This is a genomic window from Butyrivibrio hungatei DSM 14810, from assembly GCF_900143205.1.
In the GTDB taxonomy this organism is placed as follows: Bacteria; Bacillota; Clostridia; order Lachnospirales; family Lachnospiraceae; genus Butyrivibrio; species Butyrivibrio hungatei.
In genome coordinates this window covers 230,686-287,362 of the sequence record NZ_FRDH01000005.1, presented here as the reverse complement: position 1 = coordinate 287,362, position 56,677 = coordinate 230,686, and the positions used below count along the sequence as shown (strand labels likewise).

The window sequence follows — 56,677 nt, the reverse complement described above, 5'->3', positions numbered from 1 at the left end:
CCTAAAGTTTGTTTTTGAGAATCTCTGAGGATTTTTCTATGTTCATGAGCGTTATATTTCTTACTTTAAATTCTGTTTTTGAAACACTGTCTGAGTCTTTGATGCCATTTTTGCTGTAAAGTTTTGTTTTGTCCTCATCAAAAAAACGATACTTTTCTATGTGCTCATGCAGCTTTTGTTTTAATACGCATGCTCTTGCTACATACTTGCAGGGCGGAATTTATAATAAGTGGTCATTGGAGCTACGCTCCCATAACAGGAAAAGAGGTGATCTCGCAAGCTAGCTTGCAGAGTCACCTCTTATTCCTGTTTACATAGCCCGCAGAAAGCGGGCGTGACCACTTATTATAAATTCTTAACGCCCTGCTTCAGACAACGCAAACCGCATGCGCTTCAAAAGCTGCTTATGAGCACAAGAAAATGGCGTTTTTTTGAAATCGTTCAAACCAAAAACTTTACATGCAAAAAATGGCAATCAAAGACGAGTTTGTTTCAAAGAATTTAAAGTAAGAAATATAAAGCCATGAACATAAAAATCCAAAGGATGAACAAAAATAAACTTTAGGCTGGCGGCCCCACTGGGCTGAACTAGGCAGAGGCAGGACGCCCCCAGGCGAAGCCTCAAATAATCCTAGCCAACAAGTTATAATGACAGGTAGTCAACAAAAAGGTTATTGTTTCTGGTGGAAACTTTGGCGTTTGCACCCATTACTACAGGGAGCATTGGATCAATGTGACCGATGTCGGCGTCCATTATGATTGGAACGTTGAAATCTTTGAGTATCTCTGTAGCTGCGTTATATTGGTCTACTCCCATCATGTTCTGACTAAAAGCTGCGCGTGGTCTACCTATCACAAAGCCTTTCGCGTTAGTAAACCAGCCGGCTTCTCTGAGGTTCCAAAGGGCACGCCTATAGCTCATTGGTGTAAGGTCGCAGGCTTCAAGAACCCAGATTACATCTTGGTTCTTTTCGTTAAAAGATTTCATGTTATCAAAGCGTGTTCCAACAAGGTTTGCAAGAACATCAAGACAGCCACCAAGAAGAATTCCTTCAAAGGATACTTCTGCATCCTTAGAAAGCTTCTTTACATCAGATCCTACAAAGTCATAGATCACAAGTTCTTTATCTGCATTATATTCATAGGTGCAATCGTAGTAATAATCTGCTTTTGGAGGCACCTGATCGTCTTCATCATCTGTTTCAAAGGCAACCTTTTCATAGCCACTAAAAGAAGTCTTTGTTCCCTCTAGAAGCGCAAATGAATCTTCTTCTGTTCCTTCCCATTTCTTGGCAAATCCAGAAATGCAAGGTCCATAAATTCCCATAACTCCAGTCATGGTAACAAGTGGAAAGATAAAGTTTGTATTATCAGAATAGCCCATAAACCACTTTGGCGGATATTTTCCTAGCTCAATAAAGTCAACATGAGTAATGGTCTCATTCATGAGCTCACCTCCGCCAGCAGAGATAATGGCGTTTATATCATCTCTTTTATAAAACTCCATAAGCTCAGAGGCTGCAACCTTTGGATCAGTACTGATACCAATGCCATCACCAAGTCTAGCTGTCTTACCTTCAAGTATCTTATAGCCTCTTTCCTTGATCTTATCCAAAGAGACATCTATCATTGTACTGTAAGGCTCTGTTGCCGCACCAAAAGAAGGTGCTGTTATTCCTATTACATCTCCTTTTTTGATTGAAACAGGTCTTTTTATCAATTATAAATACCTCCAAAATCACTTAGCCGCGTCAGCCAGCTTAGAATATGACTTTCTATAATGTCTGTTCATCTTGTAGCAATCAAGAAGTGAAAGGTAATGACCCTCTCCATGGCGCATAACAGCAGTGTGAGCAATGCAGCCCTTATCAAGGACTATAGCAACTGCCATAGCTTCATCCTCAGTTGGTCCAAAGCAATATGCTCCATCATTTAAACAAAATGCTACATTTGCATTTTTCTTTATATGATGGAAGCTGTGACCGTCCTTACCATGCTCATTGCTAGGCACCTTAATGCTATAACCGATAAGCTGTGCAAAGTCATCAAGAAGCGGTCTCATATGATTTGCTCTTCTTGAAACTGTCATAACAGCTTCTGATTTATTTTGGATAATGTACTTAACATCCGGTCTCTTGGCATAGATTGCCTCATGTATCTCTTTTACCCTCTTAGGAGTATCAGCCACGTCATAGACAATATTTCCATCTTCCAAATGACTGTTAAATCCAACCTCGACGCCGTGGTGCATATCAGTTTTGCAAACATCGATAAGGAAATTATTGCAGGCAACCTCCATCTTCTCAGCCTCGTAGATAGCTTCTTTAGAATTCTTACCAAGGCAGACAGTTCCATGATTTGCCATTATAAAACCATTGCAGTCACTATATTTTCTTAGTACCTTTTCTACATTCTCAGCAAGCTTATCTGTTCCAGGAAGCGCATAAGCTGCCACAGGAATAGTGAGATCTTCATCATCAAAATATGTAAATATAGACTTCTGACCAAGTGTTCCTGCACATGAAGCATATACCTGATGTGTATGAACGATAAACTCTACGTCACTTCTGACTTTATAACAAACAGCATGAACCTTAAGTTCACTTGAAGGTTTAACATCTCCTTCATAAGACAGATCGTCGATATTAACCTGAACGATCATCTCTGGTACAAGATCTTCGTATCTGATACCGCTTGGAGTAATAAGAAAGCTCTTTTCATCTACTCTGCAGCTAATGTTTCCCCATGTCCTTACTAAAAGACCTATTTCATGAAGCTCTCTTGAGACTTCTATAATGTGCTTTTTCGCTTCTAGTATTTCTTCCCCATTTTGTAGCATTACATCAAAACTCCTTCAAAACATTTATCTTATTTGTCCATTTCCTGTGATCTGATATTTGTAAGATGTCAGTTCTTTAAGTCCCATTGGTCCTCTTGCGTGGAGCTTCTGTGTACTTATACCGATCTCAGCACCAAAACCAAACTCAAAACCATCAGTAAATCTAGTGGACGCATTAACATAGACACATGCAGCATCAACTCTTTTTAAGAATTTCTTTGCTGCATCTTTATTCTCAGTAATGATCGACTCTGAATGACCAGTATTATACTTGTTGATATGGTCAATTGCTTCATCAACATCACTTACTGTCTTCACTGAAATAATATAATCAAGATATTCCTTGTAAAAATCATCTTCTGTTGCAGGAACTGCCCCATCAAGATTCTCAATGCTTTCCTTATCAGCCCTGATCTCAACTGAATGTTCCTTCATAGCTTTTTCAAATAATGGCAAAAAGCTATCCTTGATGTCCTTATGAACAATAAGAGATTCTGCAGCATTACAGACTCCAATCCTCTGAGTCTTGGCATTTACGATGATAGGAATAGCCTTTTCGAAATCAGCATCCTTATCAACATAGATGTGACAATTACCTGTGCCAGTCTCAATAACAGGGATAGTTGAATTCTCAACAACAGCTCTGATAAGACCTGCACTTCCTCTAGGGATCAGGACGTCAACATAATCATTCATCTGCATGAACTTAGTAGTAACCTGTCTGTCAGTGTTTTCAATAAGCTGCACAGCATCAGGCTCAATATTCAAACTTTTAAGGGAATTCCTGATTGAATTCGTGATAGCGATATTACTGTTGATAGCGTCACTACCACCTTTAAGAATTACTGCGTTACCTGCTTTAAATGTAAGAGCAAAAGCGTCCGCAGTAACATTTGGACGTGATTCATAAATGATACCAATTACACCTAAAGGCACTCTAACCTTACTTATCTTAAGACCATTAGGTCTTTTGAAGCTTTCCATTACTTCGCCGATAGGATCCTCAAGGGCGCAAACTTCCCTAATGCCCTCTGCCATTGCTTCTATACGCTTTTCATCAAGCTTAAGCCTGTCAAGCATGCCCTGATGCATTCCCGAAAGCTTGCCTTCTTCATAATCAGCGTTATTGGCATCCAAAATAGTCTTGGTGTCATTAATAAGGCCATCCGCCACCTTTAAAAGAGCCTTGTTCTTCTCTTTAGTCGTTAGGTCTTGTACCTTATATTTTGCCTCTTTAGCTCTTCTGCAAATTTCTATAAGTTCCATACCATTCCTCCTGTTTACACAAGTAGTATTTACTTATCTCAAATAGCCCTTACAGAATAATACCACATACAGAGCCTAAAACACTACTCTTTTCCAATGCTTCTAGGAGAAATTACATGCTAATTTTTGTTTAAAATTCACAGTTTCTAATACTTCCAAACATTCGCAAAATCAATTACTCTCAGTGATAACTTGTAAAACAGGGATATCATGAGCATCCGCTGGAATACAATATACCATCTGAAGTTCAAAAGCCAAGGCTATAGTCTTTATCAGTGGATACTTTGAAAGGAACCTGTCATAATAACCTCCCTTATATCCAATCCTGTTGCCCTGTCTGTCAAAAGCAACACCAGGAACAACTATAAGGGTCTTTAGCATATCTTTTGACTTATCGAATATCTCAGCATTCTCATGATACAGCGGCTCTCTAATTCCATAATAGCCCTCTTTAAGATCATAAGGACTATCGATCCTTACAAACTCCATTACACCGTTTTCTACATCCGTGCATTTGGGGCAAAAGACACTTTTTCCGCTTTTAAGAGCATCAGCAATAATTCCATCTGTAATAACTTCACTTCTCATAGATGCATAAATAAGGATATTTTCTGCATTTTTATATTCATAAGCAGAAATAAGCTTATTAGCAATAACCTTACTCTTATCAGATATTTCTTGAGAAGTAAGGCTATCTCTTTTTGAAATTATTTCTTTTCGGATCATGTCTTTGCTATTCATCTAAGCCCTCGATCATGCATGAAAATCTTCATATGGTATGTCTATATAAAAGCATCCTGCTGCATAATATGCAATTTCATACTGGTAATAAACTAATGTAACGTGATCTTCATAAAACTCTAGATGTGTTGTATCAAATCCAGCCTGCTCATAGGCATTATGATATATGGATTCATCATCTCCTATATCATCATGACTGTTTCTCTCTTCACCTTCAGGAGAGTTAAAGTATTCAACAGTCTTTTCAGCCATTAGCTTTTTAAACTCTTCCTCTGTTCCGTCAAAGAAATCGCTTATGCCCATCTTTTTACCTGTATCAAGGTCATAGACAAGCATGTAACCTGCGCCGTAACCGTGAGCTGCGCCAACGCCCATAGAGTAATAACTTTCATCAACAGTTAAGTAATGATCTTTTATAATATCAACATTCCATGTCATCTGTTCATAGGTATCTGTTACGTCAGAATAATAATCACCTCTCAATGAACAGTCATCTTCATCATAATCGCCAAACATTTTATCTACATCATAGCGAATAATATTTTCTTTAATACTTTTGTTTATCTCGTCTGCATGATCTGAATACTCATCAGATAATACAAAGTACTCCTGATAAGTCCTCATAAGTGTTTTGCCGCAATTTGGACAATCATATTTTGGAGCCTCATATTCTACAGTTCCATATTTAAGAGCATTATATTCGTCATAAACGCAATCCGTTGGAAATATATCACCTGAGCTAGCATCGATAATAAGCCATTTTCCCTGACTTCCATCTACATCAGTAAAATATATCTTTCCATCATTTATATAATAACCATCTTGATAGCTAGAATTATAGCCGCTTCCTGGAGTTCTTTCTTTTTTATAGAGTAGCTTTTCTTCACCATTTTTTACATCATAGGCATAGTAATAGGTCTCATCCATCATATATGTGTCAGTGTATACTTCATCAATATAATAGATGTAATTATTATCAAAGCCTTTGCAATATACATAAGAATCAGAACAGAACTCTTTAGCTTCTCCAGTTTTGGGATCAACTAGCTCAGCCTTTATAAAGTTATGATCCTCATCATAGGAATAAATGATAAAACCATCCTTATCATATCCAAACAATGCATTACTCTGCTGGTAATCATAAGGAACCTTTGTTACTTCGCCATCTTTAGAAATAGCATAAAGCACTTCGTCCTTATATTCATCATTAAATGCTGGAACAAAGCCAATTTCATCAAATATTCTTGTGTAAGAGCCTTTTTCAAAAATAAGACTGTACTGGATAGCATAGTCTTTTGCTCCTTCAAAAAAGTCCTTAAGGTCTACATCACTTTCAGAATACTCAAGGTTATCACTAAACTCAAACTTCTTCTCAAAGTCTCTTCCCGTGATATAAATATTGCCCTTATAATAATCGATATCGCAAAAGCCTCCATCTATCTCACAAAAAAGAACCGAGTTTTTGGTTTTAGTATTTACTGCATAATAATCACTTTTCTTCCAATCATTTGTAGAATTGCAAACACTGCAAAAAACAATATCACCGTAAGAGTACTCAATATCAATACTATGTTTATCTTCTCCAACTTCAAACTTATTAGAAAGAATGTTATAAACTTCTGATCTATCTATAGTCTTAATGCATTTTCCAGACTCATCAACTATATAACTATAATCGCCATCCTCTGAACCAAGGAAAAAATAAGGATAATCTTCCTCTGATGCATTCTGATCTTTAGACTCCTCGTTTGAAGCTACATCAGAAGACGCTGTGCTACTTGATTTAAAAGCTGCCTTTTCCCCGCAACCAGATAAAGCAATATTCATACACATAATAGCTGAAATAGCTAATATAAATTTTTTATTTCTCATTGGTATTCCCCTTTTTGTAAAAAATGTCTCCGTGAAGAATACACATCAAAGTCCTCATATGTTGCCACTTAGATCATCTTAGTTGCCACAAATTCAGCAATTTTCATACCATCCATTGCGGCAGACATGATTCCACCTGCATATCCAGCACCTTCACCGCATGGGAAAAGACCTTTCACATTTATAGACTCTCCATTTTCATCCCTGTTGATCCTAACTGGAGATGACGTTCTAGATTCAACGCCAGATACAAGGGCGCCATCACTGTTATAGCCCTTAATCATCCTTCCAAACTTTTCCATGCCTTCTACAAAGGCTTCATTTAGATCCTTTGGAAGAATCTCATGAACATTAGCAAAAGCATACTGTCCCCTCATATTAGGAGTATTAGAATTATCAGCTACTAAGTCGTCACTTTTATTTCCTTCAAGATCAGGTCTTATGGCCTTTCTAAAGTCCCCATAGTACTCAACAGGAATCTTTCCTCCACCTATTTCATAGGCTTTCTCTTCAAGGCTTCTTTGGAACTCTACACCTGATAATATATCTTCACTTCCAAAATCCTTAGGATCAACTGTAATGATGATAGCTGAGTTTGCATTCTTGCCATCACGCTTTGAATAGCTCATTCCGTTAACAGCAAGTCTCCCCTTTTCAGAGGATGCATTAACAACGAAGCCGCCAGGACACATGCAGAATGAATAAACACCTCTTCCTGCGTCAGTTGTAGCTGTAAGCTTGTAAGGGGCAGCAGGCAGTGCCTTTGGACTTTCTACTCCATACTGAGACAGATTTATAAGAGTCTGTGGATGTTCTACTCTAAAGCCAACAGCAAAAGGCTTTGGCTTCATATCAACATTCTTGTCACTTAGCATATAGAACGTATCTCTAGCACTGTGGCCAATAGCAAGAACAACTTCACTACATTCAATATTCTCAGTATTCCCTGTATTTTGATCTACCACCTTAACTGAAGTAATTTGACTATTTCCATCAATGTTTATCTCAGAAACAAGGCTTTCAAATCTAACTTCTCCGCCCCACTCTATGATCTTCTTTCTCATATTCTTAACTACATTTCTAAGAATATCAGTACCAATATGAGGCTTGGCATCATATAAGATATCTTCAGGAGCACCATTTTCTACAAAGATCTTAAGGGCAGCTCTCCCTCTTCCATCCTTGTCCTTAACCATAGTATTAAGCTTACCATCAGAAAATGTGCCAGCTCCACCCTCTCCAAACTGCACATTTGTCCTCTCATCAAGCTCTCCAGTCTCCCAAAAATGCTCAACAATCTCAGTCCTCTTATCTACATCTGCTCCTCTTTCTAAAATAAGCGGCTTAAATCCATTCCTTGCAAGCTCGTATCCGCAAAAAAGTCCAGCAGGGCCAGAACCAATAATAACTGGCCTCTTAGTTGCTGCAACATTCACGCACTTATAAGGAAACTCATAAACTACCTGCTCTACAAAGCTAACATTCTTATCCTTGCACTTCTTTAAAGCCTTCCCCTCATCAAGTCCCTTTAACTTCACATCAACCATATACACTTCATAGATCTCAGGCTTCTTCCTGGCATCAATAGACCTTCTAATGATCTCCAAATTCTCAATCTGTCCTCTATCAATCCTAAGCACCTTACAAATATGCTTTTCAAGCTTTCCCCTAACTTCCTCCTTAGAAAAAGCTCTCTCCAAATCTATTTTAATTTTTATCTGATTTACTCTTATCATCTTAATTCCTCAAATAATTTTCTTTTTACCTTTTATTTATCAATAACATTAATTAGTAATATATTAAATACTAACCTTTTTCAACTTTACTTATTTGGGCGTTATCTTTTCACTACTTCCTTTTATCATTTCGAATATCGGAAGATTTTGTATTCCTTCCCTGAACGTAATGAAGGAGATGCAGGGAGTTATATGAGCATCTTTATGGTCTTTAAAATCGTCAGTACTTAGGCATTGTTTTTTAATGCCTTAGTACTGCTACGATTTTAACGAAGCGAGAGCGTCCATAAAATGCTCATATAACCCCTGCATCTCCTCAAAACCTACCGGGAGGCCAACAACCTACCGGGAAGCCAACAACCTACCGGCATCACAAAGACGCCACGGTACCAGCGATACTTCCGGATGTCCAAGCCCACTGCAAGTTATAACCACCGCAGCGACCGTCTACATCAAGGAGTTCTCCCACAACGAATAGTCCATCATGATTTTTTACCGTCATGTCATCCCTGATATCTCCAAGACTGACTCCTCCTGCTGTAACCTGCGAAGCTTGATAACCGTAGCTATCTGAAAGCTTGAGCTTATAATTCCTGTAGCAATCAAAAATACTAAAAACCATGCTCTCTGAAATATTCTTCATCTTCATCGAACGTCCCATCTTAGTCTTTCTGATTACCAGATCATTTATGTAGCAGTTATGAAAACCATTCAAAAACTCTTCTAATGTCCTGTCGTCCCTTAGCTGTAGCATCTCTTTGCAAAGTGAAAGATAATCATCCTCGTCATAATCCGCAAAGAAATTAATTGAAACAGTTATAGGTTTCTTTTCCTCAACAAACTTTATAATCTTGCTGCTAGCCTGCATTACAGGAATACCAGATATTCCATCCTTGGTAAGCTGAAGTTCTCCATATTCTCTTGCCAGCTCTTCATTGCCAAGGTAAAAGGCAGCTTCAGCAGTTGAACGCACTCCTGCTTCTGGAAGTATCTCACCATCCTCACATTTAAATCCTACCAGTGCCGGATGAGTATCCTTTATTGTCATACCAAGCTTTTTGCAAATGTAATAGCCATCGCCTGTAGACATAGTACTCTTTGCACCAGATAAAGATCCTATTGCCACAATAACCCTATCTGCAAAATAGTAGTTCTTGGAGGTTACTACCTGGTAGATATGATCATCTTTGTTTTCTTCAATTGACTTAACCTGCTCACCAAATATAATGTTTACGCCAAGTCTCTTTAGTTCATTTACAAAAGCTGAAACAACAGTGCTGGCCTGTCCAGAAATCGGATATAAATATCCATCTTCACTTTTAATGATAATACCTAAGGATTTAAAGAAATTTATGACATCTAATACGCCATAAACAGATAGCCACTGCTTCATTCTATTTTCAGCAGCGGGATTATACATCTTTTCACTCATATCAAGATTTGACAGATTGCATCTGCCATTTCCTGTCATAGAGAGCTTTTTACCAAGCTGAGTATTCTTTTCGATGATGGTTACATCTGCACCATTTCTTGCAGCATAGATAGCTGCGCACATACCAGCTGCACCACCACCTGCAACAATAATCTTTCTACTCAATTTTATTCCTCATAATAATCTCTTGAATTTCTAGGAACAAATCCATTATAAACAAATCCAAAAGGAATTTTCTTTAGTGAATTCCTATTGAACTCACCTAAAAATACCATAGCAAACAGGTATCCAAAGTAAAATACAACAAAACAAATGACAAAAGTCAAAATATCACCTACAAGATTTATGAACAACTTATTTATCAAAAAGATCACAAAGCCTGCTACAGCTGCGGCAAATAAAGGTTTACCAAAATTCTTGGCAAAGTCAAAATTGTATTTAAGCATCTTCTTAAGCATAAAGAACGAGCTCAAACAATAAAATATTACAGACACAAGACTTGCAAGCATCATTCCATATACGCCAAGCTTAAGAAGAACTGTAAAGGCGATAAGTAAAGCCACATGAACAGCCCATGAAAGAGCCAGACATACTGTTGTAAGAATGGTCTTACCCATATGATTTAAAAGCCATGATAAAAACATAGCTACAGCTCCAAACACGATCAGCGGACTTCCAATCCTGATAAGCATGCTGGACATCTCTACGTCTTTACCAAATAAGGCAATCTCTAAGGTCTGAGCCATTACAAAAACAAATATCATAACAGGAATAACAAGCTTAAGGCTTACAGAAGCCAGATCATCAAGTCTGTCTCTGGCGCCTTCTATCTCGTCTCTTTCTATTCTAGCCATAACTCTGTTCCATGGTCTTATAAATGGAACACAGCAAAGTAAAATGCAGGTAACGATGACAGGAATTGCTCTTCCTGCATATATTCCCATCAGAGTCTGAAAATCAAGCTCTGCTTCTGCCTTTTTATGTGTGATCACAAAGAAGATCTGATCCACAAGAACTAAAAGCGCAGGACTTATATATAAAAGAACTATGGATCTTATACTTGTAAGTACATCATTCTTATTATCAAGATATCTTGGAGCGCCTTCCTTTACGATTTCTTCTATCTCTGCTTTTCTTATAGTGAAACTGATAAGAATCTGTAATAAGCCTCCCAGTGAGCCAATTAAAATTCCTAAAAGCATTCCAGCTGATCCGTATACAGCACTAAGTTCTGATATATGGAAAAGATCATTTACCTTAAGTCCATACCTATACATGATAAGTGATAAAAATATGCCTGAAACAAAAGAGATAACGGCTATTATAAGGTCTGAAATCACGATCGGTTTAGTATATCCTATTCCCTGAAGGTAACCTCTTAAAACTCCTTGTATACATAGCACAATGGAAGTAATTCCAACCATGATGCAGGCAAAGTTTCCTCTGCTAGAGCCAAACAGCTTCTCAGAAAGGAAAAAGCTTCCGATAAGAAGCATTGCCATTACTACGATGCCAGAAATAATAAATATCCTAAAGGATCTCTTCATATTGGCCTCTGCATTTAAAAATTGAGACCTTCTTGCTCTTACACGAACCATGACCCACACAGACTTTTGTACTGCCAAAACAAATATCAGGTACAAAATATAAAAAACAGATAACGGACCAGACAAAAAGCCTGCTCCCTTATCCCCATATATTCTAAGTCCACATATTGTATAGACCATCATTATGATAATAGCCCAATATACAGCAGCTGTTAGTATATCAGGTCTTATTCTCTTTTCCTCAAAATACTGCTTCATACCGCTCTCCCAAAGCTTAGCCTCTAGTAATACCCAGTTTGTCTAAAACATCTTTCTGCTTCTTCTCCATTACAGCAGCTTCGTCTTCCTCCATGTGATCGTAGCCACACAGATGTAGCATGCTATGAGCGACTAAAAAAGCAAATTCCCTCATCTCACTATGTCCATACTCAACAGCCTGTGAGCGAACTCTGGCTTCATTTATAACAATATCTCCAAATATAATGTTTCCAGTATCAGGATTAAGCAGGTCAACATTCTGTTCCCCATCCATTACAGAAAAGTCACCTGGCTCATCGTAGCTAACATTAGGAAAAGAAAGAACATCAGTAGGTCTGTCTATACCACGAAAATCTCTGTTCATTTCGTGAATGCCCTCATCATCTGTAATGATAAGGCTTATCTCAACTTCATGCGTGCAGCCTTCAGAATCAAGTACTGCCTGTGATACCTTTTTGGCAATTTCCTCTATATCAAAGTCAAAGGAAGCAGATACCTCATTATCTACGTAAAAAACCATAGTATAGCTTCTCCTTTTTAAGTAATTTTCTCATCTGTTCAAGTTCCCTGAAGGTGATGGCATAATCCATAAGCTCACCATCCTGGATCTTTTTATCTATAATCTTATCAATTAGCTTATCATAGTCAATATCAGCATCAGAGTTCTTGTTTAAAAGATACATGATAGATGCGATAACTGTCTCAGAAAGCTGAACAGTAAGTGCTTCTTTTGATTTAACCTTACCCTTTTGAGGCTCCATATATTCTTTAAGGAACTCAATCGCCTCTATCGGGAAGTTGTTCTCAGTATAGTAATGCTCTACATCACTCCACTTCAGGCTTCCATCAAGAACACCTATCCTGTGGTAATAAGAGCAAGCCTTGACTGCTCTTGCATTAAAGCCAAGACCAAGAGCAAGTCTCTCAGCCAGATATGCTGTATGAATAGCTCTAAAATACTCGTCCTTATTCTTCTCTTTTAACTGTACCAAAAGAGAAAATTCAGCATCATTGATCTCCATATACATATCATTAGACCTTCTGATGACATATACACCAAACATATTAAGGAAGATCAAAAGAATGATCAGATTAAGCATAAGGTTAAGGATAGGCAGGATCAAAATGTTGATAGACAGTGTCCTGTTAAGAAAAAGAACATTGAAAGCTATCAAAAGAACTGCCTGAGTCACAAGAGAAATAAACACTGGAAATCCAATGGAAGTATTCTCTTTAAGATCTCTAAACATTGCTACTGCAACGCATCCAGCAAGAACATACATAAATAGCTCGCCAAAATTACCGTTTTCTTCAAGCATAACAGATATAGTAGCAAAGCCTACGCCTGATACGATAGCAATCTCACTATTAGAGAAAAGAGCCATCATTACAAATAACGACATGTATGGCCAGAACTCATTAGGAATAAGTGCAAATATGCAAGAAAGGATAAGAACGACAACATATATGATCATGAATCTGCTTTTTTTGTCGTAATTATCGTAAGAAAGACCGCTCCTACCTCTGGTAAAGGCATCAAGCAGCATAAAGATAATTGTTCCGGAAAAAATAAGGGAAACGATCACATTTCTAAGTATAGCTTCATAGCTCTTTCCCATAAAAAAAGAAAAAGCAAAAACAATTACGCCAGTCAAACAAAAAAGCGCGCCATATATGAATTTGATCATAACAGAAGACTTTTCTGTTTCCATACTCATCTTCTCTCCAATTTCTTTATAGATTTATTTCTCTGCTTGTTAGCAGCCTTCTTTTCGTAGTCCTCATAAGCCTTAACTATCTTCTGAACAAGAGGATGTCTAACTACATCGCTGCTTGTAAGAGTGCAAAATTCAATATCATCAATTCCCTTTAATACGCCTTGAGCTATATCAAGACCTGACTTAACATCAGGTGCAAGGTCCTTCTGGGAAGCATCACCTGTGATGATAACCTTAGAACCAAAGCCAATTCTGGTAAGGAACATCTTCATCTGAGCAGGTGTTGTATTCTGAGCTTCATCAAGGATGATGAACGCGTTGTCCAAAGTTCTACCACGCATATATGCAAGTGGTGCAACCTCAATAAGTCCTTTTTCCATATTTTTGATGAAGTTCTCTGTGCCCATGATCTGATAAAGAGCATCATATAATGGTCTAAGATATGGATCTACCTTACTCTGAAGATCTCCAGGCAGAAAACCAAGCTTTTCACCAGCTTCTATAGCAGGTCTTGTAAGGATGATCCTGCTAACTTCTTCTCTCTGGAAGGCTGTGATAGCCATAGCCATTGCAAGGTATGTTTTACCAGTACCTGCTGGTCCAAGACCGAATACTATCATCTTGTTTCTGATAGCATCTATATACTTTTTTTGTCCGAGAGTCTTTGGCTTTATAGGCTTGCCTGAAATTGTATGACAGATAACATCTCTATCAATATCTACCAAGACGTTATCATTTTGAACACTATCCTTTTTGTCATCTCCCTTTAGTGAGATGGCATAATCAACGCTCTGTTCTTCGATATTAGAACCTCTTCTTGATAATTGAACAAGTTCTCTTAAAATACCTGATGCCTTGGTAGCTCCAGCTTTGTCCCCAATAATATGAAGCTCACCGTTTCTATCTATGATCTCAACGTGAAAGCTGTCTTCGATCTTTCTGATATAACTGTCGTTGCCACCAAAAATATTGCGCTGATCTTCTGCTGATAAAGTAAGTTTTAATTCTGTAATCTCGCTCATATAAAACCCTTACTTATGGTAAGGCTCCCCACTTAATATTTTATATCCTCTATAAATCTGCTCAAGGAGAATAACTCTCATCATCTGATGCGGAAAAGTCATATCCGAAAAGCTAAGTTCTGAATCCGCCACATCCATAACGCTCTGATGAAGTCCTAGAGAACCTCCAATAATAAACTGGATATGATTTATCCCGCTGATTCCCTGTTTAGAAATAAATTCAGAAAAGCCTTCTGATGTATATCTTTTCCCTTTGATAGCAAGTACGCATTTACATGCTCCTGGATCTATATGCTTTAAGATCCTGTCTGCTTCTTTTTTCTTTATCTGTTCGCAAACAGCTTCAGGAGCGTTATCAGGAGTCTTTTCATCTGCAACCTCTATTATATTAAGCTTGCAATACCTTGATAATCTCTTGGAATACTCTGCTATTGCATCGTTCCAATATTTCTCTTTAATTTTACCAACACAGATTATTGAAATAGTACTCATATTACTTAGCTACTGATCCGCCGGTTATCATGCCATCGATGCCATTATTCTGACTACCTTCAGATGTCATGTAATAGTAAGATTTATTATCTTCTCTCTCATACAATACCGGGATCTTTCCATTTTTATCCTTTGTAGTATTTATGATCTGCTCCCAATTACCATCAATGCACTTTCCATACCATTCCGTTGAATGATCATCCTTATCAACTGAAATGATATACATGTCTCCATTGTACTTTCCATCTTTAAAGGTTCCAATAGCGTTCTGAAGGTAAAAATCCTGCTTGTTCATATACTCAGCATTATAGTCGTAATGCTCCTGTCCTTCGCCGTTTGGAAGGTCAGCTGACCATGAACCTGTATAAAGATGCTCTGTTACAACATATCTGCTATAAGATGGATAAAAAGCAACCCAGGTTCCATTTCCGCTTCTAACACCTTCAGCCCATTCGCCATAATAATACTGGTCATTAGCATATACAGCTATACCTTTACCATTTGGCTTACCTTCAGCATTTGTTTCACCGTAATAGTAAAAGAAATCTGTTCCTCCAAGCTGATATGACATAACTTCAAAGCGTTCGAGATGTGCAAGATCTCTAACTGCTTCCATATTGCCATCTTCCCAGTATGTCATCATCTCTTTGAGCTGAGCATTCTTGTCAAAAGTAAGACCATTGTATACATCTCTTAGGACTGCAGCTTTGGTCTCATAAAAGCTGTTACCAGAAACACTACCTGCTATTGAGTCCACATACTCTGAATATGACATCACTTCTGATGAACCAGAAGTAGAAGCACTATCTGCGCCATCTTCACTAGATGCTAAAACAGCACTGTCGTCAACCTTTCCTGTGCCCTCAACTGAAAAGCTTGCATAATCTGTAATATTCTCAGAAAGCTTCGTATCATCATCTACTGCATCCTTTTTGGTCGTAACTGCCAAAAAGATCACTAAGATCAAAAGAATTACTGAAACAATTCCTGCTGTAATCGCTACTTTAATTTTTTCGTTGTTGTTCATTTAAGTTTCTCCAATTAAAATCTTTATAATTATAACATAGTTAAAGCTCCTGTTCTTATAATACTTCCTAAATCTTAAGATTTACCTACGAAATTTCTTAAGATTTTTTGTAGAAAAAAAGTCTGGTCACATGGACCAGACTTTTGTGCTTTATAAAGATCATTTATTTGAAAGATACTCATCAATACCCTTCGCAGCAGCTTTACCAGCTCCCATAGCAAGGATAACTGTTGCTGCTCCTGTAACAGCATCTCCACCAGCAAATACACCTGGCTTAGATGTCTGACCTGTAGCCTCTTCTGCAACGATACATTTTCTGCGGTTGGTCTCAAGTCCCTTTGTTGTTGAAGAAATAAGAGGGTTAGGTGATGTACCAAGTGACATGATAACTGCATCACACTCGATCTCAAACTCAGAACCAGGAACCTCAACTGGGCTTCTTCTTCCTGACTCATCAGGCTCACCAAGCTCCATTCTGATGCAAGTGATACCTGTTACCCAGCCATTCTCATCTGCATGGATCTCAACAGGGTTTGTAAGAAGATCAAAGATGATTCCCTCTTCCTTTGCATGTCCAACTTCTTCTTTACGTGCAGGAAGCTCTTCCTCACCACGTCTATAAACAACATGAACTTCTGCTCCAAGTCTAAGAGCTGTTCTTGCTGCGTCCATAGCAACGTTACCGCCACCAACTACAACGCACTTCTTAGGTCTCATGATAGGTGTACGTGAATTCTCATCAAATGCCTTCATGAGGTTACTTCTTGTAAGGAACTCATTGGCTGAGAATACACCCATTGCCTGCTCACCAGGAATATTCATGAATCTTGGAAGTCCTGCACCTGATCCAATAAATACCGCTTCAAAGCCTTCTTTTTCCATAAGATCATCGATAGTAACTGACTTACCTATAACGACGTCTGTCTCAAGCTTAACGCCAAGAGATTTAACGTTCTCGATTTCCTTCTTAACTACTGCTTCCTTAGGAAGACGGAACTCAGGAATACCATAAACAAGTACTCCGCCTGCCTCATGAAGAGCCTCAAAGATTGTTACATCATAGCCCATCTTAGCAAGGTCTCCGGCACATGTAAGACCAGAAGGACCTGAACCAATAACTGCAACCTTCTTGCCTTTCTTTTCCTTTGCTCCCTCAGGCAAAATACCCATCTCTCTTGCAGTATCAGCAACGTATCTCTCAAGCTTACCAATTGAAACAGCGTCACCTTTGATTCCTCTTACGCACTTACCTTCGCACTGGCTTTCCTGAGGACAAACACGTCCGCATACAGCTGGAAGAGCGCTTGATTTACTGATTGTCTGATATGCACCCTCAACATCACCAGTCTTAACCTGCTGAATGAAAGCTGGGATATTGATTGATACAGGACATCCCTGTACACACTGTGGGTTCTTACAGTTAAGGCATCTTACAGCCTCTTTCTCTGCTTCTTCTTTGTTATATCCAAGGCATACTTCTTTGAAATTAGTAGCACGCACTTTAGCATCCTGCTCACGAACAGGAACTCTTACAAATCCATCCATCTGTTTTTCTCCTATCTGTTTCGCTTACATTAATCACAATTTCCGCATCCGCCGTGGTGAGTATCACCTTCCTGAGCCTTAAGAAGAAGTCTGCCCTCTTCTGTCTTATAAAGTTTCATACGGTTCATAGCCTGATCAAAATCAACCTTGTGTCCGTCAAACTCAGGTCCGTCAACGCAAGCGAATTTAACCTGTCCATCAACAGTTAAACGGCAAGCTCCGCACATTCCTGTTCCATCTACCATTATAGGGTTCATGCTTACAACTGTAGGAATACCAAGTTCCTGTGTAAGCTTGCATACGAATTTCATCATGATCATTGGTCCTATTGCTACGCAGTGATCATATTTGTTGCCTTCATCCCAAAGATCCTGAAGAGCCTTTGTAACCATACCGCTTCTGCCATATGATCCGTCATCAGTTGTAACATGCAAATTACATACCTTTTTGAATCTATCCTCTAAGATAACAAGATCCTTATTCTTGGCACCTATGATAACATCGCAATCTACACCATGTTCCTTAAGCCATTTAGCCTGAGGATATACTGGAGCAGTTCCAACACCACCGGCAATGAATACGATCTTCTTTTTCTTAAGATCTTCAATGCTTTCTTCACAAAGATCTGAAGGTTTACCAAGAGGTCCAACCACATCTGCAAGATGATCTCCAGCCTTTAATTTTGAAAGTAAATGAGTCTCTGCACCGATAGCCTGAACAACAATCTCAACAGTTCCCTTTTCTCTGTCATAATCACAGATAGTAAGAGGAATTCTCTCTCCCTCTTCATCAACACGTATAATAAGAAACTGGCCTGGTAAGCACGCCTCTGCCACACGTGGAGCTTCAACGATCATCTGATAAATGTTCGTAGTGAGCTCATTAGCCTCTAAAATCTTGAACATAGTCATCCTCCTACAAAAAATGTAATTACCTAGTACATGATAAATGATAAACCTAAAAATTTCAATTCATAATTTAAATTGGTAAAGCGTTAAATTGTTTTTATCTGTTAGAAATGGTTATGAGCGTATATTTGCCACTTGAGTCATAGCCAAGTCTATTGACCGTGCCATCATGAGTATTAACAGCATACATAAGACCTGTAGGTGTCGACTTTCCATCATTAGAAACATGATTTTCTATGATGACATAATATTCACCTGCACCCTGGATCTCTATCTCTGAGTTGTAAATATATTCATTATGTCCCTCTACACCTCTGACTTTACCTGAAGTATCGAGCAAAATATCAAGTCTTACAAGTGTACTTACAAGGCTATTTACAGCCTGCTCGGTAGAAACAAGTCTTGTAAATACCAGATGATAATCTCTTTCTACGATCTCACTTGAATTGCCATCCTGATCAAAAGTAGCAAACTTAAAATGAGAAGTTCCAACCGGCATAGTAATAGGTGAAATATATTGCTTGGACTCCATAGTAGGGTTGCTTCCATCTGTAGTATAGAAAATGGTGTACCCCTGCTCTGCCACTGCAACTATCATGGTGTTCTGATTATAATCACCACTTGGCTCCATGATCTCAGGCGCTACAGGAGCTCCCTTTTCAAGTACATAGTTGCACTCCGTAACAGGACTAAAGATTCCGTAGTCATTAACACATATTGCCTTAATATTGTATTCACCGTCAGTTTCTATGGCAATCTCACCTTCGTATAGAATACTATCGGTGTTTGGTACATCGCCATTTACTGTGTAGTAAATTGGATTGTTCTGATTATCACTTGTAATTATCTTAATCTGAACAATTCCCTCATATGTGCCGCTTTCAGGTAACATGATAGGACTGCCCGGCACATATTTTGCTCTTAAAGCAGATACTATTTCGTTATTAGTATCTGATAAAACTTCAGTTATCTTGTTAAACTCACCTGTTTGCTTATAGATTGAAATAATGCCTTCATAAGCTGTTATCACTATATCATCAGCAAACCTGTCAGAGGTGGTGATCGTCTTCAAGGTTTCTACTGCTTCATCAGGCATCTCAGCTTCCATGTAATAATCAGATAATCTAAAAACCAGCTCTGAATTACCTGGATTTTCAGCCATACCACGCTTTAGATAAACTATTGCCTGATCCATATTACCTGCAGCCTTGGAATTCTCCGCAAGGCCCATGTAATAATTTGATGATCTGTCATTGTAGGACGCTAAAAAGACAACGAAAAGCACAAGGCCAACAACTGAAGCAACACCAATAGCAGCAACTTTCCAATGAGCTTTTAGGATAATAAAGAAATTCTGGATCTTTTCTTTTCTCAAAAGCTTCTTCCTTGCATCCTTATTAAGCTCATCTGCCAGACCTGACAAACTGATATTTATTTCATTTTCAACTTCCGGCTCGAAATCCGGGACAATGTTTATCTCCGTTCCACAGTCGTCACAGTACATATGTCCTTCAGGTATTTCTTTGCCACAATTTGGACATTTCATAGGCCAAATCCTCTTAGGAATTCATATGCATGATGGCAGCTTCATAACAATTGTGCATGAGCATAGCTATGGTCATAGGACCAACGCCGCCCGGAACAGGTGTTATGGCACTTGCAATCTCTGATACCTCATCAAATTTAACATCTCCGCAAAGCTTACCATCTTCGCCTCTATTGATGCCAACATCAATGACAACTGCTCCAGGTTTAACATGATCTTTTGTGATCATGCCAGCCTTGCCAACTGCTGCTATTATGATATCTGCTCTCTTACAAACCTCTTCAAGATTCTTGGTCCTTGAGTGAGCTATTGTCACTGTTGCATTTTCCCTAAGCATCAAAAGAGCCATTGGCTTACCAACAATATTGGATCTGCCGACAATTACACACTCTTTTCCGGAAATGTCAAAACCATCAACACCTCTTTTAAGAAGCTGTATGATTCCAGCTGGAGTACATGATACAAAGCCTTTGTCTCCTACACAAAGAGCACCAACGTTCATAGGATGGAAACCATCTACGTCCTTATCAGGACTTATCGCAAGAGTGACCTTCTTTTCATCAATGTGCTTTGGAAGTGGCATTTGAACAAGAATTCCATCTACATCCTTTCTGCCATTCAATTCATCAATAAGTTTAAGGAGCTCTTCCTCAGAAGTATCTTCTGGGAGCTCGTAGGACAAAGATCTGTAGCCAATATACTCACATGCTCTCTTTTTATTACGTACATATACCTGTGAGGCAGGATCAGCGCCCACAAGAATAACTGCAAGAGTTACTTCTATGCCTTTTTCTTTCAAAAGAGCTGTCTTTTCTTTAAGCTCATCCTTGATCTGTCCTGATATTAATTTTCCATCTATAATCTGAGCGCTCATAATTAACCTTTCATTTTAGAACAATCCTGTAATCTTTCCAGATGCATCTACATCGATGTCGTATGCTGCAGGATGTTTTGGAAGTCCTGGCATTGTCATGATAGTACCTGTAAGAGCTACTACAAATCCAGCGCCTGCTGATACATAGGCTTCTCTAACAGTGATCTTATAATCCTTTGGTCTACCAAGAAGTGATGGATCATCAGAAAGAGAATACTGAGTCTTGGCCATGCATACTGGAAGATTGCCAAAGCCCATTTCTTCAATCTTGGCAAGCTGCTTGCTGGCTGGTCCAGCAAATATTACGCCATCAGCACCATAAATCTTAGTAGCAACTGTTTCGATCTTCTCTTTAAGAGAAAGATTATCCGGATAAATTGGAGCATAGTTACTTGGCTTATTTTCGATAGTATCGATAACTGCCTTAGCAAGATCCTCTCCACCGGCTCCACCTTTTTCCCATACTTCAGAAAGAGCAAATTTGCATCCTCTCTCCTCACAGAACTTCTTAACGAAGTCTTTTTCAGCTTCTGTATCTGTAATAAATGCATTAAGTGTTACAACAACAGGAACACCATACTGCTGTATGTTCTCAATATGCTTCTCAAGGTTAACGATACCCTTCTTCAAAGCTTCAAGGTTTTCATTTGAAAGCTCTGTTTTTGGTACACCTCCGTTATACTTAAGAGCTCTAATGGTTGCTACAAGAACAACTGCGTCAGGCTTAAGACCTGCAATTCGGCACTTGATATCAAGGAATTTCTCGGCTCCAAGGTCAGCACCAAATCCTGCCTCAGTTACTGTATAATCAGCAATTCCAAGAGCTGTCTTAGTTGCTCTAACAGAGTTACATCCGTGTGCAATATTAGCAAATGGTCCGCCATGAACGATAACTGGTGTATGCTCAAGAGTCTGAACAAGGTTAGGCTTGATTGCATCCTTTAAAAGAGCTGCCATAGCTCCAACAGCCTGAAGGTCACCTGCAGTTACAGGCTCACCTTTAAAGTTATAAGCAACTATGATCTTTGAAAGTCTCTTCTTGAGATCATCCATATCACTTGCAAGGCAAAGGATTGCCATGATCTCAGAAGCTACTGTGATAACAAAATGATCTTCTCTTGGAACACCGTCAGCCTTTGCGCCAAGGCCTACAACAATATTTCTGAGAGCTCTGTCATTCATATCTTCAGCCCTTTTCCAGATGATCTGTCTGGTATCGATCTGGAGTTCATTTCCCTGCTGAATATGATTATCTAAAAGAGCTGCTAAAAGGTTATTAGCAGAAGTGATAGCGTGAAAATCACCAGTAAAATGAAGGTTAAGGTCTTCCATTGGAACAACCTGAGCATATCCGCCGCCAGCTGCACCACCCTTAATACCAAAGCATGGTCCAAGGGAAGGTTCTCTAAGAGCGATCACTGTCTTGTATCCAAGTCTGTTGAGTGCATCGCCAAGACCTACGCTTGTAGTGGTCTTTCCTTCTCCTGCTGGAGTTGGGTTAATAGCTGTAACAAGAATAAGTTTTCCTTTCTTGTTGCTTTCAGCTTTTTTGAGGTATTCTTCTGTAAGTTTTGCCTTATATTTGCCATAGAATTCAAGATCATCTTCCTGAATACCTATAGAACCTGCTACATCTCTGATATGAAGCATCTTTGCTTCCTGTGCGATCTCGATATCACTTTTCACTGCCATTTACTCTCCTCCTAACATCTCCTCAAACTGTTCCATTGTCATAAGTATCTTTCTTGGCTTAGTACCTTCTTCATCACCTACGACACCTGCTTCGCAGAGCTGATCCATGATCCTGGCTGCTCTGTTAAAGCCAATCTTGAACACTCGTTGAAGCATTCCAATAGATGCCTTTTCTTTTTCGATGATGAATCTGCCTGCTTCAGCAAAATACTCATCCCTATCAGACCCTGGGTCACCGCTTGCGCTACCTGATCCCGAGAAGCTCTGGAAATTTTGGATCTGCTTCTCGATCTCTTCGCCATAACCTGTATCAATGTCCTGATTTCTAAGGAAATCTGTAACATCTTGAACCTCTTTGTCAGATACAAACGCGCCTTGGACTCTGGCTGGCTTGGTGTATCCCTGAGGGTAAAATAGCATATCTCCTTTACCAAGAAGCTTCTCAGCACCGTTGATATCAAGAATTGTTCTTGAATCAACACCACTTGATACTGCAAAGGCAACTCGGCTTGGCATGTTAGCCTTGATAAGACCTGTGATAACATCAACAGAAGGTCTCTGTGTGGCAATAATAAGATGTATTCCAGCAGCTCTTGCCAGCTGTGTAAGTCTGCAGATAGCATCTTCAACTTCACTGGCAGAAACCATCATAAGATCAGCAAGCTCATCTACGATAACGACTATCTGAGGCATTACTGACATATCCGGATCATCGCTCTTTTCAGCAAGTTTGTTATATCCCTTAAGATCTCTAACTCCTGCTTCTGCAAATTTCTTGTATCTGTTTGTCATCTCTGCAACTGCCCAGTTAAGAGCTGCCGCAGCCTTTTTAGGATCTGTTACAACAGGGATCATCAAGTGAGGAATTCCATTATAAACGCTAAGCTCAACAATCTTAGGATCGATCATGATCATCTGGACTTCCTCCGGCTTAGCTTTGTAGATGATACTCATGATGATCGTATTGATACATACAGATTTACCTGAGCCTGTAGCACCAGCTATAAGAAGGTGTGGCATCTTGGCAATATCAGTAACAACTGTCTTACCAGCAATGTCCTTACCAACTGCAAAGGCAAGTTTTGATGAAAACTCCTTATATTCCTTGGATTCTATAAGATCTCTAAAGGCAACCATCTGGTTCTCTTTGTTTGGAACCTCAATACCAACAGCCGCCTTACCAGGAATAGGAGCTTCAATTCTGATATCCTTGGCAGCAAGATTCATCTTGATATCATCAGCAAGTCCAACGATCTTATTTACTCTTACTCCGGCCTCTGGCTGAAGTTCAAATCTTGTAACAGAAGGTCCCTGACTTATATCTGTAACAGTAACATTAACTCCAAAGGTCTTTAGTGTCTCCTGAAGCTTAAGAGCTGTCTCTTTTAGCTGCCTTGCTGAGTCAGAGTTTTTATTTTTCTCACCCTTCTCAAGAAGAGATACAGGAGGAAAAACGTACTTCTTTGGAAGTGACTTTTTGTGCTTCTCTATTTCTTTTTCCATGCCTGGACTAGTTGTAACCGGGCCAGATGCATTTATTACATGACTTGATGTTGTAGCACTTGAAGAAATCTTTGAAGAAGCTGAGGGGCTTCTTGAAATATGCTCCTGAGCGTGAATAGAATACTCACCATTCATTCCATTTCCAATATCTTCAGCATGAATAGGAACGTCAGGAAGTATATCCTCTTCTATCTCTTCCTTTGGCGCTGTTGCAACAAGCTTTCCTGAAGTAGAAAGCAAGATAGGCTCATCAGCATGAACCTCTTCATGTTCAAAGGAAGGAGCAAATTCCTCCATCTCATCACTTTCATAGTTTTCTTCATATGGCTCGTCATAACCCATTCCATGAATGGTTGGTTCAGTTCTAAGAACTCTCTGTCCATCAGGCTCAATATCAGTTTCAATTCCCTTATTGAGGGTAATCTCATGAATATCATCATGGAACTCATCCTCATCAGGAATAAATACATTCTTCTTAACTGATTCCTGCTCATCATGAATCTTAATTTCTTCAACATTATCCTCCTCAAGGTCTTCTTCCTTAAGGGTTGTATCAAGACTTACTCCTCGAACATTCTTTTCCATGCGAAGGATCTTGGCATCTTCCTTCTGCTCTATCATAAGACGCTTTTCTTCTTCAATCTCAGCGCGTCTTTGTTCCATCTTTTCTCTGCGCTTCTCAGCAAATTCTCTATAATTGGCTGCATCCTCTCTAGTACGCTCGATGATCTTTCTGCTACCCTTCTTGAGGCCGCCCACAAATGACTGCTCAGTAAATACAACCACACTTGCAATACCGATCACTAACAGAAGCAATGCAGTTCCCGCAAAAGATAAGTACTTATAAAGAAAATATGCCAAAGTACCTGCAAAGAAACCACCGCCATTTCTGGCACTTCTGGCCTGATCAAAGATATATGGAATGTCATAGGTAGTAAGATTCTGAGGCCTTCCTGTAATAAGGTCTGCAATTATACCAATTACCAAAAAGATAACTATTCCAGAAACAATCTTGCGAATGGATGCACTATTACCAAAGTTTGCAATGCCAATAACTACTGCTCCCAACATGATAAGTGGTGCCACATATGCTGTGATTCCAAATAGTCCAAATAAGATACTACTAACAGCGTTGCCAAAATCGCCGCATATACCAAAATTACATAAAAACAGGAAAATAGTCAGAGCGATCATTACGATCACGATAAGCTCACTCTTTAGAGAATAATCAAATTCCTCATCCTGTCTTGTGACAGGTCTTGAAGTACTTCTACTCCTTGATCTAGAATTTGCTCTATTAGAATTATTTGACTTTTTTCTCCCCTTTGTTTGTTGTGCCATGTCTTCCCCTTATTTCATACAAAATCCTTATAAGTATACCATTTTCTGTGTGTTTATGCTATACTATCAACTGATTTTAACTATGAGAACTTAAGCAGTTTTGGGGATTAAGTTTTATATGTTATGACCAAAAACTTCATTGCAAAAATAATCAAATAGGAGAAAAAAATGGAATTTAAACAGGAATTAGAAACTGGCACATTTAAAATGGTCGGAACAACTGAAACCACTCTTAAAATAAAAGATGTAGCAGGCAAATGCCGTCTTGTTAAGACAGATAACGGCGTTAAGGTTGAACTTGCTTATACTGGTCCAAATGCCAGCAAGTATCTTCAGTACGTTGAGAAGCACAGAGAAGAGCTTACCAAGTACCTTATGAATCCTGATGAAGCTGATCTTTATGAATGGCTTGAGACATCTCATCAGACAGCTGAGACACTTAAAAAGCATGAAAAAGAAAAGCTCATCCTCTATGTTAACTTTGATCCTGATACGCACAAGATGCTTACAGGAATCGCAGATGAGAACATCACACTTAAGCTTGGCTCACCACTTATGGAAGTTAACATCAACGAAATTACCAGAGATGAATTCAAGCTCAGCATCTACAATATGCTTCTTTTAGCTGATGAAATCGCTGTAATGATGGGTAATCACGATCTTCGCAAAATGGCAAACATACAGATCGTTAAAACTTACCTTTCAGAAATCTATGATAAGTTCCATGACAGCGCAAATTAATTGCTTTTTAACATAACCAAAAACCTGAGATCATATGATCTCAGGTTTTATTTTTGTCTTATTCTACTGTTACGCTCTTTGCAAGGTTTCTTGGCTTATCAACGTCAAGACCTCTAGCAACAGATACATAATATCCAAGAAGCTGAAGCGGAATAACAGCAAGTGATCCGATAAAGTGCTTGTCCATCTTTGGAACGTAAGTTACAAAGTCTGCTGTGTCTTCTATCTCATATCTTCCATATGGTGCAAGTCCCATAAGGAATGCTCCTCTTGACTTACACTCAACCATGTTAGAGATTGTCTTCTCATAGAGGTTATCCTGGCAAAGGATACCGATCACTAATGTTCCATCCTCAATAAGGCTGATAGTACCGTGTTTGAGCTCACCAGCAGCATATGCCTCTGAGTGGATATAAGAAATTTCCTTCATCTTAAGGCTTCCCTCAAGACCGATGGCATAATCGATACCTCTTCCAATGAAAAAGATATCCTTTGAGTTAGCAATCTTAGAAGCAAACCACTGAATTCTCTCTTTATCATCAAGGATCTTCTGAATGCACTCAGGGATCCTCTCTATTTCTGAAATATAGTTCTCATAATCCTTCTGTTCAAGCTTGCCTCTTACAAATGCAAACTGAAGAGCAAGAAGATATGTAACTACAAGCTGGCAGCTGTAAGCCTTTGTTGTAGCAACTGAAATCTCAGGTCCAGCAAGTGTATATAATACATAATCAGCTTCACGAGCAATAGAAGAACCAACTACATTTACGATAGCAAGAGTCTTAACTCCTCTTTCCTTTGCTTCACGAAGTGCAGCAAGTGTATCAGCTGTCTCACCTGACTGAGATATAACAATTACAAGTGTATTCTTGTCAAGGATAGGTCCTCTGTATCTAAACTCAGATGCAAGCTCTACTCTTACTGGAATGCCGCTAAGTTCTTCAAATACATACTGAGCTGCCATACCTACGTGCCATGCTGAACCACAAGCTACGATAGTGATGTTTGAAATATCTTTGATAGTCTCGTCATCAAGTTCGATCTTTGAAAGGTCAATGGCTTTGTCTGATACAAGTGAACCAATTGTATTCTTAATAGCTGTTGGCTGCTCATGGATCTCTTTCATCATGAAGTGCTCGAATCCGCCTCTTTCAGCAGCCTCTGCAGAGAATTTGATCTCTACAAGCTCTTTCTCAATAATATCACCGTTAAGGTCATAGAACTCAACCTTACCAGCCATAAGTCTTGCCATTTCGTTATTTCCAATGTAATAAACGTTTCTTGTATGACTGAGGATAGCTGGAACGTCAGAAGCAACAAATGTCTCATCTCCAGATGTTCCGATGATCATTGGGCTATCTTTTCTTGCAACATAGATCTCATCTGGATAATCTGCAAACATCACCTCTAATGCATATGATCCACGAACTCTGACCATAGTCTTAGCAAGAGCATCGATAGGTCCAACCTTATACTTCTTGTAATAATAATCTACAAGCTTGATAACAACCTCAGTATCTGTATCACTATAGAACTGATATCCGTTCTTAAGAAGCTTCTCTTTAAGTTCCTGATAGTTCTCGATGATACCGTTATGTACACCGACTACCTCAGACTCAACAGTACCTGAAGCAGAACCTGTACAATTGCCTGATACATGAGGATGAGCATTGATCTGTGAAGGACTACCGTGTGTAGCCCATCTTGTATGACCGATACCACAGCATCCAACAACGCTCTGTCCATTGTCAGTCTTCTCTTCAAGGTTCTTAAGTCTTCCAACTGCTTTAACTACCTCTGCCTTGTTGCTGCCATCTCTAACTGCAATACCAGCAGAATCATATCCTCTATATTCTAGTTTAGAAAGTCCTTCAAGCAGTATAGGAGCTGCCTGATGCTTTCCGATAAATCCAACTATTCCGCACATAAAGTTCCCTTTCTTTAAGGTTTTTAGAAAATTCAACTTTTCTAATGATAAAACGAAAGTCTAAAAAAGGCAAATCCTTTATGAATTTGCCTTTGCTACAAACAAGGTACCTACCTTCTTTTTTTCAATGATATCATATAATTTTTCAGGATTTTTGCCATTGGTAACAAGAACATCAATGCCATGAGCTGTGGCATATTCAGCAGCTTCTAATTTAGTGATCATGCCGCCTGTACCTCTGTTAGATCCAGAACCTGAGGCAATACTCTTAAGTTCTGTAGTTATTTCTTCTACTCTGCTGATAAGCTTGGCATTTGGATCAGTACTTGGGTTACCATCATAAAGGCCATCTATATCTGAGAAGATAATAAGCTTACAAGCATTACAGAATACTGCAACAAATGCTGATAACATATCATTATCTGAAAAGAGCTTTTTCTCTGATTCAATCTCTGCGTGAGTTACAGAGTCATTTTCATTAACGATAGGAATAATATGATTTTCTAAAAGAGCTTCAAATGTATTCTTGAGATTTTCCGACCTGGTAGGATTTGCAATATCTTCGTTATCAAGAAGGATCTGGCCAACCATTCTGCCGTATTCACCAAAAAACTTATCATACAGATGCATAAGTTCAGTCTGGCCTACTGCAGCTGCAGCCTGCTTCATTCTGATTTCTTTTGGCTTCTGTGAAAGCCTCATCTTACCTGCTCCAACTGCTATGGCACCAGAAGATACAAGTACAAGATCATACCCCATATTCTCAACACCAGCCAAGGCTCTGCATAAATGATCAAGCGATCTGATATCAATATTTCCTTCACTATTAGTAATTGTGGAAGTTCCTACTTTTACCACTATTCTCTTCTTACTAACGCTCATAATTTACCCCTTTAATTCGTTAAATCATCTTCAATATTATATCTAAAAACGCATTTGCGCAATATAAAAATCCATAGACATGAATAAAGAGCAGAGGTTAAAACTCTCTGCTCTTTGTATAGTGGATTAGGCGGGAGTCGAACCCGCGTCCAAAAATTCATCCCCTGTACTTCTACTATCGTAGTCAATTATTTCGAAGTTCTGCACTTCCGTTCCCTTCTGTCTGCGGTAATTGACAACTACAAACAAAAGGTAGCTTCATAATACGACCATAGCCGCAAAGCTTAAGCTATGTCGTTTCCTACAAAGTTTGATGCCAGTTACTAAATGTGTAGGTGCACTTAGGCTGACATGCTGCACTTAGGCAGCGTAAGCTAAATTATCGTTAGCGTTTAATTTTAATTTGAGGTTTGACGCACCGTCCTGCGGATAGCTTCTCCAGCTTCAAAATCCCTGTCGAAACCTTTACTAACCCATATTAAATTGTTATGCCCCTTTAAGGTGCTTACTTAGTATATCGTTAAAAGACCAAAAAGACAATATACCAACAGTTTAGTTTTTTGATTATTTTTTCAAAATATAGCAATAAATGAGAATAACTTAGTAGTATTTCGTTTGTTTATAAAACTCGCAGATACTATGATGATTATGGGGATTACATCTATGGAGGTATAGTGTATGAATAAACTAGTTTACTCAGTCTACATCATTATGCCACTGATTCTTTTGTGGCATAGCAAATTCTACGGAAAGGGCAAATTTAATGATGAGTTCTTGTCTTTAGAGCAGACCAAGGCTCTTCAAGGTTTTCTGGCCCTTTGCATCATGCTCCATCACATCGGTCAAAAGACCTGTGCATCATGGCTCACACCAAAGACAAGAATTATTCATGGTCTTGATCTTTTTGAGCCCATGGGCTTTATGTATGTAGCAGTATTTCTTTTCTTTAATGGATACGGCGTTTATAAGAGCTTTCATTCAAAAGACAATTACCTTAAGGGCTTTATCAAAAGAAGAATATTGCCTGTAGTTTTAGCTCTTTATACAACTACTATCATATTCTTTATTGCAAGGCTTATATTAGGTGAAAAGATGGATGGAAAGCTTGTATTCTTTTATTTGACAAGCATCAAGCTCTGCAATCCAAATACCTGGTATGTTATAGTTCTTCCATTTTTCTACCTGGCATTTTATCTGGCATTTAAGTTCATCAAAAAAGATGGCCTTGCAGTAGCTGCTGTTACTGCCTTTGTGCTTCTCTATATGTTTGGATCTTGTTATCTTTTGCACAACGATTTCTGGATCCGCGGTGAATGGTGGTACAATTGCGTTCATCTTTTCCCTGTAGGAATCATATTTGCCAAATTTGAAACACCTATAATAAGGCACATAAGGAAATTCTATTATCTTTATCTGGCTGTATTTGTACTTGGAGTATATCCAGCTTACCGTTTTTCTAAATTTGTGCTGATGTTCCACGGGTACTACATGGAATTTTTACCAGACTACCCATATCACAAGATGATCGGCCTTTCATCAGAAATGCTAGTCACATTTGTATTTACTATAGCCGTATTACTAATTGGTATGAAACTCAAAATAGGCAATAAATTCCTTGCTTTTATGGGTACCATAACCCTTGAATTTTACCTTATTCACGGTATTTTCGTTGAGATGTTTGACCATCAGTTCTGCAATGTAGTAAAATCGCCATTTCCTATCAAAAACGTATTTCTTTATGTAGTCCTTGTATTTATCTTAGGAATCCCCTCAGCCGTACTACTAAAGAAGCTCCACACCTGGATCTTAGGACTTGGAAAAAGAAACGAAGATTCCAAAAACAAAAAGATAGCATAAAACAAGGGACAGGTGATGAGCCTGTCCCATTTCTTTATCGTAAGCTAACTTTATAGTCTCTAAGTGCTTCTCTTTGCTGGTCTTTCTTGGCCATATCTGCTCTCTTATCATAGAGCTTTTTACCTTTAGCAAGTCCCACTTCAACCTTTACTTTACCATTTTTGAAGTACACTTCAAGCGGAACAAGAGTATAACCCTGAACCTGCTTTTGCTGTTCAAGCTTTCTGATCTCAGCCTTGTGCAAAAGAAGTCTCTTAACTCTAAGAGGATCCTTGTTAAAGATATTACCCTTCTCATAAGGGCTTACATTCATGCCCATGATAAAGGCTTCTCCCTTATCAATGCTGATCCAAGCCTCTTTAATACTGCACTTTCCCTGTCTTATAGACTTAACCTCAGTTCCAAAGAGCTCTATTCCAGCTTCATATTTCTCTTCTATGAAGTAGTCGTGATATGCTTTTTTGTTATTAGCTACAAGCTTTCTAGCCTTGTTATCTTCTGCCATAATACACCTTTATAATAATTATTTTCTCTTTCTGCCTTTGCCCTGGGCGCTTCTAGCAGCCTTACTTGTGGCAGATTTCTTATACTTATGTACCTTATAAACCTTGCGTGTAGATTTCTTTTCAGAATCACTACTACCTGATCTCTTACCTCTTTTTGAAGTAGAAAGCTTATCGGACTTACTGCGCTTTTTCCTAAATCCTCCCGTTACAGAGTCAGGTTCATACTCAGATAAGTCTATCATCTCTCCGTTATATTCTACAAGTCTTCCAGAGTTTTTATCCGCTTTCTTTGATTCTTTCTTAGAGGATCTACCAGATGCCTTCTTTTCCTTCTTTTCAGAAGTATATTCAGTCTCTTCGCCTCTTGCGATAGCACCAAGCTTCTTTATCTTTCTTGATCTCTCATCAGAAATTTTCTTGGCCTTAGGAATATCTATATAGCTGTCATAGACATTCTCATCAAACTCATCATCGTCATCATTGTCACTTACAAGTCTGAAATCTATAGTCTTGGCTATTCTATCAGCACCAACAACCTTGACCATGACCTTCTGTCCCAGGCTGTATTCCTTGTGAGTACTCTCTCCGACAAGCTTCATGGAATTATCATCATAAACATAGAAATCATCATTCATTGAAGCTGCTCTTACGATTCCTTCACAGGAATTTTCAAGCTCAACAAACAGTCCCCATGCTGTGACACCGGATACAATCCCTTCAAAACGTTCACCTATGTGATTTTCCATATACTGAGCCTTCTTGAGCTTATCCGTTTCTCTTTCAGCCTCTTCTGCCCGTCTTTCAGTCTCTGAAGAATGCTTGCATACTTCATCAAGGATCTCTTCATAGTGAGACGCCTTTGCTTCTGTCATCCTTCCCCTTAAGTGATCCTTAATGATTCTATGGATCTGAAGATCCGGATACCTTCTTATAGGTGAAGTAAAGTGGCAATAATAATCAAATGCAAGTCCAAAATGTCCAAGACATTCGGTACTATACTTGGCCTGCATCATGCTTCTTAATGCCATTCTGCTGATAACAGCTTCTTCCTTGGTTCCTTCTATTCCTTTTAGGAGTTTCTGTAGTTCTTTTGGCCTGACACCAGTATCTTTCCTGGTTCTGATATGAAGTCCAAAATTGCTTATAAAAGCAGACAAAGTAGAAATCTTCTCAGGATCAGGCTGCTCATGAATACGATATACAAATGGACTTTGTAAAAAGAAAAAGTGCTCAGCCACAGTTTCATTAGCTGCAAGCATAAAGTCCTCAATAAGCTTTGTTGCTACATTTCTCTCGTGAGGTACTATGTCTATAGGATTTCCCTCACTATCAAGTATTATCTTAGTCTCAGGGAAATCAAAATCAATAGATCCCTTGTCTTCTCTTTTCTTTCTAAGAATCGCAGAAAGTTCTGCCATCTCCTGAAACATTGGTACAAGCTCTTTGTATTTCTCAATCTCAGCTTCATCTTTTTCTTCAAGTATCTTGGCAACACTTGTATAGGACATTCTCTCATTTACATTGATAACTGATTCTACTATCTGATGGTCTATTATTCCGCCATTTTTATCAATTGTCATAAGACAGCTAAGAGCCAGTCTGTCTTCACCATGATTAAGAGAACAGATACCATTAGAAAGTCTATGAGGAAGCATTGGTATTACTCTGTCCACAAGATAAACACTGGTTCCCCTCTTAAGAGCTTCTCTATCAAGGGCAGAGCTTTCCTGTACATAATTGGTTACATCAGCAATGTGAACTCCAAGATGATATAGCCCATTTTCGTCAATATAAAGACTAACTGCATCATCCAGGTCTTTGGCATCTTCGCCATCAATAGTCACCATCTGAACATCTCTAAGATCTTCTCTTCCATACATATCGGCTTCTGATATCTGGTCCGGGCATCTATTTGCCTGATTTATGACCTTTTCAGGAAACTCGTAAGGAATATCAAAGCCTTTTACTATAGATAAAATATCAACTCCAGGATCATTGATATTGCCAATTACCTGTGTAACCTTCCCTTCAGGCTTTTTTCTAAGGGCCTGATTACCATAATCAGTAAGCTTTACAACAACCTTATCACCTGTAACAGCTTTTCCACTGTGCTCAATTGGAATGAAAATATCACTTAAGACCTTGGAATTGTCAGGAACCACAAAGCCAAAATTCTTCTCAGCCTGATAGGTTCCAACAAGTTCTTCCATTCCTCTTACTAATATGTTCCTGATTCGGCCTTCCTGCCTCTTACCTGTCTGCTCAGATAAAAGCTCAACTTCAACTGTGTCAGTATGGAAAGCTCCATGAACATATTCTTCGGGAATAAAGATATCCTCTTCCAGGCCTTCAACTTCAACAAATCCAAATCCTCTAGGATTAGAGATAAACTGGCCAACTATATATTTGTCAGTTTTTTTCTTGCCTGCTCCATATAAATTTTCTTCTACTCTTTTAAGCTTCTTGCCTTTGCTCATAAAATCCTCTTAATCATCTGTGTAAAAAAAGGCACTCTAAAAACTAGAGTGCCTTTCATAAATGCAAATACTAGAATATCTGATCAGAACAAATTCATGTTAAGAACTACACTGAGAATAACAAAAACAACTGATAAAAATACAGTAACCTTCTTAAGAATTCCTTCTCTTGAACGGCCTTTGTTCTTGCCCCAGTATGTGTTTTCTACTGTACCCTGAATAGCTCCGAGGCCCTGGTTCTTACCTTCCTGTGCAAGTACAAGTACAACCAAAGCGGCACAAATTATAATAAAACATACACCAACAAAATAAGCTAAAGTACTCACGAAATAAATCCCTCCCAGTACAACTGTCAATATAATTACTTGCTTGAAAATCGTAAAGTCACAAGCACGTAATAATATATCATAAAATTACTTTTTTATCAATAAAGACTTACCTGTCATCTCAGCAGGCTGCTCTTCACCCATGCACTCGATAAGTGTAGGAATGATATCAGCAAGGCATCCGCCTTCCTTAAGAGTATAAGCCTCATCATAGTTAACAAGGATAAATGGAACAGGATTTGTAGTATGAGCTGTCCATGGCTCACCTGTCTCATAATCGATCATCATATCTGCATTGCCGTGATCAGCACAGATAAACATTGTACCATTCTGAGCCTTAACAGCATCAACAACCTTACCAACGCACTCATCTACTACTTCAATAGCCTTTACAGCAGCTGGAATAACACCTGTGTGTCCAACCATATCAGGATTAGCAAAGTTTGCGATGATAACATCATATTTCTGTGAATTGATAGCATTAACGATCTTCTCGCATACTTCAGGAGCGCTCATCTGAGGCTTAAGGTCATATGTAGCAACATCCTTAGGTGAATTAACAAGTACTCTGTCCTCACCTTCATTTGGCTGCTCAACGCCACCATTAAAGAAGAATGTTACATGCGCATACTTCTCTGTCTCAGCGATACGTGCCTGCTTCATTCCCTTTGCTGCAAGCCACTCACCAAATGTATTATTGAGAAGTACCTTCTTGAATGCAACTTCCTTGTTAGGAATAAGTGGATCGTAATCTGTGAAGCAAACATAAGTAACATCTAATCTGTTACCTCTGTTAAATTTATCAAACTCATCATCGCAGAAGCAATGTGTGATCTCTCTTGCTCTGTCAGGGCGGAAGTTAAAGAAGATAACTGAATCGCCATCCTTAACTGTTGCTACAGGAGCACCATTCTTCATGATAACTGTAGGAATAACGAACTCATCTGTCTTGCCGTTCTTGTAAGACTCAACCATGCACTCGTGTGCGCTGTTTGCCTTGTTGCCCTCGCCCTTTGTAAGTGCGTTGTAAGCAATCTCAACACGGTCATAGTTGTTATCTCTATCCATAGCATAGTAACGACCAGAAATAGAAGCGATCTCACCTACGCCAAGTTCCTTCATCTTGTCTTCAAGCTGCTGAACAAAGTCGATACCACTTTCTGGTGGAGTATCTCTTCCATCAAGGAAGCAGTGAACGTATACCTTGTTAAGGCCGTTCTTCTTTGCAAGCTCTAAAAGTCCATAAATATGTGTAATGTGGCTGTGTACACCACCGTCAGATACAAGGCCATACAGATGAAGGGCTGAATTCTTTTCTTTGCAGTTATAGATAGCTGCCATAAGTCCTTCATTTGTGAAGAAGTCGCCATCCTCAATAGACTTTGTGATTCTAGTAAGCTCCTGATATACGATACGGCCAGCACCCATATTCATGTGACCAACCTCTGAGTTACCCATCTGTCCATCAGGAAGTCCAACTGCAAGACCAGAAGCATATCCCTTAACAAAAGGATAATCCTTCATAAGACCATCCATTACTGGAGTCTTTGCCATAGCAATAGCATTTCCCTCTGGGTTATCATTAAGTCCATATCCATCAAGGATCAAAAGAACTGTAGGCTTAGAACCTCTCATTTATATATCCTCCATTCTACGCTCAAGGCGTTAAAAACATTGATAATTAAAACTTTCCTTGCATAGTATAGCTCATGTAATTACCATCTGACAAGCATTTAACAAAAAAGTTAGATTATGTTTATTATTCCATAGAAGATTCCAAAGGGAAGAGGTATTCTTCTTTTTCTGCAGAGCTCCACTTTGCAGCTTTTTTCTCATATGTCTGTACAAATACTTCTTCGCATTCTCCGCCTGAAATTGAATAGCTAAGTTCCAGATTTCCATTATTAAACCTGATATCAGCATCAGAAACACCAGCTCCTACGACTTCGCATGGCTCATTAGGATCAACAATGTATTTTTCATAGGAATAGCTAAGTGTTACTACATATCTTCCATCAACAATGTCTATAGAATCTACGCCTGTGCATGAACCAGTAACATTTGATAAAGAAACATGACCATAGGCCCTATCTATACCCAAGTCTATTGTATTAGCAATGTGTCCATACTTATAGCGGTCATTTATGCTTTTATCAAAAACGATGATCACCTTATCCTCAAATACAACAGCTTTTTCAAGCCCAAGCATGTTATCATCTGAGCATCTATATACTTCCAAAGCGTTTTCTTCATTTTGGACCTTATATTCTCCGCCAGAGCAAGCTGTCATGGCCCACATGATAATACTTATCAATAATCCAGCTATGTATTTTTTATACCCAATATTCATTTAAGAAAACTCCCAAAATATATACATATATTACTTGAATACATAACCTTCAATGCTGATAGATTCGATCGGATTCTCCGCAAGATGATCGCCTCGAACTACAAGATTAGTGATCTTTAAAACTCCTCCATCAGAAAGCGGAACATAAGCGTCAATTACATTTCCAAGCTGATTCTGATATTCCATAGAATTATTCTTATCAGCATTTTGTTGAAGCTTAGAAATCTCATTTACAATGTCACTAAGGTCAGCATATCCTATGATCTCTTCATCAGCGTCATTACCAAAATCATATGCATAAATAGGTACTTTACTAAGATCAAGATCTGTATAATACCTGTCTCCAAGATCTTCATCAACAAAATACAACGTTTTGTAAGAACTCACATCATAAGAGGTATAATTGCTAAATGCAGAAACAGAGAAATCATCAGTAGGAACGCTCCTTTCTTCTCCAGATAGTTCCTCAACCTGTTCATCAGTTAGATTCTTTTCAATATATCTTTTAGCTGCTAATCCGCCATTTCGTTCAAGCATCCTAAATGCACTTTTAGCTTCCTCAATATCTTCAAGCTCTGCAGCATCTCCAAGTTTAAAGTATTGTTCGATTCTAGCTTTCTGAGACATAAATACCACGCTATTAACGTTGACAAAAGGCATAATAAACACAATAAATGCAGCGATCATACCCATATAGAGAATGTAATAGTTTTTATCCCATTTCTTTATGCTTGATATAGCATGGAAAATAATATATATGATCTCAAAAACAATAAGTGCCATACCAAAATATCTAGAAGCCGTAAAGCCATACTCAGATACTCTCATAGAAAGGCACATTATCTGAAGCACAATAAAAGGAATAAATGCATAGTGCATTATGTTTACTGTCTTTTCCATGCTCTCTTTATTGGAACCAAGAGCAAGAAACCACGCTGAAACAGAACATACAAAGAGTCCTGTAAGGATCGAGAACACCTCATTTGATGGGAATGTCCATGTAACGACGATCTTAATGATATAAGCATAAATGATCACATATGCAATACCTAAAAGAGCCATGAACACATACGAAAAAAGTGCTTTGCAGAATTTATCAAGTTCTTCAGAAGTCTTAGAAAAGCCTGCTAAAAGACATGGAAACTCAACAAGCCCAACTAACATGAGCTCAACTCTTTCAATCAGATAAATCTCATAGGAATCAAATAAAAGAGAATCGACAATCCCGATAAGAATAAGAAAGCCAATTGCCAGGATCATGTAAACAACCTGAGCCTTTACCATGCTGCAAAAAGCTTTAGCAATATATGTTTCAAATTTTTCACCGCTTTTTTTATAAAAGAAATATATAGAAAGTAAGACCGCGCTTATTATATAAAACAGGCAATAATCCTCAGAAATCTCTCTTATAACTTCATTTTCGATGATATTATTGCAAAGAGTATTTGCAAGAGAAATACCAATAGACACAACTAAAATAGTTGTATATAAGATAATATATTTTTTCTTCTTATTCCCGTACTCAGGATCATAAGCCTTTTTAAACTTATGTATTGTCTCACATAAAACTATTCCAAAAGCTGAAAAAATAAGGAACGTAGATAGAAAAATAGAATAAGAATCATAATTCGAGTGTCCATAACCATACAAGACTGTAGCAATGACAAACGCCAATAAAACAGTGACAAAGGAAAACTTATGCTCTTTGATGATATCAAAGTAAATCTGCTTTAATTTCTTTAGTCCCGACATATACTCTCCTTTTGCGCCTTAAGCTTTTGCCTTATCCTGCTTTTCCTTTTTCTCCTTGTCGATAGTAACTTCTATCTCAAGTTCAGAATCAATTCCCTTTATATGGTCCTTTAGATAATCTAAAATATGATCATCACTTAGGTCATACTTATATGGAACCTCAAGATCGAAGGTAAGCTTTTTGCCCTCTTCCCCAGAATGAACAAGTCTAAAATCATGGAAATTAAGATCTGGATCAAGCTCATTTATAAGATGCTTAACCTTTCTCTTAAGAAGATCCCTCTCATCATCCTTAACTACTACAGGGTCCATGTGAATAACTGCTGTGCAATGATATTTCTGATGAAGTTCATTTTCTATGTCATCTATAAGGTCATGAATAGCGATAATATCTTTATCCGCAGGAACTTCTACATGCAAAGACATGAAGATCCTGGTTGGTCCATAGTTGTGAACCACAAGGTCATGAGCACCAAGAATTCCTTCATGAGCAGTGACTGTAGTAATAATCTCATTTACAAGTTCCTTGCTAGGTGGTTCTCCAAGCAAAGGGCTTATGGTATCCCTTGCTGCATCAATACCAGCCTTGATAATAATAAGTCCAACTACAATTCCTACAAAGCCATCGATATTAAGTCCCATGTAGTAATTGATGATGGCACATATCAAAACTATAGATGTGGTGAAAACATCAGAAATACTATCTATCGCAGTATTTTTCAACGCGGCGCTGCTTATTTTTTTTGAAGCCTGCATGTTTCCTTGAAACATGATCAGCTTTATACAAATAGAAAACAACAGAATAACACCTATCGTTGCATTAAATTCAATTTTTTCCGGATGGAATATCTTGTCAAAGGAAGAATGAATGAGCTCAACACCCATTATGACAATAAAAAGAGAAACGATCAGTCCGGCAATATATTCTATTCTGCCATGACCAAATGGATGGTCTTCATCAGCTTCCTGACCGGAAAGCTTGAAGCCAACAAGTGTAACCACTGAAGACGCCGCATCAGACAAGTTATTAAATGCATCACCCATGATAGCAATAGAACCACTGACTAACCCTGCAAAGAATTTAGACAGGAACAATATAATATTAAAGGCAATGCCAGTAGCGCCACTTAAGACGCCATAGCTTTGCCTTACTGAAGGTAGATTTACCTTATCATTATCTTTGATAAAAAACTTCGCGAGAAAACATATCATAATTCTTCAGAGAAATATGCCGTTATCAGAAGCGTTCCCTCCTCAACGGTTATCTCAGCCTCCTCATCAATAATAAACTCGTTACTGACCCCCAAAGGAAAATCTGAGCGGAGCTCTCCTTTATCCAAATTATACATCAATCCCTTTAATGTGACACCTTTTGAAACTTCAGACAATGAAAAGACTGATATATAGCCTGTATTTCCAGCATGAAACCTAACAGTCTCATTTTCAGCTATCATAAGAACTCTGTTATGCTCCATGATATAGCCCTTACCACCGTTGTGTTTGATATAGGTAAGAGTCTGAATATTTGCAATAGTATGATCTACTCTCTTGCCTCCAAGAGCTCCATATAGATAAAACTTTGTATAGCCCTTAGATAAGCCAACTTTAACGGCTTTAATGGTGTCTGTGTCATCCTTCATAACATCAAGTCTCATGACACGGGAAGGATCTGCTTCTTCTATTTCACGAAGGGCGCTAAGACCAAGACTTCCTGTTTCAGAAAGAGAATCAAAATCTCCGATGATAAGATCTGGCAATAGTCCAAGCTTTTGAACATTCAAAAAGCCAGCATCGCATGCTATCAGATAATCTCCGTCATTAAGATCAAGATCAACCGGAACAAAATCACCAGCTGAAACAATAACACATTTTTTATCCATTATGCTTTAATCCTAGATTCTATAGTATCGATATCCATAACCCACTCATTGGCTCCGCCCCAATCTCCAACTATAGTCTCATCCACCTCACCGTTTTCTTGAGTGATGGTAGTATCAAGTCTGTAGTTCATCTGAGCAACCTTAGTAGATTTGCCAGATGTGATATAGCTGTAAAGATATGTTACAGAATACTGAGTATGAGGATACACATTTCCATTTATAGCAGCCGGTTCATAGGAAATAGCTGCTCTCTGTACGCCATTATCCTCAAAGAAATTAGCCCAAAGAGTGATAACTCCGCTAGTCTCAGGATTTTCTTCAAAATTCATAAATCTATATGACCATGTAGAATCTTTTCTATCAAGAACAATTGCTTCACGGCTGATAGGAACGTAGGTTGTGTTCTCCTGTGGTGTATCCTGATTATTAAGGAACACATCTCGTAAAGCGATATAAGAATCAGAAACAACAAAGTCCCTGAGTTCATCTACATTTCCAACATCAAGCTGAGTGAATATATCAGAAAATACTGATAAAACCTCTTTTGAATTATTAAGGCATGCTTTAAATGAATCGATCTCGTTGTTTGAACCCACAACAGCTGTTGTAGAATCAATCAGTCCAAGATATGTATCAACATTAGCTACATCTAATGCAAAAGAATCAATGTTAGGAACAAGATAATCCTGGATAGCCCCTTTGAGTTCTTCAGAACCATTGTTTTGATAAACGGATACCATCCTTCCGATCATATCAGCATACTGCTCATAAGTTGGCATATTTTCATCGTCTGATCTAAAAAGCTGGTTCATATCAGAGCTGTATGAATCTGCAAAGCATCTGTCAGATGCAGCATTTAAAAGCTCCACTGCATGGACGTTCTCACTATTTTCTTCCAAGACATTTACAATAGATAAAACAGTGTTAAGATCAGTCTTCTGATTGTTCATGTCATATACTGCCTGATTAAGAACTACTGTATGATAATTATCTAAAAGAGCTGTATTTCCGGTATTCTGATATCCTTCATAAAATACACTTTTGGCTGATTCAAGATCATCTAAACTAAGATACGCTCCAGCAAGATTTGAATAAGCTGTAACTGACTCTTTATCAATATCAAGGGCTTTCTGATATGATTCGATTGCTGACTGATAATCCGCATTTTCTGTATACTTATCACCAGCGGCAATTGCCTTATTTACCTTAACAAACGGAAGGTGACTGTAAACAACATATCCGCAGATCACTATTGCAACTGTAGAGGCTGCGATAATACCTATTCTTTTTAGATCGATTCCTCTTTTCTTTTTCCTATAGCCTTTTCTTTTTCTGTTAATATTTCTGTTTCTGTTGTAACCCAAATCCTTAACCTCTGTACATAAATCTCATAATAATCAAACAATCTATAGTATAGCATGATTTATTCTATACCTAAAGAAATAAAAACTCACAAAAAACTTTGACAGAAATCTTGCAAAAATAACACAAATCTTGATAACAAGTAGACTTTAAATCCGTATAAATCTAAAATTATAATTACAATAAACTACTAACATTTGTAGATGATGATTCGGAAAGGAAATTAAAATGAAAATCGCACTTATCAATGAAAATAGTCAGGCAGCCAAGAATGAAATGATCTATGGTGCCCTCAAAAAAGTTGCTGACAAGCACGGCTTTGAAGTATTTAACTACGGAATGTACTCTGCAGAGGACGAGGCTCAGCTTACATACGTTCAGAATGGTATCCTTGCTTGCGTTCTTCTTAATTCAGGCGCTGTTGATTATGTTGTTACAGGATGTGGAACAGGTGAAGGCGCTATGCTCGCTTGCAACAGCTTCCCAGGTGTTATCTGCGGACATGTAACAGATCCTCTTGATGCTTATACATTCGCACAGATAAACGATGGAAATGCTATCTCAATGAACTTCGCTCTTAAGTCAGGCTGGGGTGCTGAGTTAAACCTTGAGTACACATTCGAGAAGCTCTTTAGTGAAGCAAGCGGACAGGGATATCCTAGAGAAAGAGCTGTTCCAGAGCAGCGCAACAAGAAGATCCTTGATGAAGTTAAGAAAGTAACTTACAAGCAGGATGTTGTTGAGATCTTAGAAAACCTTGATCAGGACCTTGTTAAGGGTGCTCTTTCAGGTGAACATTTCCTTGAGTATTTTGATGCTAATGCAAAGGATGCTCGTATCAAAGAAGCTGTTCATAAGATCCTTGGTAAATAATAACATTGGTAACAAAAAAGGATGTGTCCAAATAGACACATCCTTTTTTGTTTGATCTAAATCTAATATCAGATATCAGAAACAATAACTGAAATAGTGTTTGGCTTAGAAATGTAGTTAAATCCAAGCTCAGCGTCCTCTTCTACAAGTGAAACCTTTGTAGGCTCTTCGATGCTGTTGCAATCATCTACATCGCCTTCCATCTTGTAGATTTTGGATGCTCCCTTATGATATCCGCTAATAGCAGCAAGGTTAAGCTCTACATCAGCATTTCCTGCATTGATAACCTTGATATACATCTTCTCAGAATCCTTAGATACAGTTACATATACTCTATCCTTCTCAAGGTCATTAAAGTCTACATCAACAAGCTCAGTTCCTGTAAATCTTGAATAGATCTTCTGAACATAGTAGCTTGGTGAACCATAAGCTGATGAAGCATCAAACCAGATAAGATCTGGCTGCCACTGTGTAAACTTAAGTCTTGCAAATAATGGTGCATAAGAAGCCATAAGTACAACGTCACAGTTCTTTTCAAGACCAGTCATAAATGCTGCCTCAGCAAGAGCTGCACCAAAGCTGTTTCTCTTTTCAGGTACTCTGTCTGGATTGATATGGCAGGCATACTCTCCAGCAAATACCTTCTTGTGCTTGTCATATGCATCATACATGTGAACGTTGTTGTACATCCACTCATCTGATACATAATAATGCTCATCTACAGCATAGCTGTAATTTGGATCTGCCTTCATCTTTGGTGAGAAGTGATTCCAGGCATCTCTGTAATGATCTGATGTAACATCAGGGCCGGCACTACCACAGCACTTGATCTCCGGATACTTGTCGTGGATAGCCTTCTCAAATACATCATAACGGTGGAAGAAATCAACCTTATCAGTCTCCCACTGCTCATTACCGATACCAATAAGCTTTAAGTTAAAGCTTTCTGGATGTCCCATCTTAGCACGAACTGCGCCCCATTTTGTGCTGACATCTCCATTTGCAAATTCAATAAGATCAAGGGCGTCCTGGACAAACTCATTAAACTCAGGTGATGAGCTCTCTACAAGCTGATCTGACTGATACTGGCAGGCAAGTCCAACGTTCTGAACTGGAAGTGGCTCACAACCAAGATACTCGCAAAGAAGGAAGTACTCATAATAACCAATTCCAAGAGTCTGGTTGTAATAAGGGAAATCTCCCATATCCTTGTTGCCGTGATCGTTGTCATTGCCATGAACAGCCCATCTGTTCCAGTTAGCTTTTCTTTCCTCAGAAGGGCCTACTGTAAGCTTCCACTGATATCTGTTAGTAAGCTCATTTCCCTCTACTACACAACCGCCAGGGAATCTCATAAATCCAGGCTTAAGATCCTTTAATAGCTCCACAAGGTCTTTTCTGAAAAGGCCAAGTACAGCATCCTTTGGATATGCTCTGAACTGGTCAAAAGAAATAACGCCGCAATTACCCATAACTACAGTAAATTTACCAGCTTTGATATCCTCATTGTTAATTAGCTCTGTAGTATATTTTGTCCAATCAGCTGATGAAACCTTGATCTCATCACTAGATACAAGCTCTTTTCCATCTTCTGAAAAGATCTTGATAAACACTGATGTCTCTTTATCTGCCTTAGCATAGAAGCTAATATCAGCGCCTACACCCTTCTTTAAAAAGATTCCTTCATAAGCCTTGTTAGTAAAGCCTGCTCCATCCTTTTTAACGTCTGCAACCAAGTGACTTGGATTTACATCATTAAGTGGATTTTCCTTAGAAGCTGTAAGCTCTATATCTGATGCAGAAGGATATGCACTCCATCCGTATAATGGTGCTTCCACCTGATAATAATTTGATTTATGTCCGTGACACTCCAAAAAATCAAAACTACGGTTCTCAAGCATTTCTGCATGAAGACCACCGTCAAGACCGTAGTTGATATCCTCAAAGAACAGTCCAAACATACCTTTGCTAATAGTCTTACTCATTAGCTAAACACCTCCCGATATTTCCAATTTCTTTTATAGACTCAAAAACCACATCTGGTTTTATGTCTGACTTTGCAATGTCTTCTTCTTTGGTTTCCCCAGTAAGAACAAGAACTCCCTTGGCTCCGTTATTAACTCCAGTTGCAACATCAGTGTAGATCCTGTCTCCAACAAAAGAGATCTTGCTGCGCTCTACACCTGTAGCATCAGCAACCATATCGACAGTCTCTTTAAATGGCTTACCTACAAACCTTGGAGAAACCCCTGTAGAAAGTTCAATAGCTTTACAGATAGATCCACAATCAGGAATAAATCCACCCTTCATAGGGCAATTTATATCAAGATGAGTTGCAAGGAAAAGAGCTCCTTCTCGAATATATGTACATGCATTTGAAAGCTTTTCAAATGTAAGAGTTTTATCAAATCCAACTACAACAATGTCAGGTCTTTCTGACATATTAGCAAGAGCGTCGCTATTATCCTTATTAAACAGCGTAATGCCCGCCTCTTCAAAACTATCTTCAAGTGGCTTAGTACCAAGAAGATAGACTTTTTTACCTGGGTAATTTGTCTTTAGGAATCTGATCATAACATCTCCCGAAGTCATGATCATATCTCTTGTGATATGACAGTTCATCTTAGCAAGCTTTTCGATATAAAGCTCAGCTGAAGTAGAAGAATTGTTAGTAAAAAAGATGTATCTCTTTCCTGACTTTTTTACTACATCAAGAAAATCCAAAGCTCCATCAAGGATGTCATTTTCAAGATAAAATGTGCCATCCATATCAAGAACAAAAAGATCTGTGTCTTTAAAGATCTGCTGTTTTAATTCTAAACTGTTATACATTCTCGTTTCTTACATGCTTCTCATATAGAAGCACTACATCTCCTGCTTTGATAACTAGGCTACCCTTTGGAAGCATAGCTTTGCCCCTACGCCTTACCATAAATATAAAGCTTTGTCTTGAAATATCAAGATTTTTAATTGCAACGCCGTTCCAGGAATGGCCTTCGTTTATAACTATTTCTTTTAGATCAATAGGCTGTATATCCTTGACCTTCTCGGCGCACATGACTATTACATCGCCTTTTTCTATAACTGTATCGCCTCTAGGAATTATGGTATCCTTGCCCCTTTGAATAGCTACGATTATGACATCCTTTGGAAGCGCAAGTTCCATGATCTTCTTGCCATTCCACACATCACTATCAAGGATCTTAACTCTTATGAAGTGAAGGTTTTCTTCCTCTGCGTAGTCTCCAACAGTCTTAAGTCTCTGGTACTGTTCCACGAATCCAGCAGAAATAATACCTGTAGGAATCGCAACCATTCCAACACCAAGGAAACTGATAATGATGCCCAATATCTTACCAGTTATGGTAACAGGATATATATCTCCATAACCAACAGTTAAAAGTGTAGATGCGGACCACCATATTCCTGAAAATGCATTTTGGAAAACTCTAGGCTGTGCCTCATGCTCCACGCTGTACATACAAAGACTTGATGCAAGCATAAGGATAAATATGATAAATACTGAGGCAAGGAGCTGTTGGCTCTTGGATACTATGACTTCAGTAATAACATTTAGTTGATCATAATAGGAATTGATTCTAAAAAGTCTCAGTATTCTAGCGACTCTAAAAAGCCTAAATACTGTACTTCCTGCCGGAAAGAATACCGGAAGATAATAAGGTAAAAATGATAAAAGATCGATCAGACCTGTAAAGGAAAAGATATATCTTAAAATTGATTTTCCTTCTGTAAGCTTAGGATAAAGCTCATTAGCTGATACGATCCTTAGAACATAATCAACTGCAAAAAAGGCAGTTGTAACTGCTTCAATAGCAAGGAGGAGCTCTTTATAGTGCTCCTCCATATAATCAAATGTAATGGCAAAAGCCGCAGCAAGGTTTAAGATGATAGCAATAATACTGATAACGTCATAAAACTTATTAATTGGCTCATCAATAACTCCAACACTTACCATGTTGAAGATCTTGGCCTTAATTCGTCTGGAATTAAAACGCTTTTCTAGATTACCTGCATTCATCCCCTTTGACACAGCTATCCCATCTCCTTATTTTTTGCGCTTTCCAAAGCTCTCCATTACAAGATCATTTACATCCTGTAAGTAATCAATACTTCTCTTCTTGTTTTCAGACTTGATCTGCTTTTTCTCTTTCTTTGAAACGTTCATGGTGTTTGTATCTTCACCAACATACCAAGCCTTTGTTGAAGACTCGCCCTTAATGCTGACGCGTCCAACCTTTTCGAAGCCTTCTCCGGGATTGTTTCTAGGTCTGCGATCCTTCTTCTGGCTCCTTATCATGTCTGTTCCAGTTTTTGATCTATCCTTGGAATCTTTATCAAAACGTCTTCCATCGCGAATAGCACCATTTCTATCTGAGCGTCTTCCATCGCGGCTCTTACCGTCTCTATCGAAGCGTCTGCCATCACGGCTCTTACCATCTCTGTCAGAGCGTCTTCCATCGCGTCCCTTACCGTCTCTGTCAAAGCGTCTGCCATCACGGCTTCTGCCGTCACGACCTCTTCCTTCAGATCTGCCGTATCTGCCTCTTGAAGGTCTGTCAAAGCTAAAATCAAGATCTTCAATATCAGCGCCCATCTTGAGCTTCATAAAGCCTGCTGCAAGCTGCTCTGCTGTATACTCACCTTCTTCTACCTTCTGCTTAACAAACTCAAGAGCTGAAGTGATATCACTATTCTCAATAATATCAATAACTTCAGCAAATACCTTCTGTGATTTAGCTCTTGTTATCTCTTTTGCAGAAGGAACCTTTCTCTCTTCGATCTTGGTATGACATACCTTTTCGATCTCTCTGAGCTTGTACATCTCTCTTCCACCAACAAGAGTAAATGATTTGCCGCTCTTACCAGCTCTACCGGTACGTCCTATTCTATGTACATAATACTCAATATCTTCAGGAATATCAAAATTAAATACAGCCTCAACGCCGCTGACATCAATACCTCTTGCTGCAACGTCTGTAGCAATAAGAATATTGATCCTTCCGCTTCTAAAGAGATTCATTACTGTATCTCTCTGATTCTGTGAAAGATCTCCGTGAAGGCCATCAGCAAGATAACCCTTACCCTTAAGATTCTCAGCAAGCTGATCAACCATTCTCTTGGTATTACAGAAAATAAGTGATCTTGAAGGATTATAGTAATCCATAAGTCTGCAGAGTACTTCTTCCTTAGACTTCTGAGGAACTCTGTAGTAAGCCTGATCGATAGCTGCTACTGTGATCTCCTTAGGAGTCATCTTGATGTACTCAGCATCTTCGCTCTGATACTTTCTTGTGATCTGCAAGATAGGCTCTGGCATTGTTGCAGAGAAAAGAGCTGTCTGTCTCTCTTCAGGCATACCCTGTAAAATAGTCTCGATATCTTCTCTAAAGCCCATATCAAGCATTTCATCTGCTTCATCAAGTACAAGGACCTTAACATCCTTCATCTTCATGGTATGTCTACGCATATGGTCCATAACTCTTCCTGGTGTACCAACAACGATCTGAACACCTGAAGAAAGAGCTCTGATCTGTCTTGAAATATCCTGTCCTCCATAAACTGCAAGGACCTTGATGCCAAACATGTACTTGGCAAAATCTCTTATATCATCAGCAGCCTGCATTGCAAGCTCTCTGGTAGGGCACAATACAACGGCCTGTAAGTGCTTGTTGTCTGGATCTACCTTCTGAAGAAGAGGTATTCCAAAAGCAGCTGTTTTACCGGTTCCAGTCTGGGCCTGCCCTATGATATCCTTTCCTTCAAGCATGACAGGAATTGCTGCCTGCTGAATTGGGGACATGTATTCAAATCCCATCTCTGAAACGGCTCTGATGATCTTCTCATCAAGGCCTGACTCGTCGTATCTGATCTTTACTTCGTTATTACTCATTAAATTTCTCTTTCTATAAAACTAAAAATTACATCTCTCCACTCATAACATCCTTGTTCTTTACAAGGTAGTCAATAAGTGAAATTACAGTAAGTGCAAGAGCTACCCACATAACAACTGTAGTTAATATCTGCACTGCAGGGATTGGTAAATTAGCGATCATAAGGATTACCATGATCATCTGGAAAGTAGTCTTGAACTTTCCCCAATAGCTTGCTGCAATTACCCTGCCATTGTCTGCAGCAATAAGTCTAAATCCGCTGATAACAAACTCTCTTGCTATAATGATGATAACGATCCATGAAGGAATCCTGTGAAGTTCAATAAGTCCGATCATGGCGCTGCACACCAAAAGCTTGTCTGCAAGCGGATCCATAAATTTACCAAAATCAGTGATAAGGTTATACTTTCTTGCAATCTTGCCATCAAGCATATCTGTAAGGCTTGCTACGATAAAGATTGCAAGTGAGATCCACTTAAATGTCACATTAGATGGATCAAAAAGTAAAAAGAATACAAAAAATGGAATCATTATTACTCTTGCTACAGTTAACTTATTTGGTAAATTCATTATGCTTCCTCCCCAATAAGGTCATATTCATTTGAGCCTGTAATATTGACCTTTAAATAGTCTCCAGTCATCAGTTCTCTGTGAACACCTGTTACAAAAACAAATCCGTCAATATCAGGAGCATCCTTGTAGGTTCTTGCCACATAAGTAAATCCATCAAGATTACTGTCACCAGAATCTACGATCTTTCCCTCAACAACAGCGTCTACTGTTCTGCCGACCATCTTACTTGCAGATTCAAAAGCTATTTCCTGCTGAAGTCTCATAAGCTTATTTCTTCGAGTGTTCTTGACTCTCTCTGTAACCTGATCAGGCATAGTAGCTGCAGGAGTATCCTCTTCCTGAGAATAAGTAAATACTCCAAGTCTATCAAACTTAAGGTCCTTAACAAGGTCATAAGTCTCATTGTGATCAGCGGCAGTTTCGCCAGGAAAACCACTAATAAGAGTTGTTCTGAGACAGATATCAGGAATTTCCTGCCTTAAGTAGCTGACAAGCTCTCTTATCTCTGCATTATTAGTTCTTCGTCCCATCTTTTTAAGAATTCTGTCTGAACCAGACTGAATAGGAATATCAAGATAATGACAAATCTTTGGTTCTTCCTTAATGGTCTGAACAAGCTCTTTGGTGATCTCTTCCGGATAACAATACATGATCCTTATCCACTTAAAGCCCTCGATCTTACAAAGCTTATGTAAAAGCTCTGGAAGTTTCTTTTCACCATACAGATCAGTTCCGTAAAGGGTAGTCTCCTGTGCCACTAAAATAAGCTCAGTAACACCCTCATCCGCAAGATTCTGTGCATCTACTAAAAGCTGTTCCATAGGAACACTTCTATAATTGCCTCTGACCTTAGGAATAATGCAGTAAGTACAGTGCTTATCACAGCCTTCTGCAATCTTAAGATAGTCATAAAGACCACCTGTAGTAACGATTCTCCTTTGACCGCCTACAGGCTTTTTATTGATATCATCAAAATAATTCTTGTGTGTAAAAAGCTTATTTCTCTTAAGTGTCTCTTCAAGCGCTTCAATTATCTTATCTATAGAAGATATACCAAGGATCTCATCTACTTCTGGAATTTCCTTTTGTATTTCTTCTTTGTAGCGCTGTGCAAGACAACCTGTAACTATAAGTGCCTTAAGCTGGCCGCTCTTTCTTCGCTCCGAGAGTTCTAAGATTGTATCTATACTCTCCTGCTTGGCATCATTGATAAAGCAGCAGGTGTTAACAACTGCTGCTTCGGCTTCTTCTTCATCATCTGTAAAAGTAAATCCGCGTCCGCTCAGCATTCCAAGCATAACCTCGGTGTCTACTCTATTTTTATCACATCCAAGTGATACGAACAAAATCTTCAAGCTTCTGTTTCCTCGTTATTCTCTTCTGCAAGAGCATCCTTCTCTTCATCTGTAAGGATTCTAAGTTTATCCTGGTTCATCTCTTCAACAGCGATTGAAAGAGGCTTCTGCTTGTCCTTAACCTTAACCATTGGCTCATCACCAGCAATGATCTGTCTAGCTCTCTTTGATGTTGCCATAACAATTGAGTATCTTGAGCTGATAACTGGCTCTTCTCCCTCTTCTACTCCCTTGTTTACTACATTCATTAAGTCTACGTATGATGGATGTATCATAATGTTCCTTTCCTGCGGTTTCTCCGCATACAAAAGCCTGTTAGTTTAACTCTCCAAGCTCTTTTCTAATAGTATTTATAAATTCTTGATTTCTGGCAGGACTCAAATGTGCCGCTGAAATGATCTCATGAACACATTCTACACTATCCTGGAGATTATCATTTATAACAATGTAATCATAATTTTCGATGCCGATAGCTTCTTCATTAGCCCTTGAAAGTCTCTTTCTGATAACTTCATCGGTCTCTGTACCTCTGCCACGAAGTCTCTCTTCCAAGACCTTTGCTGATGGTGGCATTACAAAAAGAAGTACTGCATCATTATATCTTTCTTTTATCTGAAGAGCACCCTGGATCTCAATCTCGAGAATAACATCAATGCCCTGAGAAAGCTTGTCTTCAACATATTTCCTGGGAGTTCCATAGTAATTATCTACATATCTTGCATGCTCGATGAGGCCATCCTCTTCGATCAACTTCTCAAATTCCTCTTTAGAAATGAAGAAATACTCTCTGCCATTTTCCTCACCTTCACGAGGCTTTCTAGTTGTGGCTGAGATTGAAAGAGCATACTGATCATATTTCCTGGTCAGCTCCTTCATGATTGTTCCCTTACCAGCTCCTGAAAAACCGGAAACAACAATAATAATACCTTTACGTTTCATCTAAACTACTCTCACTCTCTGATGATAAACGCATACTGATAGTTTCTGGTAAAAGTGCAGATAAAACAAGCATACCATTTTCCATAACGATAACAGCCTTGGTCTTACGGCCCTGAGTGGCATCAACACTTGTTCCTTCCTCTCTGGCTTTCTGGACCATCCTCTTAATAGGAGCTGCCTCTGGACTTACTATGCTGATTATCTTGTCTGCATTTACTATATTACCAAATCCTATGTGAATGAGTTTACTCAATGTTCTGTATCTGCTCCCTTACTTTCTCGATATCAGTCTTAAGAGCAATACCTCTGTCTGATATCTTAAGGTCAGTTGACTTAGAAAGAATCGTGTTGGCTTCTCTGTTCATTTCCTGTGCAAGGAAATCGAGTTTTCTGCCTATTCCATCCTTGTCATCACCCTTAATAAGTGCATCTCTCATAGCCTGAATATGGCTGCGAAGTCTTGTGATCTCTTCATCAACACAGATCTTGTCTGCGTAGATAGTAACTTCCATAGCAAGGCGATTCTCATCTACCTGCTTGTCCTCTAAAAGATCCTGGATCTTCTCTCTAAGCTTGGCTTTGTACTCATCGATGATCTCAGGTGAACGTTCTGAAATATACTCTACATTTTCAAGCATACCATCGAGTTTCTCTGTAAGATCCCCTGAAAGGAACTCACCCTCTCTCACTCTGGAATCCAGGAACTGCTTGCCTGCAACAGCGATTGCCTTCTGAAGGCCGCTTAAAACCTCTTCTTCATCAAGCTGCTCATCTTCCATTGTGAAAACTTCTGGAAATCTTGACAATACTGAAATCCTAACATCATTATCAAGTCCAAAATCACTGGCCATCTCATTTAAGTATGAATAATACTCCTGAGCAACAGCCTTATTGTACTTAACTCTTGTATCTGATTCAGAAAAGTCCTCGTAGCTGATATATACGTCAACCTTACCACGTTTCATGAAGTTCTTGAGCTGATTTCTGATCTCAGATTCAAAAGCATTGAACTTCTTTGGCATCTTGATATTTATATCAAGATATCGGTTATTCACTGATTTTAGCTCAACGATGTACTTTCGTTCCCCTTCTGTAATCTCACTTCTGCCAAAACCTGTCATACTGCAGACCATAAGAATATCCCCCTTATTTTTGGGCATAATAATACAAAAGTTATTATAATATATAGCAATTTTAAGGTCAATGTCAAGATGTCCCATAACGGGGCGCTGCTCTAAGATTTGTTTATATTTTTTACTCAGAGCATTTCCCTACTTTATAAATAAATCCCAGAGTAATAACTCTGGGATTGTCTATAAAATAAAACAATTCTTAAAAAGCTTAATTCTTGAAGCTGTGGACCGGAGCTGGAATTCGTCCACCACGGTTTACAAAATTGTCGCAGGAGAACTGGTTTACTGGCATGATAGGTGCATAGCCAAGAAGACCACCAAATTCTACTGTTTCGCCAACGCCCTTTCCGATTACTGGAATAAGACGAACTGCTGTTGTTTTTTGGTTGATCATACCGATTGCCATTTCATCTGCGATGATTCCGGCAATAGTTGTGTCTTTAGTGTCTCCAGGTACTGCTATCATATCAAGACCAACTGAACATACACAGGTCATTGCTTCAAGCTTTTCAAGTGTAAGGCATCCGGCATTAACTGCATTTATCATACCCTGATCTTCACTGACAGGGATAAATGCTCCAGAAAGGCCTCCCACATAAGATGATGCCATTACTCCACCTTTTTTGACCTGATCATTCAAAAGAGCAAGGGCTGCTGTTGTTCCAGGTGCGCCAGCATGCTCAACACCGATCTCATGTAATATATCTGCTACGCTATCGCCAATTGCTGGTGTAGGAGCAAGTGAAAGGTCGATAATGCCAAATGGAACCCCAAGTCTCTTAGAAGCTTCCTGTGCTACCAACTGACCAACTCTTGTAACCTTGAAGGCTGTCTTTTTGATGGTCTCGCAGAGAACTTCGAAATTCTCTCCCCTAACGCTCTCAAGAGCTGTCTTAACAACACCAGGTCCGCTTACGCCGACATTTATTATCTTGTCAGATTCTGTTACGCCATGGAATGCTCCAGCCATAAATGGGTTATCATCAGGTGCATTACAGAAAATAACAAGTTTAGCACATCCAAGGGAATCGTTTTCCTTAGTTGCTTCAGCAGTCTTTTTAACTATGGTTCCCATGAGCCTTACTGCATCCATGTTGATTCCAGTCTTTGTTGAGCCAACATTTATAGATGAACAAACAACATCTGTTGTAGCAAGAGCTTCTGGGATTGATTCAATAAGAAGTCTGTCAGCTTCTGTCATTCCCTTACTTACAAGGGCTGAATAGCCACCAATAAAGTTAACGCCAACTTTTTTGGCTACGTCATCAAGAGTCCTAGCGATCTGAACAAAGTCAGATGAAGTCTTACATGCAGCTCCGCCCACTAATGCTATAGGTGTCACTGATATTCTTTTGTTAACGATTGGAATTCCGAATTCTCTAGAAATCTGATTGCCAGTACTTACGAGGTCCTTGGCAGTATCATAGATCTTGTCATAGATATTTTTGCAGAGCTGATCCAAATCTGAAGAGATACAATCTAAAAGGCTGATACCCAGAGTGATTGTTCTAACATCCAGATTCTCTTTCTCGATCATTTCATTGGTCTCGACAACCTCATTTACATTTATCATATTACATACCTTCCTCTGAAAGATTAAATTCTGTGCATAGAATCAAAGATCTCTTCTCTCTGACATTTGATGACAACACCAATCTCTTTGCCCAGAGCTTCCAGATCATCAGCGACAGTATTAAAATCCTTGGCTGCACCAGCCATATCAACAACCATCATCATATTAAAATATCCGCTGACGATAGTCTGTGAAATATCAAGGATATTGATACTCTCACCTGCAAGATATGTACATACCTTAGCTATAATACCAACTGTGTCTTTTCCAACTACTGTTATGATAGTCTTATTCATGTCTCCTCCATATTTAAAAAGCTGAAATTATAGAACTAATGCAATTTGTTATCAATAGTAAATGTAATCTCTAAATTAATCAAGAAGTTTAGAACTCTAAAATAGGAGAAATACTACTTCTATCTGCAACAATGAGAGGAAAATCATTGCCATGATAAGGGTTGTCTCCCATTTCTATCTCAACGCGAACCGTTTCATAGGCTAGCTCTGGAAGGTTATTCTCCTTTGAAAGATGCCCCAGAAATACACCTCTTATCTTGTCATTTAAAAGCTTACATAAAAGCTCGCCACTCTTTTCATTGGACAAATGGCCTCTATCCCCTAAAATCCTGGTCTTTAACACGTAAGGATAAGGGCCTGTCTGAAGCATTCTCACATCGTGGTTTGCTTCTAACAAAAGAGCATCGCAGTCTTTAAGACACTCAACTGTATAGTCTGAGTAGCAGCCAAGGTCAGTTGCGATACCAACTTTTTTATCGCCGATAAAAAATCTATATCCGCATGGTTCAAGGGCATCATGAGAAATTACCATTGGATTTATCTTCATATCGCCAACTGTTATTTCTTTGTCGCAGGTAATAGGAATAAACCTGGAATCTGTCATCTCATTTTTCTTGTCGCTGTTTCTGATACCTTCAATAGTGCCTTTAGTAGCATAAATTGGAATATCAAACTTCTTTAAGATAGTTCTAAGAGCTGCTATATGATCTGAATGCTCATGAGTTACAAATATAGCATCTATATCTGAAAGACCTAATTCAAGAGTCTTAAGCCCTTCTTCGATCCTCTTTTTGCTAACACCCGCATCAACTAAGACATGGGTATTGTCTGAACCTATATATGTACAATTTCCGCTACTTCCGCTGGCAATACTAGTAAATCTCATAAATAAATCTTATCCTTTAAAATCTCTATACATATTTAAAGACTTATCTATATATCAGATAAGTCTTTAATCGCTTTATTTCCAATATACTTCTATTCTGTCGCCTTCCTTGATAGGCTGGAGATATTCTGGAGTTGCTCCGTTTAAACTTGTAACTATAGCTCTTCCATTTGGCTTGGACAGGTCAAAATCAATAGCATCAAAGATATCTACAAATACATAATCTGCTTTGCCATGAAGAGTTATAGGATCATTGTTAACTGTAACATGAAGATCATGAGCCAGGATGTTCCTTACAACTTCATGATCTTCCTTCTTGTAATCATCATCTGGAAGATCATCAAAAGAAAGCTGTCCATCAGCATCCTCTACAAGTCGGCCATCTTCTGTGCTTTCATAGGACTCCTCATTCTCCTGACTGATAGCAACCTCGTCAGCACTTGGGAAATCCTTATAATAGTCCATGATAACTTCTTCCTGAGCCTTAAACTCGATCTTAAAGTTCTCATAAACAGGTGTATCCTTATTACCTCTTTCGTTGTTAACAAAAATTACAGTATCTTCATTGATATCTATATCCATAAGAGCTGCAATCTGTTCAGCAGTATTGTAGTCAAGAATTTTAACTTCATCACCAGCCTGAATGCTATATAAAGGAGTTGATGGCTGTCCATTAACTGTGGCAAATCTTGAAGCCTCAATGTTCTTGCCATTTACATTTACGTTAAACTTAGTCTTAAATTCAGGAATACTCTCAATAACAGCCTTACCAGGAGCTCCTGCTGTAGATGGAGTAACCTCAATGATATCGTTTGCCCTGATCTTGGTATGGATATCAGCAGGCTTACCATTGAGCTGGATAATAGCTGCTTCACCGGGCTCGCCTCTTGAACTTCTCTCTTTGCCATTAACAGTAAACTTAAGTTCCTGTCCTCTCTTTGGGAAAAGATCTTCATTAGGGAACTGGGCCTGCATAGCAGCGTCCACTACCTGAAGCTTACCATTATCATAGATCTTGGTCTGTACGCCGTTAAATGAAACAAAAATAAAGTTATTTGCCTCTTCATAATAACTGATACAGATACCAAGAGGAGTTACAAGAAGTGAATCTCTCTCGATTCCATCATTATTCAGGAAGGTGATGTTCTTCATGACTTCTTCGCCACGAAGAGCAACTCTTTCTTCTGGAATATCCATCTCTCTTGCAATAGCCTTAACATATCCTGGAACGCATCCGCCACCACCTACAACGAATACGGCGCTGACCGGCTTGTCACCATTTAATCTCTTGATCTCATCAACGGCTTTTTTGGCCATCTCATCAACCTTAGGCTTAACGATCTTGGCGATATCCTTGGAAGAAATAGTCTTGTTAAGACCCATGATATCAACATAGTCAACCTTGTCATTATGGCTTGCTGCTATCTTGATCTCATCAGCCTGATTAAAGTCCACAAGACAGTGCTGAGCGATTATCTCAGTAATATCATCACCTGCTATAGGAAGCATTCCATAAGCTGTGATAGAACCATCATCAGTAACGCAAATATCGGATGTACCTGCTCCTACGTCTACAAGCGCAAGATTCAGCATTCTGAATCTATCTGGAATAGCAACCATCATAGCTGCAATAGGCTCCAAAGTGAGGTTTGCAACCTTAAGGTCCGCCCTCTCACAAGCCTTATAAAGACCGTCTACGCAGTCATCAGGAAGGAATG

47 protein-coding genes and 1 other RNA gene (1 of these 48 cut by a window edge) are annotated in these 56,677 nt (G+C 38.8%); 3 read left to right on the top strand and 45 right to left on the bottom strand.

The genetic code is table 11. The annotated features are described in order from the left end of the window. Positions 1–643 precede the first annotated feature (643 nt). The 19 genes from BUA02_RS07760 to BUA02_RS07670 all read right to left on the bottom strand — a co-directional run bounded on the left by BUA02_RS07760 (position 644) and on the right by BUA02_RS07670 (position 25,359). Positions 644–1,720, bottom strand: coding sequence for a S66 family peptidase (locus BUA02_RS07760; protein ID WP_083572694.1), 1,077 nt, complete (start codon positions 1,718–1,720; stop codon positions 644–646). 18 nt (positions 1,721–1,738) lie between these two features. Beyond that, entirely contained in the window at positions 1,739–2,839 is a 1,101-nt protein-coding gene (locus tag BUA02_RS07755) for a class II aldolase/adducin family protein (protein ID WP_072702435.1), read from the bottom strand. 24 nt (positions 2,840–2,863) lie between these two features. Further along, on the bottom strand, positions 2,864–4,105 hold the full coding sequence (locus tag BUA02_RS07750) for a glutamate-5-semialdehyde dehydrogenase (RefSeq protein WP_072702432.1): 1,242 nt from the start codon (positions 4,103–4,105) through the stop codon (positions 2,864–2,866). 171 nt (positions 4,106–4,276) lie between these two features. After that, the gene (locus tag BUA02_RS07745) at positions 4,277–4,846 is read right to left on the bottom strand and encodes a 5-formyltetrahydrofolate cyclo-ligase (RefSeq protein WP_072702429.1); all 570 of its coding nucleotides are present in this window, start codon (positions 4,844–4,846) and stop codon (positions 4,277–4,279) included. A 12-nt stretch (positions 4,847–4,858) separates the two neighbouring features. Beyond that, entirely contained in the window at positions 4,859–6,718 is a 1,860-nt protein-coding gene (locus tag BUA02_RS07740; RefSeq protein WP_072702426.1) for an RsiV family protein, read from the bottom strand. A 68-nt stretch (positions 6,719–6,786) separates the two neighbouring features. Then, positions 6,787–8,454, bottom strand: a complete 1,668-nt coding sequence (locus tag BUA02_RS07735; protein ID WP_072702424.1) for an NAD(P)/FAD-dependent oxidoreductase — start codon at positions 8,452–8,454, stop codon at positions 6,787–6,789. Between the two features lie 370 nt (positions 8,455–8,824). Further along, a complete protein-coding gene (locus BUA02_RS07730) occupies positions 8,825–10,051 on the bottom strand; it encodes an aminoacetone oxidase family FAD-binding enzyme (RefSeq protein ID WP_072702422.1) in 1,227 nt (408 codons plus the stop codon). 2 nt (positions 10,052–10,053) lie between these two features. Next, positions 10,054–11,691, bottom strand: coding sequence for an MATE family efflux transporter (locus BUA02_RS07725; protein WP_072702419.1), 1,638 nt, complete (start codon positions 11,689–11,691; stop codon positions 10,054–10,056). 16 nt (positions 11,692–11,707) lie between these two features. After that, positions 11,708–12,211, bottom strand: coding sequence for an rRNA maturation RNase YbeY (ybeY, locus tag BUA02_RS07720; RefSeq protein ID WP_071176200.1), 504 nt, complete (start codon positions 12,209–12,211; stop codon positions 11,708–11,710). Beyond that, positions 12,192–13,403, bottom strand: coding sequence for a hypothetical protein (locus BUA02_RS07715; protein WP_072702416.1), 1,212 nt, complete (start codon positions 13,401–13,403; stop codon positions 12,192–12,194). The genes ybeY and BUA02_RS07715 overlap by 20 nt, the downstream gene beginning before the upstream one ends. A gap of 2 nt (positions 13,404–13,405) precedes the next feature. Next, the gene (locus BUA02_RS07710) at positions 13,406–14,431 is read right to left on the bottom strand and encodes a PhoH family protein (protein WP_071176202.1); all 1,026 of its coding nucleotides are present in this window, start codon (positions 14,429–14,431) and stop codon (positions 13,406–13,408) included. Positions 14,432–14,440: 9 nt separating this feature from the next. Next, a complete protein-coding gene (rlmH, locus tag BUA02_RS07705; RefSeq protein ID WP_071176203.1) occupies positions 14,441–14,923 on the bottom strand; it encodes a 23S rRNA (pseudouridine(1915)-N(3))-methyltransferase RlmH in 483 nt (160 codons plus the stop codon). Position 14,924: 1 nt separating this feature from the next. Beyond that, entirely contained in the window at positions 14,925–15,950 is a 1,026-nt protein-coding gene (locus BUA02_RS07700) for an MORN repeat-containing protein (protein ID WP_072702413.1), read from the bottom strand. A 159-nt stretch (positions 15,951–16,109) separates the two neighbouring features. After that, complete coding sequence (gene gltA, locus BUA02_RS07695; RefSeq protein ID WP_072702410.1) at positions 16,110–17,495, bottom strand: NADPH-dependent glutamate synthase; 1,386 nt, start codon at positions 17,493–17,495, stop codon at positions 16,110–16,112. A 29-nt stretch (positions 17,496–17,524) separates the two neighbouring features. Then, entirely contained in the window at positions 17,525–18,400 is an 876-nt protein-coding gene (locus tag BUA02_RS07690; RefSeq protein WP_071176206.1) for a sulfide/dihydroorotate dehydrogenase-like FAD/NAD-binding protein, read from the bottom strand. Positions 18,401–18,500: 100 nt separating this feature from the next. Then, the gene (locus BUA02_RS07685; protein ID WP_072702407.1) at positions 18,501–19,949 is read right to left on the bottom strand and encodes a chitobiase/beta-hexosaminidase C-terminal domain-containing protein; all 1,449 of its coding nucleotides are present in this window, start codon (positions 19,947–19,949) and stop codon (positions 18,501–18,503) included. A gap of 13 nt (positions 19,950–19,962) precedes the next feature. Further along, positions 19,963–20,823: a bifunctional methylenetetrahydrofolate dehydrogenase/methenyltetrahydrofolate cyclohydrolase FolD gene (gene folD, locus BUA02_RS07680; protein ID WP_072702404.1), complete on the bottom strand. Its 861-nt coding sequence runs from the start codon at positions 20,821–20,823 to the stop codon at positions 19,963–19,965. A gap of 15 nt (positions 20,824–20,838) precedes the next feature. Beyond that, positions 20,839–22,509: a formate--tetrahydrofolate ligase gene (locus tag BUA02_RS07675; RefSeq protein ID WP_072702470.1), complete on the bottom strand. Its 1,671-nt coding sequence runs from the start codon at positions 22,507–22,509 to the stop codon at positions 20,839–20,841. Between the two features lie 6 nt (positions 22,510–22,515). Beyond that, positions 22,516–25,359: an FtsK/SpoIIIE family DNA translocase gene (locus BUA02_RS07670; protein ID WP_072702401.1), complete on the bottom strand. Its 2,844-nt coding sequence runs from the start codon at positions 25,357–25,359 to the stop codon at positions 22,516–22,518. A gap of 168 nt (positions 25,360–25,527) precedes the next feature. On the opposite strand from BUA02_RS07670, the gene BUA02_RS07665 reads away from it, so the two are divergent. Next, entirely contained in the window at positions 25,528–26,100 is a 573-nt protein-coding gene (locus tag BUA02_RS07665; protein ID WP_072702398.1) for a hypothetical protein, read from the top strand. Between the two features lie 58 nt (positions 26,101–26,158). Here BUA02_RS07665 and glmS read toward each other — a convergent pair whose 3' ends face one another. From glmS to ssrA, 3 genes are all read right to left on the bottom strand, one after another. Then, positions 26,159–28,027, bottom strand: a complete 1,869-nt coding sequence (glmS, locus tag BUA02_RS07660; RefSeq protein WP_072702395.1) for a glutamine--fructose-6-phosphate transaminase (isomerizing) — start codon at positions 28,025–28,027, stop codon at positions 26,159–26,161. Between the two features lie 78 nt (positions 28,028–28,105). Continuing rightward, a complete protein-coding gene (gene proB, locus BUA02_RS07655; RefSeq protein WP_071176213.1) occupies positions 28,106–28,909 on the bottom strand; it encodes a glutamate 5-kinase in 804 nt (267 codons plus the stop codon). A 119-nt stretch (positions 28,910–29,028) separates the two neighbouring features. After that, positions 29,029–29,384: a transfer-messenger RNA gene (ssrA, locus tag BUA02_RS07650) on the bottom strand. Positions 29,385–29,587: 203 nt separating this feature from the next. Here ssrA and BUA02_RS07645 point away from each other — a divergent pair. Beyond that, positions 29,588–30,766: an acyltransferase family protein gene (locus BUA02_RS07645; protein ID WP_072702392.1), complete on the top strand. Its 1,179-nt coding sequence runs from the start codon at positions 29,588–29,590 to the stop codon at positions 30,764–30,766. Positions 30,767–30,800: 34 nt separating this feature from the next. Here BUA02_RS07645 and smpB read toward each other — a convergent pair whose 3' ends face one another. The 9 genes from smpB to BUA02_RS07600 all read right to left on the bottom strand — a co-directional run bounded on the left by smpB (position 30,801) and on the right by BUA02_RS07600 (position 41,421). Further along, a complete protein-coding gene (smpB, locus tag BUA02_RS07640) occupies positions 30,801–31,271 on the bottom strand; it encodes an SsrA-binding protein SmpB (protein WP_071176215.1) in 471 nt (156 codons plus the stop codon). A gap of 18 nt (positions 31,272–31,289) precedes the next feature. After that, positions 31,290–33,749, bottom strand: coding sequence for a ribonuclease R (rnr, locus tag BUA02_RS07635; protein WP_072702389.1), 2,460 nt, complete (start codon positions 33,747–33,749; stop codon positions 31,290–31,292). A gap of 83 nt (positions 33,750–33,832) precedes the next feature. Next, positions 33,833–34,075, bottom strand: a complete 243-nt coding sequence (secG, locus tag BUA02_RS07630; protein ID WP_072702387.1) for a preprotein translocase subunit SecG — start codon at positions 34,073–34,075, stop codon at positions 33,833–33,835. An 87-nt stretch (positions 34,076–34,162) separates the two neighbouring features. Further along, positions 34,163–35,710, bottom strand: a complete 1,548-nt coding sequence (gpmI, locus tag BUA02_RS07625; protein WP_071176218.1) for a 2,3-bisphosphoglycerate-independent phosphoglycerate mutase — start codon at positions 35,708–35,710, stop codon at positions 34,163–34,165. 124 nt (positions 35,711–35,834) lie between these two features. Next, complete coding sequence (locus tag BUA02_RS07620; protein WP_072702384.1) at positions 35,835–36,425, bottom strand: hypothetical protein; 591 nt, start codon at positions 36,423–36,425, stop codon at positions 35,835–35,837. A gap of 30 nt (positions 36,426–36,455) precedes the next feature. Next, positions 36,456–38,177, bottom strand: a complete 1,722-nt coding sequence (locus BUA02_RS07615; protein ID WP_072702381.1) for a DUF4153 domain-containing protein — start codon at positions 38,175–38,177, stop codon at positions 36,456–36,458. Positions 38,178–38,195: 18 nt separating this feature from the next. Then, on the bottom strand, positions 38,196–39,389 hold the full coding sequence (locus BUA02_RS07610; RefSeq protein ID WP_072702378.1) for a cation diffusion facilitator family transporter: 1,194 nt from the start codon (positions 39,387–39,389) through the stop codon (positions 38,196–38,198). Beyond that, a complete protein-coding gene (locus BUA02_RS07605; RefSeq protein WP_072702375.1) occupies positions 39,386–40,057 on the bottom strand; it encodes a thiamine diphosphokinase in 672 nt (223 codons plus the stop codon). The genes BUA02_RS07610 and BUA02_RS07605 overlap by 4 nt, the downstream gene beginning before the upstream one ends. After that, entirely contained in the window at positions 40,057–41,421 is a 1,365-nt protein-coding gene (locus tag BUA02_RS07600) for a tetratricopeptide repeat protein (RefSeq protein WP_072702373.1), read from the bottom strand. The genes BUA02_RS07605 and BUA02_RS07600 overlap by 1 nt, the downstream gene beginning before the upstream one ends. Positions 41,422–41,647: 226 nt before the next feature. Between BUA02_RS07600 and BUA02_RS07595 the strand changes: the two genes are divergently transcribed. Next, positions 41,648–42,292: an RpiB/LacA/LacB family sugar-phosphate isomerase gene (locus tag BUA02_RS07595; protein WP_072702370.1), complete on the top strand. Its 645-nt coding sequence runs from the start codon at positions 41,648–41,650 to the stop codon at positions 42,290–42,292. A gap of 68 nt (positions 42,293–42,360) precedes the next feature. Here BUA02_RS07595 and BUA02_RS07590 read toward each other — a convergent pair whose 3' ends face one another. The 14 genes from BUA02_RS07590 to BUA02_RS07525 all read right to left on the bottom strand — a co-directional run. Then, the gene (locus BUA02_RS07590; protein WP_072702367.1) at positions 42,361–44,277 is read right to left on the bottom strand and encodes an alpha-L-arabinofuranosidase C-terminal domain-containing protein; all 1,917 of its coding nucleotides are present in this window, start codon (positions 44,275–44,277) and stop codon (positions 42,361–42,363) included. Continuing rightward, on the bottom strand, positions 44,270–45,124 hold the full coding sequence (locus tag BUA02_RS07585) for an HAD-IIA family hydrolase (RefSeq protein WP_072702363.1): 855 nt from the start codon (positions 45,122–45,124) through the stop codon (positions 44,270–44,272). Before BUA02_RS07585 ends, BUA02_RS07590 begins: the two co-directional genes overlap by 8 nt. After that, positions 45,117–46,343 carry an ion transporter gene (locus BUA02_RS16230; protein WP_242946489.1) on the bottom strand — a complete coding sequence of 409 codons (1,227 nt, stop codon included), beginning with the start codon at positions 46,341–46,343 and terminating at the stop codon, positions 45,117–45,119. The genes BUA02_RS07585 and BUA02_RS16230 overlap by 8 nt, the downstream gene beginning before the upstream one ends. 15 nt (positions 46,344–46,358) lie before the next feature. Continuing rightward, positions 46,359–48,203, bottom strand: a complete 1,845-nt coding sequence (locus BUA02_RS07575) for a DEAD/DEAH box helicase (RefSeq protein WP_083572693.1) — start codon at positions 48,201–48,203, stop codon at positions 46,359–46,361. A 28-nt stretch (positions 48,204–48,231) separates the two neighbouring features. Further along, the gene (gene pgsA / locus BUA02_RS07570; RefSeq protein ID WP_071176227.1) at positions 48,232–48,774 is read right to left on the bottom strand and encodes a CDP-diacylglycerol--glycerol-3-phosphate 3-phosphatidyltransferase; all 543 of its coding nucleotides are present in this window, start codon (positions 48,772–48,774) and stop codon (positions 48,232–48,234) included. Further along, positions 48,774–50,132 carry a 30S ribosomal protein S12 methylthiotransferase RimO gene (gene rimO / locus BUA02_RS07565; protein WP_071176228.1) on the bottom strand — a complete coding sequence of 453 codons (1,359 nt, stop codon included), beginning with the start codon at positions 50,130–50,132 and terminating at the stop codon, positions 48,774–48,776. The genes pgsA and rimO overlap by 1 nt, the downstream gene beginning before the upstream one ends. Further along, positions 50,129–50,407, bottom strand: coding sequence for a DNA-directed RNA polymerase subunit omega (gene rpoZ / locus BUA02_RS07560; RefSeq protein WP_072702357.1), 279 nt, complete (start codon positions 50,405–50,407; stop codon positions 50,129–50,131). The genes rimO and rpoZ overlap by 4 nt, the downstream gene beginning before the upstream one ends. A gap of 40 nt (positions 50,408–50,447) precedes the next feature. Further along, positions 50,448–51,071 carry a guanylate kinase gene (gene gmk / locus BUA02_RS07555; protein WP_072702354.1) on the bottom strand — a complete coding sequence of 208 codons (624 nt, stop codon included), beginning with the start codon at positions 51,069–51,071 and terminating at the stop codon, positions 50,448–50,450. Then, entirely contained in the window at positions 51,061–51,324 is a 264-nt protein-coding gene (locus BUA02_RS07550; protein ID WP_071176231.1) for a DUF370 domain-containing protein, read from the bottom strand. Before BUA02_RS07550 ends, gmk begins: the two co-directional genes overlap by 11 nt. Then, positions 51,317–52,204: a YicC/YloC family endoribonuclease gene (locus tag BUA02_RS07545; protein WP_071176232.1), complete on the bottom strand. Its 888-nt coding sequence runs from the start codon at positions 52,202–52,204 to the stop codon at positions 51,317–51,319. The genes BUA02_RS07550 and BUA02_RS07545 overlap by 8 nt, the downstream gene beginning before the upstream one ends. Before the next feature lie 208 nt (positions 52,205–52,412). Further along, a complete protein-coding gene (locus tag BUA02_RS07540; RefSeq protein ID WP_071176233.1) occupies positions 52,413–53,777 on the bottom strand; it encodes a PFL family protein in 1,365 nt (454 codons plus the stop codon). A gap of 23 nt (positions 53,778–53,800) precedes the next feature. Next, on the bottom strand, positions 53,801–54,073 hold the full coding sequence (locus tag BUA02_RS07535) for an ACT domain-containing protein (protein WP_071176234.1): 273 nt from the start codon (positions 54,071–54,073) through the stop codon (positions 53,801–53,803). 88 nt (positions 54,074–54,161) lie between these two features. Continuing rightward, a complete protein-coding gene (locus BUA02_RS07530; protein WP_071176235.1) occupies positions 54,162–54,959 on the bottom strand; it encodes an MBL fold metallo-hydrolase in 798 nt (265 codons plus the stop codon). 75 nt (positions 54,960–55,034) lie between these two features. Beyond that, positions 55,035–56,677: the 3' portion of a cell division protein FtsA gene (locus tag BUA02_RS07525; RefSeq protein WP_072702351.1), read on the bottom strand. 517 nt of this gene lie beyond the right edge of the window; only the last 1,643 of its 2,160 coding nucleotides appear in the window; its start codon lies beyond the right edge, outside the window; it ends in the stop codon at positions 55,035–55,037.

What these genes read in the sequence shown, in the direction of transcription:
- BUA02_RS07755 (WP_072702435.1), bottom strand. Translation starts at nt 2,839, where the DNA reads ATGCTACAAAATGGGGAAGAAATACTAGAAGCGAAAAAGCACATTATA.
- BUA02_RS07750 (WP_072702432.1), bottom strand. Translation starts at nt 4,105, where the DNA reads ATGGAACTTATAGAAATTTGCAGAAGAGCTAAAGAGGCAAAATATAAG.
- BUA02_RS07745 (WP_072702429.1), bottom strand. Translation starts at nt 4,846, where the DNA reads ATGAATAGCAAAGACATGATCCGAAAAGAAATAATTTCAAAAAGAGAT.
- BUA02_RS07740 (WP_072702426.1), bottom strand. Translation starts at nt 6,718, where the DNA reads ATGAGAAATAAAAAATTTATATTAGCTATTTCAGCTATTATGTGTATG.
- BUA02_RS07735 (WP_072702424.1), bottom strand. Translation starts at nt 8,454, where the DNA reads ATGATAAGAGTAAATCAGATAAAAATTAAAATAGATTTGGAGAGAGCT.
- BUA02_RS07725 (WP_072702419.1), bottom strand. Translation starts at nt 11,691, where the DNA reads ATGAAGCAGTATTTTGAGGAAAAGAGAATAAGACCTGATATACTAACA.
- ybeY (WP_071176200.1), bottom strand. Translation starts at nt 12,211, where the DNA reads ATGGTTTTTTACGTAGATAATGAGGTATCTGCTTCCTTTGACTTTGAT.
- BUA02_RS07715 (WP_072702416.1), bottom strand. Translation starts at nt 13,403, where the DNA reads ATGGAAACAGAAAAGTCTTCTGTTATGATCAAATTCATATATGGCGCG.
- BUA02_RS07710 (WP_071176202.1), bottom strand. Translation starts at nt 14,431, where the DNA reads ATGAGCGAGATTACAGAATTAAAACTTACTTTATCAGCAGAAGATCAG.
- rlmH (WP_071176203.1), bottom strand. Translation starts at nt 14,923, where the DNA reads ATGAGTACTATTTCAATAATCTGTGTTGGTAAAATTAAAGAGAAATAT.
- BUA02_RS07700 (WP_072702413.1), bottom strand. Translation starts at nt 15,950, where the DNA reads ATGAACAACAACGAAAAAATTAAAGTAGCGATTACAGCAGGAATTGTT.
- gltA (WP_072702410.1), bottom strand. Translation starts at nt 17,495, where the DNA reads ATGGATGGATTTGTAAGAGTTCCTGTTCGTGAGCAGGATGCTAAAGTG.
- BUA02_RS07690 (WP_071176206.1), bottom strand. Translation starts at nt 18,400, where the DNA reads ATGTTCAAGATTTTAGAGGCTAATGAGCTCACTACGAACATTTATCAG.
- BUA02_RS07685 (WP_072702407.1), bottom strand. Translation starts at nt 19,949, where the DNA reads ATGAAATGTCCAAATTGTGGCAAAGAAATACCTGAAGGACATATGTAC.
- folD (WP_072702404.1), bottom strand. Translation starts at nt 20,823, where the DNA reads ATGAGCGCTCAGATTATAGATGGAAAATTAATATCAGGACAGATCAAG.
- BUA02_RS07670 (WP_072702401.1), bottom strand. Translation starts at nt 25,359, where the DNA reads ATGGCACAACAAACAAAGGGGAGAAAAAAGTCAAATAATTCTAATAGA.
- BUA02_RS07665 (WP_072702398.1), top strand. Translation starts at nt 25,528, where the DNA reads ATGGAATTTAAACAGGAATTAGAAACTGGCACATTTAAAATGGTCGGA.
- glmS (WP_072702395.1), bottom strand. Translation starts at nt 28,027, where the DNA reads ATGTGCGGAATAGTTGGATTTATCGGAAAGCATCAGGCAGCTCCTATA.
- proB (WP_071176213.1), bottom strand. Translation starts at nt 28,909, where the DNA reads ATGAGCGTTAGTAAGAAGAGAATAGTGGTAAAAGTAGGAACTTCCACA.
- BUA02_RS07645 (WP_072702392.1), top strand. Translation starts at nt 29,588, where the DNA reads ATGAATAAACTAGTTTACTCAGTCTACATCATTATGCCACTGATTCTT.
- smpB (WP_071176215.1), bottom strand. Translation starts at nt 31,271, where the DNA reads ATGGCAGAAGATAACAAGGCTAGAAAGCTTGTAGCTAATAACAAAAAA.
- rnr (WP_072702389.1), bottom strand. Translation starts at nt 33,749, where the DNA reads ATGAGCAAAGGCAAGAAGCTTAAAAGAGTAGAAGAAAATTTATATGGA.
- gpmI (WP_071176218.1), bottom strand. Translation starts at nt 35,710, where the DNA reads ATGAGAGGTTCTAAGCCTACAGTTCTTTTGATCCTTGATGGATATGGA.
- BUA02_RS07620 (WP_072702384.1), bottom strand. Translation starts at nt 36,425, where the DNA reads ATGAATATTGGGTATAAAAAATACATAGCTGGATTATTGATAAGTATT.
- BUA02_RS07615 (WP_072702381.1), bottom strand. Translation starts at nt 38,177, where the DNA reads ATGTCGGGACTAAAGAAATTAAAGCAGATTTACTTTGATATCATCAAA.
- BUA02_RS07610 (WP_072702378.1), bottom strand. Translation starts at nt 39,389, where the DNA reads ATGATATGTTTTCTCGCGAAGTTTTTTATCAAAGATAATGATAAGGTA.
- BUA02_RS07605 (WP_072702375.1), bottom strand. Translation starts at nt 40,057, where the DNA reads ATGGATAAAAAATGTGTTATTGTTTCAGCTGGTGATTTTGTTCCGGTT.
- BUA02_RS07595 (WP_072702370.1), top strand. Translation starts at nt 41,648, where the DNA reads ATGAAAATCGCACTTATCAATGAAAATAGTCAGGCAGCCAAGAATGAA.
- BUA02_RS07590 (WP_072702367.1), bottom strand. Translation starts at nt 44,277, where the DNA reads ATGAGTAAGACTATTAGCAAAGGTATGTTTGGACTGTTCTTTGAGGAT.
- BUA02_RS07585 (WP_072702363.1), bottom strand. Translation starts at nt 45,124, where the DNA reads ATGTATAACAGTTTAGAATTAAAACAGCAGATCTTTAAAGACACAGAT.
- BUA02_RS07575 (WP_083572693.1), bottom strand. Translation starts at nt 48,203, where the DNA reads ATGAGTAATAACGAAGTAAAGATCAGATACGACGAGTCAGGCCTTGAT.
- pgsA (WP_071176227.1), bottom strand. Translation starts at nt 48,774, where the DNA reads ATGAATTTACCAAATAAGTTAACTGTAGCAAGAGTAATAATGATTCCA.
- rpoZ (WP_072702357.1), bottom strand. Translation starts at nt 50,407, where the DNA reads ATGATACATCCATCATACGTAGACTTAATGAATGTAGTAAACAAGGGA.
- gmk (WP_072702354.1), bottom strand. Translation starts at nt 51,071, where the DNA reads ATGAAACGTAAAGGTATTATTATTGTTGTTTCCGGTTTTTCAGGAGCT.
- BUA02_RS07545 (WP_071176232.1), bottom strand. Translation starts at nt 52,204, where the DNA reads ATGGTCTGCAGTATGACAGGTTTTGGCAGAAGTGAGATTACAGAAGGG.
- BUA02_RS07540 (WP_071176233.1), bottom strand. Translation starts at nt 53,777, where the DNA reads ATGATAAATGTAAATGAGGTTGTCGAGACCAATGAAATGATCGAGAAA.
- BUA02_RS07535 (WP_071176234.1), bottom strand. Translation starts at nt 54,073, where the DNA reads ATGAATAAGACTATCATAACAGTAGTTGGAAAAGACACAGTTGGTATT.
- BUA02_RS07530 (WP_071176235.1), bottom strand. Translation starts at nt 54,959, where the DNA reads ATGAGATTTACTAGTATTGCCAGCGGAAGTAGCGGAAATTGTACATAT.